This is a genomic window from Streptomyces sp. NPDC033270, from assembly GCF_055576575.1.
This window is the reverse complement of sequence record NZ_JBVIRA010000014.1, coordinates 25,784-81,720: the sequence shown is the minus strand read 5'-3', so window position 1 is coordinate 81,720 and position 55,937 is coordinate 25,784. Positions and strand designations below refer to the sequence as shown.

Here is a 55,937-nt window from a genome sequence, read left to right as displayed (position 1 = left end):
GAGCCAGGCGAAGCGCGTGCTGCCGCACACCGGGCAGTCCCGGCGCGGCCGCCCCGCCTCCATCGCCACGATCATGCGGCGCAGCACCTCCGCGAGCCGGGCCGCCGGGTGCCGTTGCGGTGACTCGCACGGCACGATGTCGCAGCCGCCCCAGGTCCGCCGGTGCCAGTCGTCGATCGCGCTGGGCTGACGGATGCCGTCGTGCTTCTCCTTGCGGCGCCGGGCGGCGAACTCCTCCTCGTACGCGAGCCAGAGGGTGCGGGCCTCTTCCAGCTCGGTCAGTGCGGCGACCAGCCGCTCCGGGTCCGGATCGCGGTCCTGGGTCGCGATGCCGGCCCGGGTGCACAGATGGTGCCAGGTCGCCCGGTGTCCGTAAGGGGCGAAGCGTTCAAGGCACTTGCGCAGGGCGGTGCGCCGCTGAGCTGCGACGAGTCGTGGATTGCGGACCTGTTCTGCGAGGGCTCTGAAACCGGCCATTTCATCCCACCTCCGGGGGGAGGACCCGACTTGACGGGGATGGGACGTAGCCGGCCGCCGCCTGGATCCCTCGAACTTTCGTGCGGTTCGCCGGTGTCGCGGTGAGATGTCACGACAGTGGCGGCCGTTGCGTCTGTGGGGAATTGGCAAAGGTGACTGTTGTTCACCTTCCGGCCGGGGATAACCGCCGGTAACGTCCCGCCCACCCTCCCCCGAGTTCGTGAGGAGCAGGGGGGACCCCCATCGAGGAGCAGGGATGCGACGACGTACCGGAAGGCTCAGGACCGCCGCGGCCGCGGCCCTGTTCGCCTTGGGCGCCACGGTCTTGGCGCCACCCCCCACCGCGGCCGCCGCGCCGAGCCCCGACCAGGCCGCCCACGACTACTGCGAAGGCCGGTGCGCCGACATCCTGCCGCCCGGCGCCACCGGCAACGCCACCCTGGTGGAGATCCTCGGCAACAAGCTGTTCGGCACCCACCCCGCGCACTCCACCGACCAACTCGCCCCGTACGGCGCGCTGGCCGGCGGCTACCAGTCGCTCACCGACGACACCCTCACCCAGTTCTTCAACGACGCCTCCTTCGGTGTCCCCGACGGCCAGGTCGGCAAGGTCACCGCGCCCCGCGACGACGTGACCATCACCCGCGACAAGAAGACCGGCGTCCCGCACATCAAGGGCACCACCCGCTACGGCACCGAATTCGGCGCCGGATACGCCGCGGGCCAGGACCGGCTCTGGCTGATGGACCTCTTCCGCCACATCGGCCGCGGCGAGCTGACCTCCTTCGCCGGCGGAGCGCTGGCCAACCAGGGCCTGGAGCAGCAGTTCTGGCCGCAGGCGCCGTACACCGAGGACGACCTCCAGCAGCAGGTCGACTACATCAGGGACCACAACGGCGAGCGCGGCAAGCAGGCCATGGCCGACGCGCAGGCCTACGTCGACGGCATCAACGCCTACCGCGAGCAGTCCAAGAACGGCCGCTACTTCCCCGGCGAGTACGTCCTCACCGGGCATATCGACGCGATCACCAACGCCGGTGAGATCGCGCCGTTCAAACTCACCGACCTGATAGCGCTGGCCTCCGTCGTCGGCGGCCTCTTCGGCAACGGTGGTGGCGGGGAGGTCACCAACGCCCTGTCCCTGCTCGCCGCCCAGCAGAAGTACGGCGTCGAGAAGGGCACCGAGGCCTGGGAGTCCTTCCGGGAGCGCAACGACCCCGAGGCCGCCAAGACCCTGCACGACGGCAGCAGCTTCCCCTACGCCGTCAAGCCGGCCAAGGCCAAGGGCACCGCGCTGCCGGACCGCGGCTCGGTCACCCCCGAGCCGCTGGTCTTCGACCGCACCGGCGCGGCGACCACCAAGAGCGGAACGCCGCCCCGGGACCCGGTCGCGGCCCCGAAGAAGTTCCGCAAGCTGGAGGGCCTGTTCAAGGACGGGGTGCTGCCCAAGGGCAGCTTCAACCCCCACCAGCGCCGCGGGATGTCCAACGCCCTGCTGGTCTCCGGCAAACACACCGCCAGCGGGCACCCCGTCGCCGTCTTCGGCCCGCAGACCGGCTACTTCGCGCCCCAGCTGCTGATGCTCCAGGAGATCCAGGGGCCCGGCATCAGCGCCCGCGGCGCCTCCTTCGCGGGCGTCGGGATGTACGTCCAGCTCGGCCGCGGCCAGGACTACGCCTGGAGCGCCACCTCCGCCGGCCAGGACATCACCGACACCTACGCGGTCGAACTGTGCAACGCCGACGGGTCGCCGGCCACCAAGGACTCCACCTCCTACCGCTACCACGGCGCCTGCGTCCCCATGGAGAAGCTGGAGCGCACCAACTCCTGGAAGCCCACCATCGCCGACCCGACGGCGGCCGGCTCGTACCGGATGCAGGTGTTCCGGACGAAGTACGGGACCGTCACCCACCGCGCCACCGTCCGCGGCAAGCCCGTCGCCTACACCGCCCAGCGCTCCACCTACCGCCACGAGGCCGACTCGATCATCGGCTTCCAGATGTTCAACGACCCCTCCGCCGTACGCGACGCCAGGTCCTTCCAGAAGGCGGCCCAGCACATCGGCTACGCCTTCAACTGGTTCTACGCCGACTCCCGCGACACCGCGTACTACAACAGCGGCCTCAACCCGGTCCGCAACCCCGCCGTCGACCCGTCGCTGCCCATCACGGCGGACGACGCCTACGAGTGGCAGGGCTACGACCCCGCCACCAACACCACCGACTACACCCCGCCCGCCCAGCACCCGCAGTCCGTCGACCAGGACTACTACATCTCCTGGAACAACAAGCAGGCCGAGGACTACGACTCGGCCGGCTTCGGCAACGGCTCGGTGCACCGCGGCAATCTGCTGGACGACCGGGTGCGCGCACTGACCGAGGAGGGCGGGGTGACCCGGGCCTCGCTGACCCGGGCGATGGCCGAGGCCGCCGTCACCGACCTGCGCGGCGAGGACGTGCTGCCCGAACTCCTGCGCGTAGTGGGCAGCAAGCCGGTCACCGACCCCCGGCTGAAGACCGCGGTCCAGCAGCTGCAGGCCTGGCACAAGGACGGCGCCCAGCGCCGCGAGACCGCCGCCGGCTCGCACACCTACACCCACCCCGACGCGGTCCGGCTGATGGACGCCTGGTGGCCGCTGATGATCGAGGCTGTCTTCAAGCCGGGCCTGGGCGGCGACCTGTACGACGCGCTGGGCGCCGACCTCGCCATCGACGAGTCGCCGTCGGCCGGCCACGGCCCGACCGGAGGGCACGCCGGATCGGCCTTCCAGTACGGCTGGTGGAGCTACGCGGACAAGGACCTGCGCTCGGTGCTCGGTGACAAGGTCCGGGGCCCGCTCGCCCGGCGCTACTGCGGCGGCGGCGACCTCTCCGCCTGCCGCGACACCCTCCTGGCCACGCTCGCGCAGGCGAGCGGCAAGACGGCCGAGCAGGTCTACCCGGGCGACGCGAGCTGCAAGGCCGGCGACCAGTGGTGCGCGGACGCCATCATCCACCGCGCGGTGGGCGGGCTGACCCACGACACCATCAGCTGGCAGAACCGGCCGACGTACCAGCAGGTCGTGGAGTTCCCGGCACACCGTTAGACGGGTACCGGACACCGGTAGGCGGATACCGGACACCGGTTGCCGGCAGGCGAAGGCCCCGGGGTGGGACCCCGGGGCCTTCGCACGGGTGCGCGGGCTATGCTGCACAGTCCTGATTTCCAGGGAGGGAAAGCGAGTTGGGCGCGCATGGCCTCGTCAGGTCCGCAGCAGTACCCGCCGGAGCTGCTGGACACCACCATGGACCAGCTGCGCACACTGATCGTCGTCCATGAGACGGGCACCGCGCTGGGTGCCGCGCGCCGGCTGGGCCGCGAACAGTCCAGCGTGCAAAAGCAGCTGGACAGGATGAACCGCACCTTCGCCGCACTGTGCGGCGAGGAGCTGGTACTCAAACAGGGTCGGGGCAGGGACGCCCTGTTCACCGCGACCGGCGAGGCGCTGGTCGACCTGGCGCGGCGCACCCTCGGCGCGTGGTCGGACGGTGTGCAGGGCGCCCGCCGCCGGCTCGGCAGGACGCTCTCCGTCGGTACCACCCGCTACACCCTCGGCTTCCTGCTGGACGCGGTGGAACGCGTCCGCGAGGACTACGAACGCGACGGTGTCGACCTCAAGGTCACCCACGTCCGCACCGGCGACCTCTTCACCAAACTGCGGTCCAAGGAACTCGACCTGGTCTGCGGCAGCGTCGTGGTCACGGAAGGCGCGGAGGCCGAACTGCTGGCTCCGTACGAGGTCATGGAGTGGCGCCGCAGCGGTCTGTCGCTGCTGACGAACCTGCCGCCGGAGCGGCTGCCCGGCACCTCCCTCGGCGCGTGCGAGCTGCCCCGGCTGCCCCTGGTGATCTCGGCGCGCGGCCTCATCGGCCGCTTCCTGACCGCGTGGTACGGACCCGACTACCGCCAGCGGCTGACCATAGCGGCCGAGATAGAGGCCGCGCACTACGGCTTCGAGCTGCTGCGCTCCGGGGTCGTCAGCGGGGCGATGCTGGTCACCCGGGGCATCGGGGAGGCGGCCGCGGACGGTCGCCTCCCGGAGGCCGGCGGGCTGCGCACCCTGGAGATCGTCGGGGAGTCGGAGCCCCGGACCGAGGTGCTGGTCGGCGTCTTCACCCGGCGCGGGGAGCGGGCGTCGTATCCGCCCGGCCACCCCCTCAACCTCCTGTGGGACGCGCTGTCGAGGGAGAGCGGCCGGTGGTGGCTCAACTCGTGAGGCCACCGGGGGCTTTGCGCCGGGCCCTCAGGACAGCTCCCGCTCCCGGGTCTCCGGCAGCGCCAGGACGCACACCAGCGAGACGACCGCCATGGCGCTCACGTACCAGCCCACCGACGCGGAGCCGAACTCCGACTGGAGCCGGGTGGCGACCAGAGGCGCCACCGCGCCGCCCAGCACCCCGCCCAGGTTGTAGGCCAGGGAGGCGCCCGAGTACCGCACCGCCGTAGCGAACAGCTCCGGCAGGTACGCGCCCATCGGGCCGTACACCACGCCCATGCAGAACAGCGCGCCGCCGAGGCCGAGCGCGATCAGCGCCGGCTGCCGGGTGTCCAGCAGCGGGAAGAGCACCGGCCCCCAGAGCACCGCCAGGCCGCTGCCCGCCAGGATCAGCCTGCGGCGGCCGGCGCTGTCGGAGCGGGTGGCGGCGAGCCAGGTGCCGGCGGCCAGGAAGAGGCAGGCGATCAGGGAGAGCCCCAGCATGGTGCTGCGGGAGACGCCCAGCTCGCCGGTCGCGTAGGACAGGCAGTAGGTCGTCGCGGTGTAGAAGAGCCCGTACGCCACGATCATGCCGCCCGCGCCCAGCAGCAGTTCGCGCGGATGCCGGCGCAGCACGTCGACCACGGGGACCCGGCTGGCCTCCTGAGCCTCCCTCACCTTCGCGAACACCGGTGTCTCGCTGATCTTCAGCCGTACGAACAGCCCGACGCCGACCAGCAGGAACGACAGCAGGAACGGCACCCGCCAGCCCCACGCGCGAAACGCCGCGTCGTCCAGCACGGACGACAGCAGCCAGAACACCCCGGTCGCCGCGAGGAATCCGACGGACGGGCCGAGCTGCGGGAAGGCGGCATACAGCCCACGGCGCCTGCGCGGCGCGTGCTCGACCGCGAGCAGCGCGGCCCCGCCCCACTCGCCGCCCAGGCCGATGCCCTGCAGGAAGCGCAGCGCGATCAGCAGCAGCGGCGCCCAGACGCCCCAGGTGCCGTAGCCCGGCAGCAGGCCGACCAGCGCCGTGGACAGCCCCATCAGCAGCAGCGAGGCGACCAGCACGGACTTGCGGCCCACCCGGTCACCGAAGTGGCCGAAGACCACCGACCCGAGCGGTCGCGCGGCGAACGCCACCGCGTAGGTGGAGAAGGCCGCCAGGGTGGCGTTGACCGGCGAGAGGGTCGGAAAGAACGCCTGGTTGAGGACGAGCGCGGCGGCCGTCCCGTAGATGTAGAAGTCGTAGAACTCGATGGCCGTCCCGATGAACGAGGCCACGGCCACCCGCCGCAGGCTCTCGCCCCCGGCGTCCGCACCCTCCGCCGACGGCGCACCGGCCGCCGTCTTCCGCACTGCTGTCGCGTCATTGTTCACCAGCGCACTTTCCTGGTCGGTGTACGGGACAGTCAATAGCCGAAACGCGCCGTCCCGGACCCTGAGACGGACCGCGCGCGGCGACGCTCGCCGCCGAGCGCGGTCCGTTGTCAGTGCCGTGTGGAACACTCGCCGGCGTGTTCGAGCAAAGGGTCGAACATGCCGTATACCAAGGGGGATTGGCTGCCATGGGCGTGACCATCGGGTTCATCAGCGCGACGACGGAGGAGCTGGACAGGGCGGAGAAGGAACCGGATTGGGCCGATGAGTACATCGCCGCGCTGTACGACGCCGACGACTTCCCCCATCGCCCCTGCGGCGACCCGGACAAGGCGTGGGGCGGCCTCCAGTTCCTGCTCGACGAGACGGAGGTGTACCTGGACTTCCTGATGGACGGCTCCCCGATCCTGGAGGACGGCACCCTGTTCGGGTGGTCCGCCGAGCAGATGGAGAGCGTGGCACGGCAGCTGCGGGCGACCCCGTGGGAGGAACTGGCCGCCCATTACGACCCGGATCGGATGACGAAGGAGGACGTGTATCCCAACGTGTGGAGGTTCGACCCCGAGGGCGAGCTGGAGTGGCTGAAGAGCGCCTACGAGGAACTCGTCGCCTTCTTCTCCGAGGCGGCCGAGGGCGGATACGGGGCGTTCATGACCTTCAGCTTCTAGGCGACGGATAGCGAAGATAACGGGCCCGTACGGCGCGGAACTCGGCGAGATCCTCCTGCCAGGCGGCGACGATCTCGTCCGGCTCCGCGCCCGCGTCGATCATCCTGCGCACGGTCGACGACCCGGTCAGCCGGTCGATGCCGTGGTCCGGGCGCCAGGCGAAGCCGTCCCAGACCCGCTGCGCGGTCACGAGCAGCGCGATGCCGGTGCGCACCGGGTCGAACGCCTCCCGGTCGTGCACATGGAGCTGGACTCCGCCGATCGTCCTGCCCTGGAACTTGGAGAAGGTGGGGGCGAAGTAGGCCTCCCTGAAGTGCACTCCGGGCAGGGCGAGCGCGTTCGCGGCCGCGGCCCAGCGGTGGTCGATGCCGTCGGCGCCCAGCAGCTCGAAGGGACGGGTGGTGCCGCGCCCCTCGGAGAGGTTGGTGCCCTCGAACAGGCAGGTGCCCGCGTAGACGAGGGCGGTGTCTGGGGTGGGCATGTTGGGGCTCGGGGGTACCCACGGCAGGCCCGTGGCGTCGTAGAAGTCGCCGCGCCGCCAGCCGGTCATCCGCACGGTCTCCAGCTCCACCGGCCGTCCGGCGACCGCGGGGACGAACTCGCCGTTGAACAGCAGCGCCAGTTCGACCACCGTCATGCCGTGCGCCTGGGAGATCGGCTCGCGGCCGATGAAGGAGGCGTAGGCCCTGTCCAGTACCGGGCCGGCGGCGAAGCGGCCGGTGACCGGGTTCGGGCGGTCGAGGACGACGAAGCGCTTGCCGGCGAGGACGGCCGCGACCATGCAGTCGTAGAGCGTCCAGATGTAGGTGTAGAAGCGCGCGCCGACGTCCTGGATGTCGAAGACGACGGTGTCCACGCCGGAGGCGGTGAAGACGGCGGCGAGCTCCTTGCCGCTCTTGTTGTAGGTGTCGTAGACCGGCAGCCCGGTGGCCGGGTCGTCGTAGCGGCCCTCGGAGCCGCCCGCCTGCGCGGTGCCGCGGAAGCCGTGCTCGGGGCCGAAGACGGCGGTCAGCCGCACCCGTTCGTCGGCGTGCAGGACGTCCACGATGTGCTCGGCCGTCCGGGTGATGCCGGTGGGGTTGGTGACGATGCCGACCCGTCGGCCCTCCAGGAGGCGGTAGCCGTCGGCGGCCAGGCGCTCGAAGCCGGTGTGCACCCGCCGCCCGCCGCCGGTCGCCGGCTCGGCGGCCCGTGCGGGAGGTGCGGCCGCGGCCAGGGCCGTGCCGGCCGCGCCGGTCGCCGCCAGATGCCCGAGCAGAACGCGTCTCGACAGAGCCATCCGCACACCTTCCGTGTCCAGCAGAGCAGGGGAGCAGGGAACCAACCGATGCGTGCCGTGTGCACGCTAGCCCGCCGGGCGCCGTTGGGGAACGGACCGGGCCGCGTCCAGGGGGCTTCCCGCTCATGGGGTCCCCCCGGTCGAGCGAAGTCGAGAGCGGGGGAGGAGTCGCGAGCCGGGGACGGCCTCTTCCGCCAGGACATACCGACTGGTTAGTCTGCCTGTCAGTCGAACCGATGCGACCGAGGGAGACCCAGCAGTGGAAGCCGTACGGGACAAGGCCGTCGTCGTGACCGGGGCGGGCGGGGGGATCGGCGCCGCCCTGGCCCGCCGGTTCGCCGCCGAGGGGGCCCGGGTCGCGGTCAACGACCTGGACGAGGCCAAGGCGAAGCGGACCGCCGAGGAGATCGGCGGCCTCGTGGTCCCCGGTGACGCCTCCACCGTCGTCCCGGCCGCCCGCGAGGCGCTCGGCGGCGCGATCGACGTCTTCTGCGCCAACGCCGGGGTCGGCACCGGCGGCGGGCCCGACGCGCCCGAGGAGGACTGGGCGCTGGCCTGGGACGTCAATGTCATGGCCCATGTACGGGCGGCGAAGGCGCTGCTGCCGGAGTGGCTGGAGCGCGGTCACGGGCGCTTCGTCTCCACCGTCTCCGCGGCCGGCCTGCTCACCATGGTCGACGCGGCCCCGTACAGCGTCACCAAGCACGGCGCGTACGCCTTCGCCGAGTGGCTCTCGCTGACCTACCGCCACCGCGGCGTCGACGTGCACGCCATCTGCCCCCAGGGCGTACGCACCGACATGCTCACCGCCACCGGAGCCGCCGGGGAGCTGGTGCTGACCCCCACCGCCGTCGAGCCCGCGGACGTCGCCGACGCGCTCTTCGCGGCGATGGAGCAGGGCCGCTTCCTGGTGCTGCCGCACCCGGAGGTCGCGGACTACTACGCCGCCCGGGCCACCGACCCCGACCGCTGGCTGGGCGGCATGAACCACCTCCAGCGGAAACTGGAACAGGCGGAGGGCCGCGCCTGAGCCGTTCTCCGGCAGGAACGGGTGGCGGGCCGGCCGGGCCCGGGCCGCCACCCCGCGTCACCCCAGGTGTTCCCCCGCAGGGATGATCAGGCGATCAGGAAGAAAGGGCCGCACCCGATGACCTCCTACCAGGACAAGCCGTGGCTGGCGCAGCTCACCGAAGCCCAGCGGGCCCCCGTCCGGCCGCACCCCTCGATGCTGCACGCCTTCCGGGCCGCGGTCGGCCGCGCCCCCGACCGCACCGCGCTCGCCTACTTCGACGGGCGGCTGTCCTACGCCGAGACCGACGCGCTCTCCGACGGCATCGCCGCCCACCTCGCCGGGCGCGGGTTCCGGCGCGGCGACCGGGCCGCGGTCATGCTCCAGAACACCCCGCACTTCGTGCTCGCGGCGCTCGGCGTGTGGAAGGCCGGCGGGGTGGTCGTGCCCCTCAACCCCATGTACAAGTCCGCCGAGGCGCGGCACATCCTCGACGACTCCGAGGCCACCGCCGTCATCTGCGCCGACCGCACCTGGGACGGCTATCTGCGCGCCACCGCCGCCGAGGCCCCGTCCGTACGGATCGCGCTGACCGCCTGCGAGCGGGAGCTGCAGACCCGCGACGACGCCCGGGTGCTGCGCGGCGAGCCGCTCGGGCCGCAGGAAGGGGCCGACGACCTGCTGGCCGTCGCCCGCACCGCCGGGAGACTGCGCGCGGCCCTGGCCGACCCGGAGCTCACCGCCGACGACCTCGCGCTGATCAGCTACACCTCCGGCACCAGCGGCACCCCCAAGGGTGCCACCAACACCCACGGCAACATCACCTACAACGCCGAGCGCCAGCGCACCGGCCTGAGCCTGCCCGAGGGCGCCACCTACTTCGCGCTCGCCCCGCTCTTCCACATCACCGGCATGGTCTGCGAACTGGCCGCCTGCATCGCCAATGTCGGCACCCTCGCGCTCGCCTACCGCTTCGAGGCGGGCGTCGTCCTGGACGCCTTCCTGGAGCACCGCCCCGCCTACACGGTCGGCCCCTCCACCGCCTACATGGCGCTGATGGCCCACCCCGGCGTCACCCGCGACCACTTCACGTCCTTCACGACGATGTCCTCCGGCGGCGCGCCGCTGCCGCCCGCCCTTGTCGAGAAGTTCCGGGCCGGCTTCGGCCCGTACCTCCACAACGGCTACGGCCTGACCGAGTGCACCGCGCCGTGCGCCAGCGTCCCGCCGGGCAGGCGGGCGCCGGTCGACGAGGTCTCCGGCACGCTCGCCGTCGGGGTGCCCGGCCCCGACACGGTCGTCCGGATCGTCGGTGAGGACGGCCGGGACCTGCCGTTCGGCGAACAGGGCGAGATCGCGGTGCGCGGCCCCCAGGTCGTCCCCGGCTACTGGCGCCGCCCCGACGCCACCGCCGAGGCCCTCCCGGACGGCGAACTGCGCACCGGCGACATCGGCTTCATGGACACCGACGGCTGGCTGTACGTCGTCGACCGCAAGAAGGACATGATCAACGCGGCGGGCTTCAAGGTGTGGCCGCGGGAGGTCGAGGACGTGCTCTACGGCCACCCCGCGGTGCGCGAGGCGGCGGTCGTCGGCGTGCCCGACCCCTACCGGGGCGAGACGGTCAAGGCGTATGTCAGCCTGCGTCCCGGGCAGGCTCTGGACCCCGCCGAGCTGTCCGCCTACTGCAAGGAGCGGCTCGCGGCGTACAAATATCCCCGTGAGGTGGAGATCCTGGCAGAGCTTCCCAAGACCACGAGTGGCAAGATCCTCCGACGGGAGCTGCGCCACCGCGCATGACGTACGCACGAAGGACAGGTGAGGGCGATGGCCGGCACGAAGGACGGCAACGGCAACGGCGGCGCGAAGCCGGTGGCCCAGAGGCTGCTGGCCACCGCCACCAAGCTCTTCGCGGAGCAGGGCTATGACCGCACCTCCGTCCAGGAGATCGTCGACGCGGCGGGTGTCACCAAGGGCGCCCTGTACCACTACTTCGGCTCCAAGGACGATCTGCTGCACGAGGTCTACGGCCGGGTCCTGCGGCTGCAGCAGGAGCGCCTGGACCACTTCGCGGACGCCGACGCGCCGGTCGAGCGGCGGCTGCGCGACGCCGCCGCCGACGTCGTGGTCACCACCATCGAGAACCTCGACGACACCAAGATCTTCTTCCGCTCGATGCACCACCTCGGCCCGGAGAAGGACAAGCAGGTACGCGCCGAGCGGCGGCGCTACCACGAGCGCTTCCGGGCCCTGATCGAGGAAGGCCAGCGCGCCGGCGTGTTCGCCGCCGACATCCCCGCCGACCTCGTCGTGGACTACCACTTCGGGTCCGTCCACCACCTCGGCACCTGGTACCGCGAGAACGGCCCGCTCACGCCGCAGCAGGTGGCCGACCACCTGGCCGACCTCCTGCTGCGGGCGCTGCGGCCGTAGGGCGCGGGAATCCCCACGCCCCCCACCGCGTTGTGGCCCCGTAGGGGGCGCATCCACCCCCTACGGGATCTGTTCGGCCACCCCTACGGATACCGCCTCGGCTCCCTCACCGGTACTGCTTCAGCTCCCGGCGCGCCAAAGACCGCTGGTGCACCTCGTCCGGGCCGTCCGCCAGCCGCAGCGTCCGCGCGCCCGCCCACAGCTCGGCCAGCGGGAAGTCCTGGCTGACGCCGCCCGCGCCGTGCAGCTGGACCGCCTTGTCGAGGATGTCCACGACCGTGCGCGGGGTGGCGATCTTGATGGACTGGATCTCGGTGTGCGCGCCCTTGTTGCCGACGGTGTCCATCAGCCAGGCGGTCTTCAGCACCAGCAGCCGCAGCTGCTCCACCGCCACCCGGGCGTCCGCGATCCACTCCTGGACCACGCCCTGCTGCGCCAGCGGCTTGCCGAACGCCGTACGGGCCACCGCGCGGCGGCACATCAGCTCGATGGCGCGCTCGGCCATGCCGATCAGCCGCATGCAGTGGTGGATCCGGCCGGGGCCGAGCCGGGCCTGGGCGATGCCGAAGCCGCCGCCCTCCTCGCCGATCAGATGGCCCGCCGGCACCCGTACGTCGTGGAAGAGCACCTCGGCGTGGCCGCCGTGCCAGTGGTCCTCGTAGCCGTAGACCTGCATGGCCCGCCTGACCTCGACGCCGGGGGTGTCGCGCGGCACCAGGATCATCGACTGCTGGCGGCGCGGGTCGGCGCCGTCCGGGTCGGTCTTGCCCATCACGATGAAGATCTGGCACAGCGGGTTCATCGCCCCGGAGATGTACCACTTGCGGCCGTTGATGACGTAACCGTCGCCCTCGCGGGCGATATGCGTCTCGATGTTGGTGGCGTCCGACGAGGCCACCTCCGGCTCGGTCATCGCGAACGCCGACCGGATCTCGCCCGCCAGCAGCGGCTCCAGCCACTGCTTTCGCTGCGCCTCGTTGCCGAACTGCGCCAGCACCTCCATGTTGCCGGTGTCCGGTGCCGCGCAGTTCAGCGCGGTGGGCGCCAACTGCGGGCTGCGGCCGGTGATCTCGGCCAGCGGCGCGTACTGGAGATTGGTCAGCCCGGCGCCGTGCTCGGCGTCCGGCAGGAAGAGGTTCCACAGCCCCTGCCGGCGGGCCTCGGCCTTGAGGCCCTCCACGACCGCGGGGGTGTCCCACGGCGAGGCGAGCGCGGCGCGCTGCTCACGGGCGGTCTCCTCCGCCGGATACACATGCTCGTCCATGAACGCCAGGAGCCGTGCGCGCAGCTCCTCGGTACGGGCGTCGAATGCGAAGTCCATGGGTGCCTCAGCCTTCCTTGAGGGTGGTCAGTCCGCGGTCGATGAAGACGGGGACGAGTTCGCCGATCCGGTCGAACCCGGCGCCGACGGTCTGGCCGAGCGTGAAGCGGTAGTGGATGCCCTCGAGGATCACGGCGAGCTTGAACCAGGCGAAGGCGGTGTACCAGGCGATCGAGGAGGTGTCCCGGCCCGAGCCCGCGGCATAGCGCGCGATCAGCTCCTCGGGGGCCGGGTGACCTGGCGCGCCGCTGGTGGTGCTCACCGGCGACTCGGGCAGGCCCAGGTCCGAGCTGTACATCACCAGCAGCCCGAGGTCGGTCAGCGGATCGCCGAGCGTGGACATCTCCCAGTCCAGTACGGCCTTGATGGTGTCATCGGTACCGACCAGGACGTTGTCGAGGCGGTAGTCGCCGTGCACGACGGCCGGCGCGGGGGAGGCGGGCAGTGCCCGGCCCAGCGCCTGGTGCAGCTCCTCGATGCCCGGCAGGTCGCGGTTCTTCGACGCGCTCAGCTGCTTGCCCCAGCGCCGCAGCTGACGCTCCAGGAAGCCCTCCGGACGGCCGAAGTCGCCGAGCCCGGCCGCCTCGGGGTCCACGGCGTGCAGCGCCACGAGCGTGTCGACCAGGGAGAGCACCACGGCCCGGGTGCGCTCGGGGCCGAGCGGGGCGAGCTGGCCGGCCGTGCGGTACGGGGTGCCCTCGACCAGCTCCATCACATAGAAGGGCGCGCCGATCACCGACTCGTCCTCGCACAGCAGCAGCGTCTCGGGCACCGGAACCGGAGTGCCGTGCAGCGCGCTGATCACCCGGTGCTCGCGTCGCATGTCGTGCGCGGTGGCCAGCACATGGCCGAGCGGCGGCCGGCGGACGACCCAGGAGGCCGCGCCGTCGGTGACGCGGTAGGTGAGATTGGACCGCCCGCCCTCGATCAGCTGCGCGCGCAGCGGGCCGCCGGCCAGCCCCGGCCGCTCCCGGTCCAGTTGTGCGCGCAATCGGGCGAGGTCGAGGCCGGGAGGGTCCTCCCGGCCCGGGGCCTGAGGGGGCGGGGTGCCCTTGCTCATCGTGCTCCTCCGTTACGCAGTGGGCGGTCCATCGGTCGATCGCTGCCCCGATCATGCCGACTAGTCGGTATGGCGTCCAGTGCCGGTGCGTGGGGCGTCGGTCACGCACCGCCCCGGAGGGGGGTTTTCCGCCACGCCGCCACCGCTCGGCCGCCGCCGCTCACGCGTGACAGGCCACCGGCACCCCGCCGTTCATCGCCGTCATGTCGCCGAATCCCACCAGTGGGTCCAGCGGTGCGCCCGGCTCCGCGCCCGCCAGCTCCGCGTACGCCCGATGCAGATTCGCCACCAGCCGCTCGCTCTCCGCCAGCTCCGCGAACGGCCCGAGATCCGCGGCCCGGGCCACCTCCAGCGGCGTCCGCCCCGCGGCCCGGCCCTCCTCCGCCAGCTGTCCGACGAACCGTAGATAGCGCTCGATGACGTCGAAGACCTCGGGGCCGGCCACGGGACCGTGCCCGGGGACCACGGTGTCGGCGTCCAGCGAACGCAGCAGTTCGATCGCGCGCAGCGAGCCGGTCAGCGACCCCATGAAGACGAACGGGGTGCCGCCGTGGAAGACCAGGTCCCCGGCGAAGACGACGCGCTGCCGGGGCAGCCACACGAGGGTGTCGCCGGGGGTGTGCGCCACGCCCGGGTGGATCAGCCGCGCCTCGATGCCGCCGACGTGCAGGGTCAGTTCGTCGGTGTACGTCACCTCGGGCGGGGTCAGGCGGATGTCGCCGTACTCCACCTGCGGCCACACCGCGTGCAGCTGGTGGCCGGCGGCCAGCAGCTCGCGGCGGCAGGCGGCGTGCCCGACGATCGTCGCCTCGGGTGCGAAGACGCCGTTGCCGTAGGTGTGGTCACCGTGGTGGTGGGTGTTGACCACGGTGCGCGGCGCCGGCGCGCCGCTCTCCGCGATCCGCCGGCGCAAGCGCCGGGCCCGGCGCTCGGTGGCGGCGGTGTCCACGACCAGGGTGGCGTCGCCGTCGGTGAGGAAGCCGGCGTTGTTCAGGCACCAGCCGCCGTCCGGCTGGATGTAGGCATGGACGCCGGCGGCCAGTTCGGTGAGGTACGGCTCGGCCGTGGTCGGTGCGCTCGCGTCACCCATGCGGGTTCTGCCCCCTTGCTCGATGGTCCGTCACGCCCCACCGGCCGGCCGCGAGTTGGTCCGCCCCGGCGCGGCGAGGGTCGCGTTACGGTACCTCCGCCGCCGGCCTCGGTGGGGGCCAGGCGGGACTTTGCGGATACCCCCCAGGGCGTCTCAGCGGCCCGGTCGCACCAGTATCGCCGCGCCGCACAGCGCCACCGCGAGCGTGCAGGCGACCAGCAGCAGGGCGGTCCGCGGCGGCAGCCCCGGCGGGCGGTCGGTGGCCATCGCCCGCATCCGGTGGTGCGCGAGTGCCACGAAGGCGAGCCACAGCAACCCCGTCAGTACCGCCAGCACCGCCTCCACCGGTCCGGGCGCCCGGCTCTGCAGCAGCTGCCGGCCGGCCAGCACCGCCATCGCCGTGGCGGACAGCGTCGTACGCCGCCAGGCCAGCCTGGTCCGCTCCGGCTGCAGTCCGGGATCCCGGTCGCTCGCCGCACCAGGTCCTGGCCCGCCCGGCCGCGCTCCGCCCGCCATCGGCTAGTCGGTCCAGCCCAGCAGGACCAGCACGGCCACCGCCACCCCGAGCACCCCGACGGCCAGCGCCAGCGCCGTGGGGAAGCGGGAGACCGGCAGGTCCTCGCCGCGCCGCATCGCCCGCTCGCAGCGCACCCAGTGGTTGACCGCCCGCAGTGCGCACAGTGCCCCGCCCGCGAGCAGGACGACGGTGAAGGTCAGCCGCACGCCCGGGTGCAGCCGGGGCAGGAACTGGTCCACCGCGAACCCGCCGCCGATCAACGCCAGGCCGGTGCGCAGCCAGGCGAGAAAGGTACGCTCATTGGCGAGCGAGAAGCGGTAGTCGGGGGTCGTGCCCTCCTCGCGGACCCGCGCGGGCGAGCACCACAGCCGCACGGCCGCGACGGCCGACCGCAGTCCGTCGGTGAGGATCATGGCCGAAACCCTAACGGCCGGCCGGCCGCACGGCCCGCCGCATCAGGCCGCTCCCGTCTCCCGCAGCTCCAGCAGCCGCCGGTACGCGGCCATGCCGTCCGGCGTCCAGGGCCACTGGTCGAGCCGCCCGATCAGCTCCTCCTCGGGCAGGAACGCATGCCAGTCGATCTCCGACTCCTGCGGGGCGACCGGCAGGGTGCAGCGCACCTGGTAGACCGCGGACCACCAGGTGTGCTCCGCGGTCTCGTAGAGGAACTTGAACAGCGGCTCGGGCTGCTGCAGACCCTGTACGCCCAGCTCCTCCTCCGCCTCGCGCAGCGCCGCCGCGTCGTAGCTCTCGCCGGCGCCGACCACCCCGCCCACGAACATGTCGTAGTGGGAGGGGAAGACGAGCTTGTGCGGGGTGCGGCGGTGTACGAAGATCCGGTCCTCGGCGTCCCGGACGAGGACGAAGGCGCAGCGGGTGCGCATCCGGCGGGCGTAGGTCTCGCCGCGCGGGGCCTGTCCCACGACCTGATCGTTCTCGTCGACGACGTCGAGGATCTCGTCCGCGTTGAGCGGTTGCTGATCGGTCATGGGGCCATGCAACCACCACCACACGGGGCGGGGCGCACCCGCCGGGGCACGCGCCCCGGGGGCTCACCGCCGGTGCCCGTCGGGCCGGTGGTCCGGCCGCCACCCTCCCCGCGCCCCACCCGCCGCGTCAGCGCGGCTGCATCTCCACCGTGTCCTCGGTCCGGCCCGTTCCCGGCGGCATCGCCGGATGGGTGCCGATCAGGACGATGCCCGCGACGACGGCCATGATCCCGGCCACCTCCCACGCCAGCGCCCCCGGCGTCACCTGCAGCCGGTCGCCGAGGAAGCCCACCCCGCAGGCGATCCCGGCCAGCGGCTGGGCGGCGGTCAGTGCCGGCAGCGACAGCCGCAGCGGCGCCGATTCGAAGGCGCTCTGCACCATGACCAGCGCCAGTACCCCGAGTCCGACGATGGCGTACGGCTGCCAACTGGTCACCAGCGCCGGCCAGCCGCCCCGTTCGAAGTGGTCACCGCTGATCCGGGTCAGCGCGTCCTGCAGGCCGTAGACCAGGCCCGCCGCGATGCCCAGCAGCGCGGCCTCCAGGCTCACATGGGTCCGCTCCCGTTTGGCGACGGCCGCCAGCAGCAGGGCGGTGCCCAGCACCATCCCCATGATCAGCCACTGCCACAGGTGATCGGGGCTCCTCCTGCCGCCCTGCGGCTGGCCGGCCACGATGAAGGCGGTGACCCCGCCCGCCAGCAGCCACAGCCCGGCCCACCCGGTGCGGCCGAGCCGCTGCCGGGTCAGCCGCCGGGACAGTGCCATCGCGAACAGCAGATTGGTCGCCAGCAGCGGCTCCACCAGAGTGATGTCGCCCATCCCCAGCGCCACCGCGCCGAGCGCCATCCCGACCACCATCAGCCCGATACCGGCCAGCCACACCGGCATCCGCACCAGGTCCAGCAGCAGACGCAGGGAGAGGAAGTCCTTCATCGGCGCGCGCTGCGCCGCGGCCTGCTGGAGCACGAAGCCCGACCCCAGAGCGCAGGCCGCTCCGAGGGCGAGCAGTATCACCGTCACGTCGCACACCTCGTATCACGCGGGGCGGGGGATGCGCCTGAGGAGGGCCGTCCGGCGGCGGGGGTGGTGGCCCTGATCACCCCCCATTCTCCCGCGCGCCCTTGCGTACTGCGCGGTAATCAAACGGTTGACGCGGCAGTCGGGCGCGCTGAGGATCGTTCCACCACGGCGGCCGGTGCGCGCCGGCGTGCCCCGGTGAGGAGATGGCTGAGATGGCGTACGACGCTGATGTGATCGTGATCGGAGCGGGGCTCGCGGGGCTGGCGGCCACCGCGGAACTGGTGGACGCCGGGCGCACGGTGATCCTGCTCGACCAGGAGCCCGAGCAGTCCCTCGGCGGGCAGGCGCACTGGTCCTTCGGCGGCCTCTTCCTGGTGGACTCGCCCGAGCAGCGCCGGCTGCGGATCCGCGACAGCCATGCCCTCGCCTGGCAGGACTGGCTGGGCGCGGCCGGCTTCGACCGCCCGGAGGACCACTGGCCGCGCAAGTGGGCCGAGGCGTACGTCGACTTCGCCGCCGGGGAGAAGCGCTCCTGGCTGCACCGGCAGGGCGTGCGGTTCTTCCCCGTCGTCGGCTGGGCCGAGCGCGGCGGCTACGACGCGACCGGGCACGGCAACTCCGTCCCCCGCTTCCACGTCACCTGGGGCACCGGGCCCGGTCTGGTCGCGCCGTTCGAGCGCCGGGTGCGGGCCGGGGCCGCCCGCGGTCTGGTCGACCTGCGCTTCCGGCACCGCGTCACCGGGCTCTCGCGCAGCGCCGGCAGCGTGGACACGGTCAGCGGCGAGATCCTCGAACCCTCGGACGTGGCCCGCGGCAGGCCCAGCAGCCGCGAGGTGGCCGGCGCCTTCGAACTCAGGGCGCAGGCCGTGATCGTCACCTCGGGCGGTATCGGCGGCAACCACGAGCTGGTGCGCGCCAACTGGCCCGAACGACTGGGCACACCCCCGCGGCGGATGCTGTCCGGGGTGCCCGCGCATGTGGACGGCGAGATGCTGGGCATCGCCGAGGGTGCCGGCGGCCGCCTGATCAACCGCGACCGGATGTGGCACTACACCGAGGGCATCGACAACTGGAACCCGATCTGGCCGATGCACGGTATCCGGATCCTGTCGGGCCCGTCCCCGCTGTGGCTGGACGCCCGCGGCAAGCGGCTGCCGGTGCCGCTGTTCCCCGGCTTCGACACCCTCGGCACGCTCGAACACATCATGCGCACGGGCCATGACCACACCTGGTTCGTGCTCACCCGGAAGATCATCGAGAAGGAGTTCACGCTCTCCGGCTCGGAGCAGAACCCGGACCTGACCGGAAAGAGCATCCGCGAGGTCCTGGGCCGGGCCCGGGCCGGTGCGCCGGGGCCGGTGCGCGCGTTCATGGACCACGGCGCGGACTTCGTCGTCGAGCGTTCGCTGACCGACCTCGTACGGCGGATGAACGCGCTGACCGAGAAGCCGCTGATCGACGAGGCCGCGCTGCGCGACGAGATCGTGGCCCGCGACCGCGAGATCACCAACTCCTTCACCAAGGACCTCCAGGTGACCGCCATGCGCGGGACCCGCAAGTACCTGGGCGACCGGCTGATCCGCACCGCGGCCCCGCACCGGCTGCTCGATCCCAAGGCCGGCCCGCTGATCGCCGTACGGCTGAACATCCTCACCCGCAAGACGCTCGGCGGCCTGGAGACCGACCTCTCCTCGCGGGTGCTGGCCGACGGCGGCGCCCCTCTTCCCGGCGTCTACGCGGCGGGCGAGGCGGCCGGGTTCGGCGGCGGTGGGCTGCACGGATACCGCTCGCTGGAGGGCACCTTCCTCGGTGGCTGCCTCTTCTCCGGGCGTACGGCGGGCCGGGCGGCGGCCCGGGCGGTGGCCTGAGGGGATGGAGAGCGGATTCCGGCAGGTGGCCGGTCAATCCCATGATGCGGAAGGGGAGTTGGCGGATCCGGCCATTCCCCTTCCCGCCTTGACGCGGAGCTCTGCGTAGCGCTTTGCTGTGGGTGATGACTGGTGCGGACCAGTCCGTCACCCTCTGCACAGGCGCGCGCAGATCGGGCGCCCCACCCACTGACGACGACGGTGCGGTGCCCGGCCGGCGAGGCGCGCCATGGAGCCCCCTGACCCGTGACTTCGACGTCCCCTTCCCCCCTGCCCTCGGCCACCCCGCCGGCCCTGCGCCGCGCCCGCTGCCCGGACGCACCGGTCCTCGCCCCGGCCCTGGACGACACCCAACTGGCCGTCGCCGCCGATGCGCTGGCGCTCGGCCAGTGGGCCCGGGTGCGTACCCTGCTGGCCGAGACCGGCGCGGACTGGGACCGGCGCGGACACCGATTAACGGTCCTGGCCGGCTGCCCCGGCAGCGCCGCCTGGGCCGGCGACTGGCAGCTCGCCGAGCCGGACAGCGGTGACGCCGCCACGCTCGTGGCGCTCGCCACCGTCCGGCTCGCCCTGTGCGGCGAGGCCGGTATCACCGCCGCCGCCGAGGCCTGCGCGGTCGCCGCCCGGATGCTGCCCGACGACCCCACCCCCTGGCTGGGCGCGCTGATCCTCGCCCGCCGCACCGGCACCCCACAGGCCCGCGCCCATGCCTTCCGGCAGATACGGGCCCGCCACCGCGACCACCACCACGCCCACCACCTGATGGCGGCCTGCCTGGCCGAGCAGCAGCCGGCCGGCGCCGACGACCCGGCGCACCCGGCCGACGCGTTCGCCGCCCGGGCCGCCTCCCGCGCCCCCGCCGACTCCCCACTGGCCCTGCTCCCCGTCGTCGCCCACGCCGAGCGCTACCGCGTACGGGCCGCCGCCGGCCTGGAGCCCCCCGACCCCGCGGACTCCGGCCACTGGTCCACCCGCCGTGCCCGCCGGCTCCTGCGGTCCGCCTTCGACTGGTGGCTGGAGTGGGAGGGCGAGGACCATCCGCGCGGCAAGGTCGACCTCAACTTCCTCGCGCACGCGACGTTCCACGAGGGGAGGATGGCCGAGGCCGCCGCCCTCTTCCAGCGCATCGGCCCGCACCTGACGCGTGCGCCGTGGTCGTACGCGGGCCGCGACGCCGAAGGCGCCTTCCAGGCCGCCCGCGACACCGCCCTGTGCCGGGCCCGCCGCGACGCGGACCGCTGACCCGCCCACCCCGCCGGGGCCGATGTCGATGACGACGACGATCACGATGACGATGACGATGACGATGACGATGACGATGACGAAAGTCTGACGCCGACGCCCGGACGCTGGCCCCGGGGCGCGCGCGGTGCTCGAATCGAGGGGTGACCCAGGACCCGAATCCGGCCCGCTCGGCGGACCACGACGACGAGGACGGGCGCGGCAGCCCCGTAGGGCGCCGCGTGGTGCTCGGCATGCTCGCGGCCGGCGCCGCCGGCGTCGCCGCCGCCCCCCTCCTGCAGCGCGCCTACGACAGCACCATCGGCGCCGTCGCCCAAAAGGACCCCACCGGCCTGTCCGGACTGCTCCCGGCCGGCGGCGGCTTCCGCTACTACTCGGTGACCGGCTCCGTACCGCACAAGGGCGAGCGCGGCTACCGCCTCACCCTCGACGGCCTGGTACGGCGCCCCACCGACTACCGCCTCGCCGACCTGCGCGCGCTGCCCCAGACCCGGCTCGTGCGCGACGTCCAGTGCGTCACCGGCTGGCGGGTGCCGCACACCGCCTTCGAGGGCGTACGGTTGGCCACCCTCCTCGACGCCGCCGGCGTCCGCCCCGAGGCCGAGGCCGTCCACTTCACCTGCTTCGACGGCGCCTACCGCGAGTCCCTCACCCTCGAACAGGCCCGCCGCGACGACGTCCTGGTCGCGCTGCGGATGCAGGACCGGCCGCTCGGCCACGACCACGGCGGACCGGTGCGCCTCTACGTCGCACCCATGTACTTCTACAAGTCGGCGAAGTGGCTCTCCCGCATCACCGTCACCGACCGGGTCCGGCCCGGCTACTGGGAGGAGCGCGGATATGACGTCGACGCCTGGGTCGGCCGGTCGAACGGACGCGACGATGCCCCGACCACCTGAGCGGACCGCGGCCCGCCCCCGGGTGCCGCGCTTCACCCGCGCCGAACACCGGGTGCACCGCGCCACCGCCACCCTCATGGCCGTCTGCGTCCTCACCGCGGGCTGCCTCTACCTCCCCTTCCTCGCCCAACTCGTCGGCCGCCGCGCCCTGATGGTGACCGTCCACGAGTGGTCCGGCCTCCTGCTGCCCGTCCCCCTGCTGCTGGGCCTGGCCTCCCGCGCCCTGCGCGCCGACCTCCGCCGCCTCAACCGCTTCGGCCCGCACGACCGCCGCTGGCTGCGTGCCGCGGTCCGCCGCCGAGGGGGACGCCCGGCCGGCAAGTTCAACGCCGGCCAGAAGCTGTACGCCGCATGGCTCGCCGGCGCGGTCCTGGTGATGCTGGGCACCGGCCTGACGATGTGGTTCCCCCACCTCGCCCCCCTGGTGTGGCGCACCGGCGCCACCTTCGTCCACGACTGGCTCGCCCTCGCCCTGGTCCTGGTGATCGCCGGTCACGTCGGGAAGGCCTACGGCGATCCCGAGTCCCGCCGTGGGATGCGCACCGGTTCGGTCGACGCCCGATGGGCCGCGCGCGAGCATCCGCTGTGGGAGCCGGAGGGCAAGTCCCAGTAGGGAAACCCGCGTTGCCGAGAGAGCACGGAGAAGTCTCCGCAAATCACAGAGACTTCTCTGCAGAGACCTCTATGCAGAGAAGCCTCTGCAGCTCTACGCTGGGCCCATGAGCGATGCCCCGCAGCAGCCCCCGACCCCCGATGCGCCACCCGCCGCCCGTCCCGTGCGCCGCATGGACGCCCGCAGCCTCCGCGGCCTGGCCCACCCCCTGCGGATGCGCATCCTGGACCTGTTGGCCCTCGACGGCCCGGACACCGCCACCGGGCTCGGCCGCCGCCTCGGCGAGAACACCGGCACGGTCAGCTGGCATCTGCGCCACCTCGCCGACCACGGCTTCATCGAGGAGGAGACCGGCCGCGGCACCAAACGGGAGCGCTGGTGGAAGGCGGTCCGGGCAGCCCGCCGCCTCGACACCAACGACTTCCGCGACGACCCCGACAGCCGCGGCCCCCTGTCGGTCTATCTGCACGAAACCGTCCAGCGGGACTTCGAGCAGGTCACCACCTACCTCGCCGAGGACTGGGGGCCGCACTGGCGCGACGCCGGCACCCTCCTCCGCCGCCAGGACCTCCGCCTGACCCCACAGCAACTCCAGGCTCTGAACACCGAGTTGGAGCAGGTCATAGACCGCTACCGGAACCCGGCCCCCGACCCGGCCGGCACGGCCGACGAGGACGCCCGCCCGGTCCTCGTCCAACTGCAGTCCTTCCCCCGCAGGGAACGGGACGGCGGATGAGCGGACTGCTGCGCCGGCACCGCGACTTCAGGCTGCTGTGGTGCGGGGAGACGGCGGGCAGGTTCGGAGCGGCGGTCACCGGCGTGGCGATGCCGCTGGTGGCGGTCTCCGTCCTGCACGCCTCCACCTTCGAGGTCGCACTGCTCGGCGCCTGCGGCTGGCTGCCCTGGCTGCTGATCGGCCTCCCGGTCGGGGCATGGGTGGACCGCCTGCGCCGCCGCCCCCTCATGCTGGCCTCCGCCGCGCTGTCGCTGGCGCTCCTGGCCGCCGTACCGCTGCTGGCCCGGTCCGGCCGGCTGGGCCTGGGGCCGCTGCTCGCCGTGGCCCTGCTGACCGGCGCCGCCGCGGTGGTCTTCCAGACCGCGTACAGCGCCTACCTGCCCACCCTGCTCGCGCCGGCCGACCTGCCCGAGGGCAACGCCAAGCTGCACGGCAGCGCCTCGGCGGCGCAGATCGCCGGCCAGGGGGCGGGCGGCCTCATCGCTCAACTCGCCGGCGCCGTCAACGGCCTGTTCGCACACGCCGCCACCTTCCTCGTCGCGCTGCTGTGCCTGCTCGGCATCCGGCACCGCGAACCGCCCCCCGAGGCCTCCGGCCGCCCGGCGCGGTCGCTGACCGGCGAGGTCGCCGAGGGGCTGCGGCTGGTCGCCGGGGACCGGTGGTTTCGCACTCTGACCCTCTTCGGCGCCACCTCCAATCTCGCGCTCATGGGCTACCAGTCCCTCCTGACGGTCTTCCTGGTCCGCGAGGTCGGCCTGGCACCCGGCGCGGTCGGCGGACTGCTGGCGCTGGCCGGCACGGGAGGTATCGCGGGTGCCTTCGTGGTACGCCGCACCGCCGGCCGGCTCGGTACCGCCCGCGCCATGCTGCTGTGCGAACTCGGCATTCCCTGCACGGCGTTGCTCATCCCGCTCGCCTCCCCGGGCGCCGGGGCGCTGCTGTGCGTCGCCGGCGGCTTCGGCGTCTCCGCCGGGGTGGTGGCCGGCAACATCCTCAAGGTGGGTTTCCAGCAGGGCTACTGCCCGCCGCCGCTGCTCGGCCGGCTGGTGGCCAGCAGCGCGTTCCTCAACTACGGCACCCTGCCGCTGGGGGCGCTGCTCGGCGGCGCCCTCGGCTCCGCCCTCGGTGTCCGCGCCGCCATGTGGATCACCACCGCCGGCGTTCCGCTGGCCGCCCTGATCCTGCTCTTCTCGCCGGTCCGGACCGTCCGCGACCTGCCCACCCGCCGCGCCGCCCCCGAAGCGGCGGCTCAGACCGTCGGCGGCTGAGGCCGAGGCTCCGCCGGCGCCCCGGCCGACGGCAGGGTGACCTCGAAACGGCAGCCCGCGCCGGAGTTGCGCACCGTCGCCCGGCCTTCGTGCGCCACCACGATGCCGCGCACGATCGCCAGCCCCAGCCCCGCGCCGCCCTCACCGTCCGCCCGCGGCGTACGCGCACTGCCGCCGCGCCAGCCGGTGTCGAAGACCCGGGCCAGATCCTCCGGCGGGATGCCGCCGCAGCCGTCCTCGACCGCGAGCACCACCCGGCCCTCCTCGTGCCGTGCGCTGACCGCCACCGTGCCGTCGGCCGGTGTCGCACGGATCGCGTTGACCAGCAGGTTGCCGAGCACCCGAGTGATCTGCTGGGCGTCCACCCGCACCGGCAGCGGCAGCACCCCGCCGTCCACCAGCCGCACCCCGCGCGCCCGGGCCAGCGGCCGGGCCCCCGCCAGCGCGTCGTCCACCAGGTCGTAGACCGACACCCGCGAGAACGTCAGGGCCAGCGCCCCGGCCTGGATACGGGACAGTTCGAAGAGGTCGTCGACCATCGCGGCCAGCCGCTCCACCTCGATCCGCATCCGGGAGTGGTAGCGGGCGGTGTCCTCGGCGACGCCGTCCTCCAGCGCCTCGGCCATCGCCCGCAGCCCCGCGAGCGGCGTCCGCAGATCGTGCGAGATCCCGGCGATCAGCTCGCGCCGGGAGGCGTCCAGCGCCCGCTCCCGCTCCCGCGCCTCGGCGAGCCGCCCGCTGGTCTCCTCCAACGCCCTGGACAGCGCCGCCAGTTCGGCCGTCGGCGGCTCGGCGGGCGCCACGAACCCGCCCGCACTGCCGACCGTGCGGGCCGATCGCGCCAGCTCCCTGCTGCCCGCCGCGATCCGCCGCCCGAAGAGCAGCGCGGCCGCCAGCGACACCACCCCGGAGACCGCGACCACGGCCATCACCACGCCCAGGTCGTGCCCGGACAGAAACATCGCCTGGGCGACCGCCACCGTCCCCGCCGCCATCGCGGCCACCGCCAGCGCCGCCACCGCGAACAGCGACAGCGCGACCGAGCGCCGTCGCAGCGCCCGTACCGCGGGCGCGGCCAGCAGCCCCGCCAGTGCCGCGCCGAGCGCCGCCAGCGCCACGATGACCAGGAAGTCCGTCATCACTCCGGCTCGCCCTCCGCCGGGTCGAAGCGGTAGCCGGCGCCCCAGACCGTCGTCACCAGCCGCGGTGCCGCAGGGTCCGCCTCGATCTTCTCGCGCAGCCGCCGCACATGTACGGTCACCGTCGACAGATCGCCGAACTCCCACCCCCAGACCCGGTGCAGCAGCTCCTCACGGGCGAAGACCCGCCCCGGGTTGCGCATCAGGAAGGCCAGCAGGTCGAACTCCCGGGCGGTGAGGGAGAGTTCACGTCCCGCTCGGTGGGCCCGCCGCCCGCCGGGGTCGGCGACGAGGTCACCGGCCCGCAGTACGGGGGCGGGCGCGGCGGCCGGCGGCGCGGACTCCGCGCGTCGCAGCACCGAACCGATCCGCAGCACCAGCTCCCGCGGGCTGAACGGCTTGGTCACATAGTCGTCCGCGCCCAGCTCCAGGCCGAGAATGCGGTCCGCCTCCTCGCCGCGCGCCGTCAGCATCACCACCGGCAGCGCCGGGCCGCCGTCGGCGCGGCGCAGCCGGCGGCACACCTCCAGGCCGTCGATGCCCGGCAGCATCAGGTCGAGGACGACCAGATGCGGCCGGAACTCCGCCGCCCGGTCGAGGGCGGCGAAGCCGTCGGCGGCGTGCGCGGTGGTGTAGCCGGCCCGGGAGAGGTAGCCGGTGACGACCTCGGCGACGGTCGGGTCGTCCTCGACGACCAGGACGCGGCGCGGCGGCCCGTTGGCGGGGACGGGCGGGGGAGCGGGGGGCGGAGTGGCGCGGTGCACGGCGTCAGCGTGCCCTTCTGGGCGGGTGCGTCATGGCTACAGCCAACACCAGCGCCCACCACCGTGCGAGGCCGGGCCCGCTTCCGTAAGACACCGGTAACCGGTTACCGGCAACGGGTACGGCGCGCACCGAGCCGACGCCACCAGGGCGCAAAGGGAGGGAGAGACGAGGAAGAAGAGGCGGCAAGGGGGAACACCCACTCCTTGCCACTCTCAACTTATAGCGCACAGGGGGCCTTGCGGCAAGGCCCCGGTCATGCCGCAAAATCGCAGGCCAACGCCAGAACCTGAGGAAGAGCTGACGCCATGAACCCCCTGACCACCAGCGCGTTCGACCTTCCCGACCACCTCCTGCCCAAGGCCGACCCGACGCTGATCGCCGCCGACGAGCAGCACTTCGCGGCCGTCGCGGAGAGCCTCGACCAGGCGATCGCCGAGGTGTCCGACCGCCTCGACGCCGAGCGCAGGGCACCCGGCGGCATCGGGCGGCAGGCGATGGAGCGGGACACCGAGATCCACCGGCTGACCGCCCGCCTGCGCGCACTGCGTCGCTTCGGGCTGGACCTGTGCCTGGGACACATGGTCGGCGCGGAGCACCCCGAGCCCGTGTACGTCGGACGACTCGGACTGACGGACAGCGAGGGGCGCCGGCTGCTGGTCGACTGGCGCTCCCCCGCGGCCGAGCCGTTCTTCGCGGCCACCCACGCCAACCCGATGGGCCTGGCGAGCCGCCGCAGGTACCGCTGGACCGGCGGCCGGATCAGCGACTACTGGGACGAGGTGTTCACCTCGGACGGGTTCGCCGGCCACGCCGCGCTCGACGACCAGTCCGCCTTCATCGCCAGTCTGGGCGCCAACCGCTCGCCCCGGATGCGCGATGTGCTCGGCACCATCCAGGCCGACCAGGACGCCGTCATCCGGGCGGGGTCCCGCGGCGCGCTGGTCGTCGACGGCGGTCCGGGCACCGGCAAGACCGTCGTCGCCCTGCACCGCTCCGCCTACCTCCTCTACTCCGACCCGCGCCTGGGCCGTCGTCGCGGCGGTGTGCTGTTCGTCGGTCCGCACCAGCCCTACCTGGCCTACGTCGCCGACGTCCTGCCCAGCCTCGGAGAGGAGGGCGTGCGGACCTGCACCCTGCGGGACCTCGTCGCCGAGGGGGCCGGGGCGGCGATCGAGGCCGACCCGGAGGTGGCCCGGCTGAAGTCGTCCGCGGACATGGTGAAGGCGATCGAGACGGCCGTCAGGTTCTACGAGGAGCCGCCCGCCGAGGGGATGACGGTCACGACCGACTGGGCCGACATCTGGCTGAGCGCCGAGGACTGGGCCGAGGCGTTTTGCGCACCGGAACCGGGTACGCCGCACAACGAGGCCCGCGAGCAGATATGGGCGGAGCTGGTCGCGATCCTGCTGGACAAGTACGACGGCGACGAGGTCTCGCCCGAGTCGTTCCAAAGGTCGCTGCGGCACGACGAAGAGCTGGTCACCACGCTCCACCGCGCCTGGCCGCTGCTCGAAGCGGCCGACCTCGTCGGGGACCTGTGGTCGGTACCCGCCTACCTGCGGATGTGCGCTCCCTGGCTCAGCCGCGACGAGGTGCGCAGGCTGCAGCGCAAGGAAGCCCCCCAGGCCTGGACGGTCTGCGACCTGCCGCTCCTGGACGCGGCACGGCAGCGGCTGGGCGACCCGGAGGCGGCCCGCCGCAAGCGCCGGCACGAGGCCGCCCTCGCCGCCCAGCGCGCGCACATGGATCAGGTCGTCGACAACCTGATCCAGGCCGCGGCCGACTCCGGCGCCGACGGCGACGACGGCGAGGGCCTGGTGACGATGCTGCGCGGCGAGGACGCCCGGGTCAGCCTGGTCAACGAGGCCGAACTGCCCACCGCCGAACCGGACATGCTGGCCGGCCCCTTCGCGCACATCGTCGTGGACGAGGCGCAGGAACTGACCGACGCGGAGTGGCAGATGCTGCTGCTGCGCTGCCCGTCTCGGAGCTTCACCATCGTCGGGGACCGCGCCCAGGCCCGGCACGGGTTCACCGAGTCGTGGCGGGAGCGGCTGGAGCGGATCGGGCTCGACCGGATCGACGTGGCGTCCCTGAGCATCAACTACCGGACGCCGGAAGAGGTCATGGCCGAAGCCGAGCCGGTCATCCGGGCGGTGCTCCCGGACGCCAATGTGCCGACCTCCATCCGCAGCGGCGGCGTCCCCGTCGTCCACGGATCCCTCGCGGATCTGGACTCGGTCCTCGACGCCTGGCTGACCGCGCAGGACGAAGGGACCGCCTGCGTCATCGGCGCCGCCGACCGGGACGAGGGCAGGTTCCGGGAGCATCCCCGCGTCCGGTCGCTGACCCCCGAGCTGTCGAAGGGGCTCGAGTTCGACCTGGTCGTCCTCATCGACCCGGAAGCGTTCGGCGAGGGCGTCGAAGGCGCGGTCGACCGCTATGTCGCGATGACCCGGGCGACCCGACAACTCGTCGTCCTGACCAGCCCATCGGCCAGACCCTAGCCCTCCAGCCCCTCCCGTACCCGCCGTGAGACCGTGATCGTGTACAGGTCGAGCACTCCCGGCGGCTCGGCGAGGCCCGGGCCGCCGGCGCGTATCCAGGCGGCGATGTCGGCCAGCGCGTCGTCGTCGTTGACCAGTCCCAGCCAGACCGGGCGACCGCCGGCTGCCCGGCCCGCGGCCGACGGCTGGACCACGACGACGTTCGCCTGGTCGCAGACGTCCAGGCACTCCGAGGCCCGCACCGGTGCCGCGCCGTCCAGCGCCGCCCGGAGCCGGGGGATCTGACCGGCGTGGTCGACGCCCGGAATCTTGGCCGCGTCGCCGCAGCAGCAGCCGCGGCAGACGGTGACCCGGCACGGGGCTGCGGTGGCCGCTCGGCCGGCACGCTTGTTGATCATCCGGCTCATGCTACGTGGCCCTTCGGGCCCTCCCGGCCCCTCCCCTCCGGAGGGGACCGGGGGCCCGCGACGCCGGGATCGGGAACTGGTGTACGCGGCGCCGGGATTAGGCAGACCCGCAACCGGGATAGAGATCCCAGCATGTCCCTCACCGATTCCCACCCCCAGCCCGGTTCGGCCCCGCGGACCGAGGTACCCGGACCGTCCGGGCTCCCCGTCCTCGGCTCGATGCTCGACCTGCGGCGCGACTCCCTGCGCACCTTCCTCGACGCCCGGCGCGCACACGGCGAGGTGGTGCGCCTGGAGGCCGGTCCGCCCGGTCTGCGCAGTGTGTTCCACGCCGTCTTCGCGCCCGAGGGCGTCCAGCAGATCCTGGGCTCCCAGGCCGCCAACTTCCGCAAGGACCACCCCCTGTACGAGGAGGTCCGGCAGTCCTTCGGCAACGGCCTGCTCACCAGCCAGGACGCCGACTACCTCCGTCAGCGGCGGCTGGTGCAGCCGCTGTTCACCAAGCGCAGGGTCGACGGCTACGCCTCGGCCGTGACGACCGAGGCCGATGCCGTCGTCGGCCGCTGGCGGACCGCGCCGAGCGGCACCGTCGACCTGGTCCCCGAGATGAACCGGCTCGCGCTGCGCACCGTCACCCGGATCCTCTTCGGCCTGGACATCGAGGAGGCCGTCGAGGCCATCCACCGGTGCTTCCCGGTCATCAACGCCTATGTCATACAGCGCACTTACGTACCGGTGAAGATCCCGCGCGGCTGGCCCACCCCCGGCAATCTGCGGGCGCGGGCCGCGATCGACGAGCTGAACGCCCTGTGCGACCGGATCGTCGCGGACCGCCGGGCGGCGTCCGGGACGGCGGACGGCGGGGACGACGAGGGCCAGGGCTCCGATCTGCTCTCGCTCCTGATGGCGGCCGGCAACGACGAGGACGGCTCCCTCGACGCCACCGAGGTCCGCGAGCAGGTCCTGATCTTCCTGCTGGCCGGGCACGAGACCACCGCGACCTCCCTGGCCTTCACCCTGTACCTGCTCGCCCGGCACCCCGAGGAGCAGACGAAGGTCCGCGAGGAGATCGACCGGGTCCTGGGAGACCGCGCCCCCACGGCCGCGGACCTGGACCGGCTGCCGTATCTGACGCAGGCGCTCAAGGAGTCCATGCGGCTGTATCCGGCGGCGCCGGTCGTCAGCCGCCGGGCCGTGGCCGCCACCGAGATCGGCGGATACCGCATTCCGGCCGGTGCCGATGTGATCGTCTCCCCCTGGGTCACCCACCGCGACCCGGCGCTGTGGGAGGACCCGGAGCGCTTCGACCCGCGCCGCTTCGCACCCGAGCGGGAGGCCGCACGCCACCGCTACGCGTGGTTCCCCTTCGGCGGCGGCCCGCGCGCCTGCATAGGGCAGCACTTCTCGATGCTGGAGTCGGTGTTGGCACTGGCGACGCTGCTGCGCGCGTACGAACTCGACGCGGTGGACCAGGAGGTGCCGGTGGCCGCCGGTATCACCCTCCAGGCCACCGGCCCGGCCCGGGTTCGGCTGCGCCCGCGCGACGAGGCGGGGGAGTAGCCCCCGGGGGCGCCACCTTCGGAGCGGAGGAGGTCGCCGGCCGCCTCCGTCGCCCGTGCGCCACCCCCTCCACCTAACGCAACGAAAATAGCGTTTGCTTTTTGGTGGCGCCCCCCGTACCGTCGTTGTCGGTCCCATTGCCGCCGATTGGAGAAGGCCGTTGCTCGTCTGAGGTCCTACAGACACCGCGCCCGCGTATGCCCTGCATCGCGCGGCCCTGTCCGTGACCTCGGAGTGCCCTACGGCGTACCCCGGCGCATCTCGGCGTTCCCGCGGTGTCTCCCCGCGCAGTCCCCCCGCTCACGCACCTCGCGCATCCGGAGACCTGTATGTCAAAGTCGCCCACTTCCGCGTCCTTCGCGGCCCCCAGCTCCATCGTCTGCACCGGCCTCGGCTTCGCCTGGCCCGACGGCAGCCCCGTCCTCGCGGACTTCCCGCTCGCCGTGGGGCCCGGCCGTACGGGCCTGATCGGCCTCAACGGGTCGGGAAAGTCCACCCTGTTGAAGCTGATCGCGGGCGAGCTGACCCCGACCGCGGGCAGCGTCAAGGTGGCCGGCGAGGTCGGCTACCTCCCCCAGAACGCCCCGCTCGACACCCACCTCCGCGTCGACCAGGCCCTCGGCATCGCCGCGGCCCGCGCCGCCCTGCACGCCATCGAGGACGGCGACGCGAGCGAGGAGCACTTCACCGCCGTCGGCGACGACTGGGACGTCGAGGAGCGGGCCCGGGCCACCCTCGACCAGCTCGGGCTGCCCGGCATCGACCTCGACCGCACCATCGGCGAGGTCTCCGGCGGCGAGTCCGTCCTGTTGCGGCTGGCCGCCCTGCTGCTGCGCCGCCCGGACGTCCTGCTGCTCGACGAGCCCACCAACAACCTCGACCGGGCGGCCCGGCAGCGGCTGTACGACGCGGTCGCCGGCTGGTCCGGGGTGCTGGTGGTGGTCAGCCACGACCGTGAACTCCTCCAGCTCGTCGACCGGATCGCCGACCTCCGCGGCGGCGAGATCCACTGGTACGGCGGCAACTTCGGCGCGTACGAGGACGCCCTGGCCGTCGAGCAGGAGGCGGCCGAGCGCATGGTGCGGGTCGCCGAGGCCGACGTGCAGCGCCAGAAGCGCGAACTGGCCGACGCCCACGTCAAGTTGGCCCGCCGGGTCCGCTACGGCAACAAGATGAACGCCAACAAGCGCGAACCGAAGATCGTCATGAACGAGCGCAAGAGAGAGGCCCAGGTCTCCGCCGGCAAGCACCGCATCATGCACACCGAACGCCTCAAGGAGGCCAGGGAGCGCCTCGACGAGGCCGCCGAAGCCGTCCGCGACGACGACGAGATCCGCATCGACCTGCCGCACACCGCCGTGCCGCCGGGCCGCACCGTCCTGACCCTGCAGGCCCTGCGGACCCGTTACGGAGCCCGCGCCGACGTGGAGGTGCGCGGCCCCGAGCGGATCGCGCTCACCGGTAGCAACGGCTCCGGCAAGACCACCCTGCTGCGCACCATCGCGGGCGAGATCCCGCCCAAGGAGGGAACGGCGCAGGTCCATGTCCCCTACCGCTTCCTCCCACAGCGCCTGGAGGTCCTGGACAACACCCTGACCGTCGCCGAGAACGTCGCCCGCTTCGCCCCGGACGCCACCAACAACCGCATCCGCGCCCGGCTCGCCCGCTTCCTGTTCAAGGGCGCCCGCGCCGACCAGACGGCCGGCACGCTCTCCGGCGGCGAACGCTTCCGCGCCTCGCTCGCCGCCCTGATGCTGGCCGAGCCGGCCCCGCAACTGCTGATGCTCGACGAGCCGACGAACAACCTCGACATGGCCTCGGTCCGCCGGCTCGTCACGGCACTGGAGTCCTACGAGGGCGCGCTCCTGGTCGTCAGTCACGACCTGCCGTTCCTGCGGGACATCGGCATCACCCGCTGGCTCGCCGTCGAAGGCGGCGAACTGGCCGACGGCGAACCGCTGTAGACGAGGCCCGTCAGAAGTGCTGCAGCAACTCGGCGAACGCCGAGAGCTGCAGCACCTTCTCGTCCTTGGGGTCGAGGGCGCTGTGCTCCAGAACCCAGGTGTGGTCGTTCGGGATGAACACCGCGTTGAGGCCGGCGGAACGGGCCGGCAGGATGTCCGACTTGGGGGAGTTGCCGACCATCCAGGTCGAGGCCGGGACCAGGCCGTAGGCGCGGGTCAGCTCCTCGTAGGTGGCGACGTTCTTCTCCGCCACGATGTGCACACCCCGGAAGTGCCCGGTCAGCCCGGACGCCGCCACCTTCCGCTCCTGCTCCTCGGTGTCGCCCTTGGTCAGCAGCAGCAACTCGTGCCGCCCGGACAGCTCGGCGAGCGTCTCGGCCACCCCGGGGATCAACTCCACCCGGTCGCCGACGAAGGCCGCCGCCCACCCGGAGATCCGGGCCGACTCCTCGGCGGTGGCGGCCCGGCCCCGCAACCGCTCCACACACTCCCCGAGGCTGTGCAGAAACACCTTGCTGCCGTATCCGAGGGTCGGCGCGTTCACCGCCTCGATCCCGTCGAGGAGGGTCCGCACGCCCGCGCGGTCGAGCTCGGGATGCACCATCCAGTCCAGGAACTCGTCGATGACCCGCTCGTAGATCACGTTGTTCTCCCACAGCGTGTCATCGGCATCGAAGATCAGCATCCGCCCGGCCCTTTCTCACACTTCAGCGACCCGCGCACCCTACGCACGCCCGGGTTCCGCCCGCATCGCAATTCCGGGCGCCTACCCCCTTCGACCAGCCGCCCGCCTCACCACCACCGCAGGTACGACAGCAGCCGCAGCAGCTCCAGATAGAGCCAGACCAGCGTCATCGCGAGGCCGAAGGCCACGTACCAGGCCCACCGGTGCGACGCGCCGGACTGCAGAAAGCGGTTGGCGGCCTCGAACTCCACCAGGAAGAAGAAGGACGCCGCGGCGATCGCCACCACACTGACCAGGACCGCCACCACTCCGCCGTCCCGCAGTCCGAGATCCGCGCCGAAGGCCTCCGACGCCACCAGGTCCGTCAGGAACAGCATCAGCAGCCCGATCGCCAGACCGACCGCCCAGCGCGTCACCTTCGCACTGACCCGCACCGCACGGGTGGCGTACGCCGCCAGCGTGCCGGCGAAGAGGCAGCCGGTGCCGAGGACGGCCTGCGTCCCCACGCCCGGGTGCAGGCCGTCGAAGAACCGGGTGGCCTCGCCGAGCACGATCCCCTGCACGGCCGCGAACAGCAGCGCCAGCCCGGCGCTGGGCCGGGGCCGGACGCCCAGATAGATGCCGATGCCCAGCCCCGCCAGCAGGGCCGGCAGGGCGAGGAAACCGAGTTCGAAGAGGACCGTGAGGACGGCGCTCACCGTCAGGACGGCCAGGACGGTCAGGGTCTTGACGACGATGTCGTCGAGCGTGATCGGACGGTCCGGGGCGGCCGGGGGCGCGCCGTCGCCGGAGCGGCCCGTGCCGGCCGGCGCGACCGCACCGTCCAGCGTCAGCAGGTTGCGGATCGCGGGGTTGCTCGTCGTGGGCACCGGCCCTCCCGGAGAGATCGGAACGTGCGCATCTGTGCTGCTCAACTCCTCAGGTACGAGGCGTGGTCGGCCGAAAACCGAGACCGGGGCCGCACCTCACTCCACCTCCACGACCGGCCGCGACGCGGGAACGCTCTCCCGCAGCGCGCGGGTCACCTCCGCCACCGCGGGGAACCCGCTGTCCCCACCTGGCGGCGACCCGTACGGCAGCGCCGTCCCCAGGTGATCGCGCCAGGGCGCCGGCACCGCGACCGGCTGGCGGATGCCGGTGAGGACCACGCACTGGACCGCCTCGGTGCTGTGGCGGTGCAGGGCCGAGCGCAGCCGGCCGGGCAGCCCCACCCGCTGCGGCACCGAGGTGTTCAGCAGCCGCTCGCCCAGGCTCTGGCCCTGCGGGGCGAGGTCGCTGCCGCGCAGCTGGTGGATGGTGTCGCGGATGGCGGGGTAGTGGTCGGGCAGCACGCCGCGGCAGCGCAGTACGAGCAGGGGGTGGGTCTGCCCTTCCACCTCGCAGGCGATGTCGAACGACATCCGCCGCTTCAGGAAGCCGTAGCGGACCTCGTTGATCACCTGCAGACTCGCCTCCGGCTTCGGCTTCCCGGTCTCCGAAGGCGGCTGGCTGTGCAGTCCCTTGAGCTGCTCGCTGACCGTCACCGAACCGGCGAACAGCCGCCGCATACCCACGGCCACCGCATGGTGCTCGTACAGCTCCAGCCACGCGGGCAGCCGGCGCACGCTGGTGAGGTCCGGCGCCAGCCGCGCGGCCTCCTCCGCGTGCTCCAGCGCGTCGCCGCGCAAGCGCTCGCCGAGCAGGCCGATCCGCCGACGCAGCTCGATCAGCGCCAGCGCGTCGAACCGCGCCGCCCGGTCCGCGTCCTGCCGCCCGCCGACGCCCTCCAGCACGCCGGCGAGGATCTGGGTGGGGCCGGCGTCGGCGGACCAGTCGCGCCGCCGGGCCAGTTCGGTGAGCCGGTCCAGCGCGTAGGGGGTCAGCCAGGCCCGGCTCTCGACGAAGCCGCCCCAGTCGCGCGACTCCAGCCCGTGCCGGGCGGCGAGCCGGGGCAGCCGGGCCAGCAGCGCCAGCAGCAGCAACTCGGCGTCGTCGATGCCGTCCTGCCGGTGCCCGGCCTCCCGCAGCGCCCCGGCCAGCTGGTGGGAGTCGAAGAGCGTCGCGAAGACATCGGGCTCGGGACACCGCAGGACCTCCGCGAGCAGCGGCTGGGCGGTCGGCCCGACCAGCAGATGCAGATGCCGCCCGGTGAACGTGGCCGGCAGCTCCGGCGGGGTGAACGTGGCGTGGATCCGCGCGGCCAGCTCCGCCAGCCGGCTCTCCGCCTCGCTGAACCGCCCGATCCGGTGCAGCAGATCATGCGCGGCGAAGTTGCCCAGCGCCTCTTCCACGGCCGCCCTCGCACGCTCCGACGTGCGCACCATCCATACGACGTACAGCTCGTTGTCCATCGCTCACCTCCCCGCGACCCGGCCGTAGCGCGGCGGTTCCTGCCCGGAGAGGACCTCGAACAGCTCCTCGGCCTCGCCCCGCGAACCCCCGACGTACGGCCCCACCAGAATCTCCTCCAGTGCCCGGCCCAGCTTGGCCAGCACCGCGTCCACCGCCTCCTGGTGCTCGGCGAGCTCCTCGCCGGCCTCGTCCAACTGCCGGGCCAGCCGGGCGTTCTCCACCGCCCGCCTGAAGAGCCACACCGCGTACTCCCGCTCGGCGCTCACCTTGTTCAGCGGGTCCCCCTTGCAGCTGGCCCGCGCCCGCGGCAGCCCCTGGAACAGCCGCCGGATGCCCTTGTCCAGACCGGCCTCCGGCAGCGCCTCCAGCCAGGCCAGGGTGAACTCCGCGTCGGCGGTGCCCGCTTCGTCCAGGGCCCGCAGCGCCGTGTCGGGCAGACCGGGCATCTGATGGCCCAGCAGCCCCGGGATCTCCCGGGCCTCCAGCCGGGCGGCGCGGCACTCCACGATCGCCCGCAGCAACCAGGCCCGCGCCTGCCAGCGCGGTTCGCCGCGGATGTCATCGAGGCACTCGCGGGCGGTGAGGAAGGCCTCGGTACGCATCGCCAGCAGCGCCCGCTCCATCCCCTCGCCGAGCGAGGTGTGCCGCTCCGCGGCCCGCAGCGCCGTCTCGATCTCGTCCGCCTCGGCCGGGCCCGGCCCGGCCGGCTGCAGCGCCTCGACCATCCGGCGGGCCACGCCGTACGGCTGCGCCCGCAGCGCTTCGAGGAAGCGGTGGCCGAACTCCTCCTCGGCGTGCGGCTTCTCGGCCAGTTGGGCCAGCTCGTCCCAGAGGGCCTGCGCGGTGGGGCCGGCGGCGTCGGACGGCGCGGGCTCTGCGTGGTCGGTGGCGTCGCGCACCACCGTCACGGCGCGCCCGGCGTCGGCGAGCACCGCGGAGCGGGCGGTGTCCACCAGCGTGTACGGATGGACGAACAGCAGCGCCGGGTCCTCGCCGGCCGGCGGCAGATAGCGGCTGATCAGCACCGTGTGCGGGGTGAACACGTCCGACGGCGCGATGCCCTGCCCCCGCAGCGCGCAGCGCCACTCGAACCACAGCATCGGCGCGACGTCCTTGCGCCAGGCGAGGAAGGCCCGTTCGGTGGCGGGACTCTCGTCGGGCGCCGTGTCCCGCAGGGCGGCGTCGAGGAACCGCCCGGCGGCCACCTGGCGCGCCGGCGCGTGAGGCCGGTGCACCGCCGTCTCCAGCTGCTCCACCAGCTCGCCCATCCGCCGGGCCCACTTCTCCCGCATCGTGATCAGCTGCGGCACATTGACCTGGTAGTACTGCTCGGTCTCCCGCTCCTCGGGCTCGGTGAGCCGGATCGTCCGGCCGGTCGGATCGTCCCACCGCTCCACCAGCAGCACCGTCGCCGGCCACAGCGCCCGCCGCTCCTCCTGGGTCGCCTCGTTGAACGCCTCCAGATCGGCCGTCAGCTGCTTGATCTCGGCCTCCAGCTGATCCAGGCGCAGCCGCGCGTCCATGGTCAGCCGCTGGGCCAGCACCCGCTGATGGGCCTGCTCGACGCCGAGGTAGGCGTCCGTGGTGAACAGGTCCGGGCTGAACTCCAGCCCCACGGTGGCGCCGTGCCCCCTCGTCGTCCGCAGATACGGCTGGAGGGACACCAGGTCCGTGGCGCCCGGACCGTCCGCCTCCCGGGGCGAGCGCAGCAGCGCCCGGTCGGTCTCGGCCGCTGCCCGGTCGGCGAGCGCCCGCATCCCCTGGGCGTACGCCACCAGCTCGCCGTAAGCGACGTCGGCGACCTCCACCAGGTTCGTCTCGTGCGCCAGCGACCGCAGCAGGCCGACGAAGTCGCGCAGCGCGCCGCGGGCCGTCGAGGACGAGCCCTCCGCCACCGTCACCGGCCGTGCGCGGAAGACCGACGGCAGGTCGAGCGAGGGTTGGGTGCCGGAGAGCCCGGCCGTCACCCGGATCAGCCCGACGCCGAGGTGGTCCCCGACGAAGTCCCCGCTCTCCGGGTCGCTCAGGCCGTTGACCCGCAGGCAGGTCGTCAGCGCCGCCTGCACCACCTGCTGCCGGATCTCCGGAATGCCCTCGCCGACCACCAGTACCTCGACGGGGCCCTGCTCGTCCCCCGCCACCCACGCCCGCAGCAGCGACGACGCGAGCGCCGCCCGCACCTGTGGCGCGAGCGCCGCCTTCGGTCCCCAGGGCGGTGGGGCGGAGAACAAGGGCCCGCAGTCGGCGGACTCCCGGGCCCGCCGCGCACAGCGCGCCACCGCGCCCTCGTCGGCGCCGATCTCCCCTGCCGGAACCCGCAGCCCCAACGCCCGCGCATGCAGCACCAGCGCCAGATCGTCCTCGGTGTCGCCGAACAGCGGCTCGTCCGGGCACTGCTGGAGCCAGTACTGCCACACCCTGCTCACCAGCTGCTTCGGCACGGCCGGCCGGCTGTCCTTGAACCGCTGCTTGACCTGCTCGGCCTCGTCGGCCGTCCAGGTGTGCGGCAGGCGCCTGAGCACCTCCTCGACGCCGTCCCCCCGCATCGGACCCCCTCCTCGTCACGCCTCGTCGTCACACCTCACCGGCGCACCGGAATCCCGCGTTCCGCCGGCATTCGGCCGGTGACCGTGGCGACAGCCGCTCCCGCAGACGCGTGACGGGAGTGTCATAGGCGCCGCCGAGCAATACCGGTGAGCCCGCGTCGTCCACGCAGATATCCCAGACGTTACCGAGCAGGTCGCCGATGGTGTACGGATTCGGCGGGAATTCTCCGACCGGCGCCAACTCCCCAAAGCTCCCACGGAAGTTGACCCGCCCCGCGGCGATCTCCGCCCGCCACCACTCGCCGTCCCGCCCGGCCCGCGCCGCCAGCTCCCACTCCTGTGCCGTCGGCAGCCGCAGCGCCGTCCCGAGCCGCCGCCCCGCCCACTCGGCATACGCGCGGGCGGCGTGGGCGCTCACCCCGACGACCGGATGCCCGCCGCACCCCTCCGGGAACTCCAGGCCGTGCCAGCCCCGCAGATAGCCGTCGTCGACGTCTCCCCCCGCCGCCCGCGCCTCCTTCGGACGCCAGCGCGCGTTCGCCGGGTCGCGCAGGAAGGCCCGGAACTGCGCATGGGTGACGGGGTACCGTCCCAGCCGCACCACGGGCGGCCCGTCCGGTGGCACGGGAACCAGCTCCGGCAACGACGGCCGCCGCTCGCCGGGCCGCCTCTCCGGTGCGGGCGGTGCGGGCGGTGCCGCAGCGGTGCGGACGGGCCGGTCCGCGACCGCGGTGCGCCCCGCCCCGCCCTGCGGTCCCGCGCGGCGTTCGCGCGCGGCGCGGTTGCGGAACAGGCAGATCCGCCCGGCGTGATCGCTGCTGGTCTGCCGGGGCAGCGGCCGCCCCTTCGCGAGGAGCGCCTGCGTCACCTCCTCGTAGAGCGCCGTCATGCTCAACAGCGCCGGTCCGTCCGCCACCCCGGAACGGATGACGTCGATCAGCTCACCGGTGAAGGCGGTATAGGTCTCGCCCGGTACCGCCAGCGCCTGGCGCGTCGCCGCGGTCGCGGTCAGCACGAAGGCGCCGTGCACCGCGGTCGCCGGCGCGAGGTCGCCGGAGCTCATCCCGCCCAGCGCCAGACCGCTCCAGCAGCAGTCCAGGACGACCACCTTGCGCCGGGCCGCGGGGCGCCCGCCTGCCGGGGAGAGCAGGATCGACCGCAGCTCCTCGTAGCGCACCGCCCTGTGCGGCCGGTCCGGATCCGACTCCGGCAGCGCCAGGTGTAGCTCCCCGGACTGCGGGTGCACCAGACCGTGGCCCGCGTAGTACAGCAGCACGGTGTCCGCGGCCTCGGCGGCCGCGTCGTACACCGTGTCCAGCATCGCCTTCTGGGACGGCTGCGGCAGCACGGCGCACCGCTCCGGCGTCAGCCCCCACGTTCCGGTGTCGCAGAGCAACTCGCGCAACCGCTCCAGGTTGTTGCGCACCGCGGGGAGGTCGCCCAGCTCCGGATGCTCATAGGTGTCCGTACCGATCAGCACGGCGCGCGAACGCGACGGATCCGACAGCTGCGGCTCCGGCACGTCAATCCCGCTGCCGGGGCGGGTCCACCGGGGCCCCGGGCCCCTCGTCGTCCCCGTCCCGGGGGTCCGCGTCCCCGCCGAGCGCCCGCAGGACCCGCGCGACGGCCTCGGGGTCCCCGCCGTCGACGGTCACCCTGACCCCCGCCCGCTCGATGTGCACCCGGTCGCCCCGCGGCCGCGTACTGCGCCAGCCGGCCACCGCCACCACCAGTGACGCCAGCTGCACCCCGCTGTCGATCACCGCCTGGACGGCCTCCAGCACCGGCCCCATGCGCCCCGGCTCCTCGGTGCGCCGCACCAGCGACAGACCGGCCCCGCCGGCCACCTCCGGATCACCGCTCAGCCAGGTGTACAGCGACCGCACCGCCTCACCGGCACCCTCGCCCCGCCCGTCCGCGACCCCGTCGCGGTCCACCTCGATCCGTACCCGCACCGCCGCCCCCGCCGCCGTCCCTCGCCCCTGAGCCCAGGCCTCAACGTCAGCATAAGTGGCGTGCGTCACCCCGGTCTCACGATCGGGCCAACGGCCCCGCGTCCCACGCCGCCAGCCGCAGCCGGCTTTCGAACCGCCGCTCCCGGCCGTCCACCGGATCCCTGAACTCCAGCACCCTCGCCAGCAGTTGCAGCGGCGCACCGAAGTCCTCCGGCTCCGCCTCCCCGCCCCCGGCGGGCCCGTCGGGGGAGCCCGGAAACAGCGGATCGTTGAGGATCGGCAGCCCGAGACGGTTCATGTGCACCCGCAGCTGATGGGTGCGCCCGGTCTCCGGCAACAGCCGGTAGCGCCCGAGCCCGCCCCGCCGCCCGACCAGCTCGACCCGGCTGACCGCGTTGGCCTCGCCGGCCACCTCCCGGGCGGCCAGCACCCCGCGCTCCTTGACGATCCGGCTGCGCACCGTCACCGGCAGGGCCACGCCCCCGTCGTACGGCGCCACCGCCTCGTACTCCTTGCGCACCCGCCGCGCGCTGAACAGTCCCTGGTACGCGCCCCGGTCCTCGGGCCGTACGACGAACAGCGCCAGGCCCGCCGTCAGCCGGTCGAGCCGGTGCGCGGGCTGCAGCGCGGGCAGCCGGAGCTCGCGCCGCAGCCGCGCCAGCGCGGTGTCGGTGACATGCCGCCCGCGCGGCGTCGTGGCCAGGAAGTGCGGCTTGTCGGCGATCACGATCCGCTCGTCCCGATGGACGATCCCCACCTCGAACGGCACCGGCACCTCCGGCGCGAAGTCCCGGTGGAACCACACATACCGCCCGGCCAGATAGGGCTCCGCCCCGCTCAGCACCCCGTCCACCCCGACGAACCGCCCCGCCCCCAGCATCTCCGAGACCCGGCCGGCCCCGATCGCCGCCTGGAAGCGGTCCACCAGGTGATCCCGCACGGTCTGCCACGTCCCGTCCGGATCGGCGGGCAGCCGCACCCGCACGGGATCGACACCGTCCCGCTGGGGGAGCGGCGCCGGGGGAAGGGGGGATCTGCGTCTCATGGCTGGGAGAACCTCGGCTCGGGCGGTGCCCTGTCACGGCGCACCGGAACGAAAACGACCAACGCCCGCCTGGCCGGAGCCAGGGCGGGCGCTGATCGTCATCAGTGTCCGAGGGGGGACTTGAACCCCCACGCCCGATAAAGGGCACTAGCACCTCAAGCTAGCGCGTCTGCCATTCCGCCACCCGGACAAGGTGTCTGCCGTTTCGGCCTGGGCCGTTCCGACGTGGAAAACAATAGCAAACCTTCGGGGGTGGTCGATCACCTGCGCAGTTGGCCGGGTCCGGGCCTGTGACCAGCGCATGTCGGGCGTATTACTGCCTTGGGTGAAGCGGGCGGCGGGTGGAGGATGGCCAAGACCCCCGCCGCCGGGGCCCTGCTCGGGGCGCGCGGCGGGGCCCTTACCAACAGGAGGCAGTGTGAGTGAGCTCTGCGAACGAATCATGGACAGGTGCACGCTCCGCGCAGGCGGGCCCGAGCGAAGCGAGGTTCAGGCATGAGCGAGGCGCAGCCGGCTCGTACGGTCACCGGCGAGGACGAGGTGGTCGACCTGTGCCGGGATCTGATCAGGATCGACACCAGCAATTACGGCGACCACTCGGGTCCCGGTGAGCGGGCCGCCGCCGAGTACGTCGCGGAGAAGCTCGCCGAGGTCGGCCTGGAACCGAAGATCTTCGAGTCCCACCAGGGCCGTGCCTCGACCGTCGCCCGGATCGAGGGCGAGGACCGCTCGCGGCCCGCGCTGATGATCCACGGGCACACGGACGTGGTGCCGGCCAACGCCGACGACTGGACCCACCACCCGTTCTCCGGGGAGATCGCGGACGGGTGCGTCTGGGGACGCGGCGCGGTTGACATGAAGGACATGGACGCCATGACGCTGGCCGTCGTCCGTGACCGGCTGCGCAGCGGACGCAAGCCGCCGCGGGACATCGTGCTGGCGTTCCTCGCCGACGAGGAGGCGGGCGGCACGTACGGCGCGCGCTACCTCGTCGACAACCACCCGGAGCTCTTCGAGGGCGTGACGGAGGCGATCAGCGAGGTCGGCGGCTTCTCCTTCAAGGTCAACGAGCAGCTGCGGCTGTACCTCATCGAGACGGCCCAGAAGGGCATGCACTGGATGAAGCTGACCGTGGACGGGTCGGCCGGGCACGGTTCGATGATCCACAGGGACAACGCGATCACCGAACTGTCCGAGGCCGTCGGGCGGTTGGGCCGCCACGAGTTCCCGGTCCGGGTGACCAAGACGCTGCGGGCCTTCCTCGACCAGCTCGGGGACGCGCTGGGCACCGAACTCGACCCGGAGAACATGGACGACACCCTGGCCAAGCTCGGCGGCATCGCCAAGCTGATCGGTGCGTCGCTCAGGAACACCGCGAACCCGACGCAGCTGGGCGCGGGGTACAAGGTCAATGTGATTCCGGGGCAGGCCACGGCGCATGTCGACGGGCGCTTCCTGCCCGGTTTCGAGGAGGAGTTCCTGGCCGACCTGGACCGGATCCTGGGGCCGCGGGTCAAGCGCGAGGACGTGCACGCGGACAAGGCGCTGGAGACCTCGTTCGACGGGGCGCTGGTGGACGCGATGCAGTCGGCGCTGCAGGCCGAGGACCCGATCGCACGGGCCGTGCCCTACATGCTCTCCGCCGGTACGGACGCCAAGTCGTTCGACCGGCTGGGGATTCGCGGATTCGGGTTCGCGCCGCTGAAGCTGCCGCCGGAGCTGGACTTCGCCGGAATGTTCCACGGGGTCGACGAGCGGGTCCCGGTGGACGGACTGAAGTTCGGAGTGCGGGTGCTGGATCGTTTCATCGACCAGAGTTGAGGCTGAACGCGGCGCGGATTATCTGTTGTTCGATGTTCGAGTCGACTTAGCTGAAAAGAGTGAATGACTAGATGTGTTCGTAGCTTCAACGGCCTTTTCCTCGTTGTGGTGGATGCGATCCGCGGCTGGGATCGCCTTGCCTACAAGGAGGAACAATGATCAAGAAGATCGTCGCTGCTGCGGCGGCCGCCGGCGGCCTGGTGCTCGCCGGTGCGGGCCTGGCCTCCGCTCACGCGGGTGCCCAGGGTGCCGCCGTGAACTCGCCCGGCATCGTTTCCGGGAACAACGTCCAGGTCCCGGTGCACGTTCCGGTGAACGCCTGCGGCAACACGATCTCCGTGGTCGGGCTGCTGAACCCCACCTTCGGCAACTACTGCGTCAACAAGTGACCGTCTGAGTCGCTTTGATGTCGCACCTGTACCCGAAGGCGCCCGATTCGGCTCGGCTCCGGAATGCGTGCCATGCGTTCCGGAGCCTCTGGGTATTTCGGAGTGCGGGTGGACCTTTCCTGGAACTCTCCATGGATATCGCTACTCGCATCCATTCCTGTAAGGCACAAGGCAGGGGAACGAACATATGAGACAGGTCGCACGAAAGGGCCTGATCACCATGGCCGCGGCCGGCGGCGTACTCGCCGCGGCCGCCGGCTATGCGCACGCGGACGCGGGTGCCGGCGGCAGCGCGGCCAACTCGCCCGGTATCGCCTCCGGCAACAACGTGCAGGCGCCGGTCGACGTACCGGTGAACGTCTGCGGCAACACCGTCAATGTCGTCGGGGTGCTCAACCCCACGTTCGGCAACGACTGCGCCAACGGTGGTGGTGGCGATCACGGTCACCATCAGGGTGGGAACCACGGTCACGGCGGGGCGAGTGCCCACGGCAAGGCGTCCGACTCGCCTGGTGTCGCGTCCGGCAACAACGTGCAGGCGCCGGTCGATGTGCCGGTGAACGTCTGCGGCAACTCCGTCGATGTCGTCGGGGTGCTCAACCCCACGTTCGGCAACGACTGCGCCAACGAGTCGCCCCAGGAGCCGCACCACCCGGGCAAGCCCCATCACCCGGGTAAGCCGCACCACCCCGGAAAGCCCCATCACCCGGGTAAGCCGCACCACCCCGGAAAGCCCCACCATCCGGGGAACCCGGGCCAGGAGAAGCCGGGCCACTCGCACCACCCGGACCACCCGGGCAAGCCCGAGCACCCGGGGAAGCCCGAGCACCCGGGGAACGGGCATCGCCCCGAGGCGCCGCAGCATGGCGGCCAGGAGACCCCTCAGGGGCCGGGCGCGCGGCCGGCATCGCACGGCCTGACCGTGACGCCTCCGCGGTCCACCGAGCAGCAGCTCGCGCACACCGGCGCCGGGTCGCTGGGCTACGCGGCGCCGGCCGCCGCGGGTCTGTTGCTGGGGGGCGCGGTGCTGTACCGCAGGGCACGGAAGAGCGCGCCTTGATGATCGTCCGCGGACGTCGCCGCGTGCGGGAGTGCGCGCTTCGGTGATCGTCCGCGGACGGTGCCAGGCATGTACCGTCCGCCGCTGACCGGCTGCGGACAGTGCCGAGGTGCACACGGAGCGGGGCCCGTCGGGACGGGGCCCGCTCTGCCGTCGTCACAGATCGGTGGAGATCACCACGTGGCGCGGAGCTGGCGGATGATCCGGCGGCGCAGCCGTACCTTGCGGCTGCCGTCCGGATTCAGGCGCAGTCGGTCCAACTCCCAGTGTCCGTACTCGGCATGGTCGGTCAGCAGGCGTGTGGTGGCCTTCCGGGAGACTCCCCGGGGCACATACACATCGCAGAATTCGTATTCCGGCATCGCATCTATTGTGCGGGACCGGCCCCGGTACGGATAGCGTCTGCACTATGTCTGATGCTGCGCAGCCTTCCGCTGCCGAGGTACGTGCCGCCGCCGAGGCGGTAAAAGCCGCGCTGGACCGTCACCTCGACGCGGTGGAACGCCGCTCGGGGCAGGACGATCCGGCTGTCTACGCCGCCTTCGACGAGCTCGCCGCGGCGGCTGAGGTCTATGACGAGCTGCTGTACGACACCTACGACGAGGTCACGCCCTTCGAGATCCCCGGGAACGACGCGCTGCCCGCCTACGCGGGCCCGGAGGAGCCGAGCGCGCTGAGCGTGCTGATCCGGCGCGACTACACGGTCGCCGCACCGCAGCGACTGCTGCACCAGGCACAGCGCGTCGCCGATCTCGATCCGGACGCCGCCGACGACGCCGGGGCCAAGGGCGCCGATGCCGCGGCGGTCGTCGGCAGCAGCGTGCACGCGGCGCTCGGCGTGCTGTTCGGGGAGTTCGAACCGGACGAGATCGCCTCCCGCCACAAGGAGTTCGGCCTGGAGGAGGGCGACTCCACACTGTGGGTGGCGGCCGCCGACGATCCGGCCGAGCCGGGGGAGTGGCTGTCCGCGCCGTTCGACCAGGCCGATCCCCAGCGGGTGGTGTGCCGCTTCGACGTCAGCGCCGTCTTCGACGAGGAACTGGGCGACGACGACCTGCTGGAGCCGCTGGACCACGAGCGGTGAGGGACGCCGGGGCCGCACCCGGCCCCGCCTGCGCGGCACCCTGATCCGTGTACGCCGCCGCCCCGGACCGTCGGTGAGGACTCCGAACGGTCCGGGGCGGCGGTGTGTGCGGGGGCGTGCTGCTGCCGGAGCTCAGCCGGCCGGCGGCGCGTCCTCGGCGGTCGGCACGCTCTGCAACTGGAGCAGCGCGCGCAGCCGGGTGGTGCGCTCCTTGACGGGGACCTCGGCGATCGCGCGCGGCAGGGCCTGGTCGGCGCCCTGCACGACCGACAGATGCCGCTCGCCGCGGCTGAAGGCGGTGTAGACCCAGGCCCGGGTCAGGCCGGCGGCCGCGTCACCGGGCAGCACGACCACCGCGGCCGGCCAGCGCGCCCCGGCCGCCTGATGGGCGGTGAGTGCCCAGCCGTGCCGTACGGCTCCGGCGCCGACCTGCTCGCGCGGTACGACGACCGCGTGGCCCGCGCAGTCCAGATGCAGGCCGGCGGCGTCCGCGCCGGTGACCGTGCCGGGAACCGTACGGCCGGGTGCCGGGGCGTAGGCCACGCGGTCGCCGGGGTCGAAGCCGCCGAACCGGCCGGGGCCCGGATTGAGCCGTTCCTTCAGGGCGGTGTTCAGCGCGCGGGTGCCGGCCGCCCCGCCGTGGCCGACCGTGATGACCTGGGTCTGCTCCGTGGGGACACCGAGCGCTCTGGGGACGGAGTCGGCGACCAGCTGGACGGTGCGGTGCACCGCCTCGCCGGCGTCCCGCACCGGGACGATCACCACCTCCTTGCCGGGCGCCTCGACCTGGCTCAGCTCGCCGATGCCGATGCCCGAGACCAGCTCGCCGATCGGGCCGAAGTCCGGTGTACGGGAGGCGACCTGGGGGCAGAAGCGGGCCGCGAGGAGGTCGGCGAAGAGACGTCCGGGGCCGGCGGACCACAGGACGCCGGGGTCGCCGCTGAGGACCAGCCGGGTGCCGTCGGCCAGCGACTCGACCAGCAGTGCCGCGGTCTCCAGATCCAGCTGCGGGGCGTCCAGCACGACCAGCAGGTCGAGCGCGAGGGCGCCGTCCGCGTCCCGGCCCGGGCCCTGCTGTCCGGACAGCAGGCCGGATACGGTCACCGCCGCGGTGTCCGGGTCCGCGGCGCCGGTGGCGCCGGCTTCGGGCGCGCTCTCGGCGAGGTGGGCGGACAGCCGCCGGCGGCCGTCCTCGGTGTGGGCGGCGCCGAAGGCCCGCAGGCCCAGCGAGCGGGCCGCGGCGATCAGCGCGGCGGGCTCGGCGCGGGCGGCCTCCGCGCCGGTGTGTGCCACCAGGCCGCTGTGCGCGGCGGCGCGGATCAGCTCCGCGGCCGACGGCGAGGGGGCGGCGGCCGCCGCGGCCTCCCAGGCCGCGGGGGAGGGGCGGACCGGCGCCGGCTCCGCGTCGTCGGCCACCGGCTCCTCGGCGCCGCCCGCCGGCTCGTCCGTGCCCACGTCGCCGTCCTCGGCGTCCGCCTCGCCGTCGGCGGGCCCGTCGCCGTCCTCGTCCGGCCCGGCCGCCGGACCCTGCCGCGGGTCGGGGGCCGGTTCGAAGGTGTTGAGCAGCCGCGCCAGGCCGTCGGCGACGCTCTCCTCGGCCATGGCGAAGCGGTCCAGGCCCAGCAGGATCCGGACCGGCTGCTCCGCCTCCTCGTCGTCGTCGGTCGCGGGCCGCGCCCGGCCCGGCTCCTCGACGGCGTCCTGGAAGACCAGCACCGCGCCCTCCGCGATGGCGGTCTGCAGGGCGTCATCGGGGTCGGGCACCGAGCGCTGGGCGAGCGCCGCCCGCAGTGCGGAGGCCTCCAGGGCGGAGTGCCCCGCGAGGGCGGCCTGCTCCAGCAGCCAGCCGACCAGCGCCTGTGCGCGCCGCTCGTCGCCGGGCCCGGCGGCGGCGCCGAGCAGCGCCCGCGCGAAGCCGTCGGCCTGCTCGGGGCGCACCCCGGGCACGCCGAGCAGCTGCCAGGGATCCTCGCTCAGCGCCTCGGCGGCCCGCTCGCCGAGCACTTCGGTGGCCTTCTCCGCCAGCGTCTCCGGGGCGCCGCCCGCCGCGAGGACCTGCCGTACGCCGTCCAGGCCGGGGGCGGCGGGAGCGGCGGGGCGGGGCGCGGACACGGGAGCGGCGGGCGTCGTCGCCGGGCCGCCGGGGCCGGGCGCGCCGGCGTCCCCGAGGGGAGGACGGGCCGGGGCCGCGCTGTCCTGTGCGCTGCGCGGGCGCGCCACCTCCGGGGCCGGGCCCGCCGAACCGGTCTGCGGGGCCGGGCCGCCGCCGGCCGGAGTGCTCGGGGCGGGAGCTGCGGGGGGCGCGGTGGGCGTGGGGCGCGGGGAGTTGAAGAACGAGGCGGCCGAGCGCTCGCCGCTCTCCACGGCCCGTACCGCCGCCGCCAGTGCCGCCGCGGTCGCCTTGTCCGACCCGGATGCCGGGGCCTGCCGCGCCGCTTCGCCCGGCGCCGCCGCGTCATCGGCCTTGCGGGCGTCCGCGGTCCCGGCCGCGCCCTCCTGCTCGGGCGGGGTTTCGCCGGCGAGGCGGTCGGTACTCACAGCGTGCTCCAGTCGTGGTCGGGGTAGTGGTGCACCGGAGCCGACACATCGTCCAGCGCCCGGCGGATCTCGTCAGGAAGACTAAGGGTCTCCACTGACAATGCCGCTCTGAGCTGCTGCGCTGTGCGGGCGCCCAGGATCGGCGCGGTCACTCCGGGGCGGTCGCGGACCCAGGAGAGCGCGACCTGGAGGGGGGTGACGGCCAGTCCGTCGGCGGCGGTCGTCACCGCGTCGACGACCCGGCCGGCCGCCTCGTCCAGATAGGGCGCGACGAACGCCGCCAGATGCTCCGAGGCGCCGCGCGAGTCGGCAGGGGTGGCATGGCGGTACTTGGCGGTCAGCACGCCCCTGCCGAGTGGCGAGGACGGCAGTACGCCGATGCCCAGGTCCAGCGCCGCCGGCAGCACCTCGCGCTCGATGCCGCGCTGCAGGAGGGAGTACTCCATCTGTGTGCTCGCCAGGCGGTTGCGTATGCCGGGCGCCGCGAGCTGCCAGGTGGCGGCCTTGGCCAGCTGCCAGCCGGAGAAGTTCGACAGCCCCACATAGCGCGCCCGGCCGCTGGAGACGGCGAGGTCGAGGGCCTGGAGGGTCTCCTCCAACGGCGTGTGCGGGTCGAACGCGTGCAGCTGCCACAGGTCGACGTAGTCGGTGCCCAGCCGCTCCAGAGAGGCGTCGAGGGCGGCGAGCAGGTGGCGCCGGGAGCCGTCGACCCGGCGGTGGGCCTCAAGGACGCTGCCCGCCTTCGTGGCGATCACCAGGTCCGCACGCGGAACGAGCCCCTCCGTCAGCCGGCCCAGGAGGTGTTCGGCGCCTCCGTCGGCGTAGATGTCGGCGGTGTCCACGAGGGTGCCGCCGGCCTCCCAGAACGCCTTGAGCTGCTCGGCGGCTTCCTGCTCGTCCGTGTCGCGGGCCCAGTTCAGGGTGCCGAGCCCGAGTCGCGACACGCGAAGGCCCGTTCGGCCGAGGTGCCTTTGCTCCATGGGCCTGAGATTACTGGCCATGGCTCAGGATCAGGGGACCTGTGGACAACCCGCCGATGACGCCCGGCGGCGGTGCGCGCTACAGTCCCCGCAACAGCGACGTTACTGATCGGTAAGGGGAGCGGCATGAGGCTTGGCATCAACCTCGGCTACTGGGGCGCCGGGATGGACTCCGACAATCTCGCGGTGGCGCAGGAGGCCGACCGCCTCGGCTACTCCGTCTGCTGGGCCGCCGAGGCCTACGGCTCCGACGCCCCCACCGTGCTCTCCTGGGTCGCCGCCCAGACCGAGCGGATCGACATCGGCTCGGCGATCTTCCAGATCCCGGCGCGCACGCCCGCGATGACCGCCATGACGGCCGCCACCCTGGACTCGCTCTCCGGCGGCCGGTTCCGGCTCGGCCTCGGTGTCTCGGGCCCGCAGGTCTCCGAGGGCTGGTACGGCGTGAAGTTCGACAAGCCGCTGGCGCGCACCCGCGAGTACGTCGACATCGTCCGCAAGGCCATGTCGCGCGAGCGGCTCTCCTACGAGGGCGAGCACTGGACGCTGCCGCTGCCCGGCGGCCCCGGCAAGCCGCTCAAGCTCACGGTGCACCCGCAGCGCGAGCACATCCCGCTCTACATCGCCGCGATCGGCCCGAAGAACCTGGCACAGACCGGTGAGATCGCCGACGGCGCGCTGCTGATCTTCCCGTCCGCCGAGCACCTGGAGGAGACCGCGATCGCCCCCCTCCGGGCCGGCCGCGAGAAGGCGGGCAGGACGCTGGAGGGCTTCGACGTCTGCCCGACGCTCCCCCTGGCCGTGGGCGCGGACGGCGACGTCGGCGCGCTGGCCGACATGTTCCGCCCGTACACCGCCCTGTACGTCGGCGGCATGGGCAGCCGCCGGCAGAACTTCTACAACAAGCTCGCCCAGCGCATGGGCTACGAGAAGGAAGCCGCCGAGATCCAGGACAAGTACCTGTCCGGCGACAAGGAGGGCGCCGCCGCCGCGATCCCGGAGCGGCTGATCGACCAGACCACGCTGCTCGGCTCCGTCGAGCGGATCGCCGACCGCATGCAGGCCTACGCGGCGGCCGGCGTGACCACCCTGACGCTGGCCCCGGCCGGCTTCAGCCTGGAGGACCGGCTGGCCTCGCTGCGGGCCGGGACCGAGGCCCTGGAGCGCGCCGGCCTCGCGTAAGGCGCCCGGCACGCGGCGGGCCCGGCGCCAGGAGCGCCGGGCCCGCGAACCCCGCGGCCGTGGTGGGGGCTCGGGGGATCTTCCCCGCCACGGCCGTCGTGCTGCACAACGCGGCGACCGGCACGCTGGTTACGCCCCCGCCGCCGGGCGGGCGTCATCCGAACGGGTCAACGGGCGACCGTTCGGGTTGCCGCGCCCGGAACACCCGACTTGACTGTTTCTTTATGGGTGTGTCCATGCGGAGGTGGCGCTGATGTTCTCGGCCCGAAGCCTGTTCCAGGAGATCGTCGACAACGACGACACCTACCGGCTCTTCTGTTCCATAGCGGCGAGCGGTGAGGCCCAGGGAGGCTGGGAGAACGGCCGGATCGCCGCACTGCTGCCCGCGTCGATGCGCGAGCTGGCACCCAAGGTCACCCGGCACGGCGCCGACGAGGACAAGCACGGCCGGATCTTCCTGGCCCTGCTGCACAAGCGCGGCCTGACCCCCACCGAGGTCCCCGAGGAGACCGACTACACGATGCTGCTGGAGCGGCGGGGCATCGGCCTGGCGCACGACAAGCTGCGCCGCGACGAGCCGCTCGGCGACTTCGACGTCATCACCTACCTCTCGCACAGCCGGGTCACCGAGCAGCGCGCCGCCGACCAGATGGAGATGCTCACCCGGTACTTCGGCGACCACCCCGAGGTGGGCAAGGCGATCCGGATGATCTCCCACGACGAGGACAACCACCTCGCCTACTGCCACGAGGAGCTGCTCCGGCTGGCGCGCGCCGGGCACGGCCGGACCATCCAGCGGACCCTGCACGAATGCGCCCGTGCCGAGATCCTGGTCTACCGGGACGTCAGCCTGGCCGTGATGGAGCACATGGGCCGCCTCCTGGGCTGGCCGAAGACGAAGTCCACCGCGCTCGCGGCCGGCATCCAGGCGCTGTACGGCTATGAGCGGCTGGGCGGCTGGCGGCGGATGGTCACCCTGCAGATGCCCGAGCGGCGCGACGCGCTGGGCGGACCGGCCGGCTCCGCACCCGAGTTCGCCTAGCCCGGCGCGGCCGCCGCGACGGCGGGCCTCACAGCCAGCCGCGGCGCTTGAACAGCCGGTAGAGCGACACCTCGATGAGGGCCATCAGCGTGAGGACCGCCGGATAGCCCAGATGCCAGCGCAGCTCCGGCATGTCCTCGAAGTTCATGCCGTAGATCCCGGCGATCAGAGTGGGCACGGCCGCCAGCGCCGCCCAGGCCGAGATCTTGCGCATGTCGTCGTTCTGCCGTACGCCCATCTGCGCCAGATGGGCGGCGAGGATGTCCGAGAGCAGCCGGTCCAGGGCCTCCACCGACTCGTTGGCGCGGGTGAGGTGGTCGTCGACGTCGCGGAAGAACGGCCGGGCGTGGTCGTGCACGAACGGCACCCCGGGGCTCTGCAGGCGGGCCATCGGTTCCGCCAACGGGCCGGTCGCCCGCCGGAATTCGAGGACCTCGCGCTTGAAGGCGTAGATCTGGGCGGCGGTGTTGCGGGTGTCCCGGCCGCGCACCGGAGCGAACACCTCCGCCTCCAACTCCTCCATGTCCAGCTGCAGTTCGGCGGCGACCTCGATGTAGTGGTCGACCACCGCGTCGCTGACCGCGTACAGCACCGCCCCGGGGCCGTGCCGCAGGATCTCCGGGTGGTCCTCCAGCCTGCGCCGCACCGCCGTCAGGGGGCTGGCCCGGCCGTGCCGGACGGTGACGACGAACGAGTCGCCCACGAAGACCATCAGCTCCGAAGAGGTCACCGTGTCGGCCTCGACGTCGTAGGTGATGGGCTTGAGCACCACGAACAGCGAGTCGTCGTAGACCTCCAGCTTCGGCCGCTGATGCGCGTGCAGCGCGTCCTCGACCGCCAGCGGGTGCAGCGCGAACTCGGAGCTGACGAGGGCGAACTCCTCCTCGGTGGGCTCGTACATCCCCAGCCACAGGAAGGAGCGGCCCTCGGCCCGCGCCGACGCCAGGGCACCGGAGAAGTCGGCCGCGCAGTCGGTGCGGCGGCCCTCCCGGTAGATGGCGCAGTCCACGATCACACCTGGCATTCTCGCGTGTACCGCGGCTGCCTGCCAGAAAGGCGCTGCCGGAACGTAGGCTGGCGGTCATGCCCACGCTGATCCTGGTCCGGCACGGCCGCTCCACCGCCAACACCGCCGGAGTGCTCGCCGGACGCTCGCCCGGTGTCGCCCTCGACGAGCACGGCGCCGCCCAGTCCGCCGCGCTGCCCGCCCGCCTGGCGCAGGTGCCGCTGACCGCCGTCGTCTCCAGCCCGCTGCAGCGCTGCCGGGAGACCGTGGCGCCGCTGCTGGACGCCCGGCCCTGGCTCACGCTGCACATCGAGGACCGGATCAGCGAATGCGACTACGGCGACTGGTCGGGTCGCAAACTCGCCGAGCTCGGTGACGAGCCGCTGATGGAGGTCGTCCAGCAGCACCCCTCCGCGGCCGCCTTCCCCGGCGGCGAGTCGATGCGGGCCATGCAGGCCCGCGCCGTGGACGCGGTGCGCGACTGGAACGCCCGCATCGAGGAGGCCCACGGCCCCGAGGCGACCTATGCCATGTGCTCGCACGGCGACATCATCAAGGCCCTGGTCGCCGACGCGCTGGGCCTGCACCTCGACCTCTTCCAGCGGGTCTCGGTCGAGCCCAGCTCGGTCACCGTGATCCGCTACACCCGGCTGCGCCCCTACCTGGTGCGCCTCGGCGACACCGGCGACTTCGGATCGCTCGCCCCTCGGGAGGACGGCGCCACCGCGGCCGACCGGGACGGGGCCGTCGGCGGTGGCGCGGGCGCAGCGTGATCAGTCGGCGCAGTAGGGTGGTGCGACGGCGCTGCCCGCCACGCCCCTGCGGTCCGCAGGACGTGCAGCGACCGCAGTGACCCCGCAGTCGAGCAATCGGAGCAGGACGTTGTCCCGTCAGGTGTTCTTCTACGACTCGCCGGACCGCTTCGTGGCCGGCACGGTCGGGCTGCCTGGCCGCCGTAGCTTCTACCTCCAGGCCACCGCGGCCGGCCGCACCACCAGCGTCGCCCTGGAGAAGACACAGGTCGCAGCGCTCGCCGAGCGGATCGACGAGCTGCTGGACGAGGTCGTGCGGCGCAGCGGCGGCAACGCCCCGGTTCCCGCCGTCTCGCCCACCGAGCTGACCGACACCGCCCCGCTGGAGTCGCCCGTCGAGGAGGAGTTCCGGGTCGGGACGATGGCGCTGGCCTGGGACGGCGAGGACGAGCGGATGATCGTCGAGGCGCAGGCCCTGGTCGAGCTGGACGCCGACAGCGAGGAGGACCTCGCCGACGCCGAGGAGCGACTGCTCCAGGACGACGAGAACGGCCCGCCGATGTTGCGGGTGCGCCTCACCGGAACCATGGCCAGGGCGTTCGCCAAGCGGGCGCTGGAAGTCGTCAACGCCGGCCGCCCGCCGTGCCCGCTGTGCAGCCTGCCGCTCGACCCGGAGGGACACGTATGTCCGCGCCAGAACGGATACCGACGGGACGCCTGAGCGGCGTGGCGCCCACCGTGGAGGGGGCCGGGCCGCCGCAGGGCCCCGCGGGTCCGACGGACGCGGCGACGGCGGCGCGGGCGCTGCTCCTCGAAGGGGAGCTGACCGTGCGCGGCCGTATCCAGGAGGCGTCCAACGCCGTGCTCTACTGCACGGTCGCGCACGACAGCCGCAGCGCCGCCTGCGTCTACAAGCCGGTCGCCGGCGAGCGGCCGCTGTGGGACTTCCCCGACGGCACCCTCGCCCAGCGCGAGGTCGCGGCCTATGAGGTCTCCCGTGCCTGCGGCTGGGACCTGATCCCGCCGACCGTGCTGCGCGACGGCCCGTACGGCACGGGCATGGTCCAGGAGTGGATCGATCCGCCGGAGAGCAGTGACGAGGTGCCCGAGCTGCTGGCGCTGGTGGAGGGCGAGGAGCCGGGCCCCGGCTGGAAGGCCGTCGGCTTCGCCCAGCTCGGTGAGGGCCGCACCGCGCTGCTGGTGCACGCCGACCATCCGCGGCTGCGGCGGCTCGCGGTGCTCGACGCGGTGATCAACAACGGCGACCGCAAGGGCGGCCATCTGCTGCCCGGCGCCGACGGACGGTTCTTCGCCATCGACCACGGTGTGACGTTCAACGCCGAGGACAAGCTGCGCACGCTGCTGTGGGGCTGGGCGGGGGAGCCGCTGACCGACGAGGCCCTGGAGGTCCTCCGCGGGCTTCACACGGCCCTGGAGGAGGCGGCGCCGCTCGCCGCCCGACTGGCCGAACTGATCACGGATGCCGAGATCGAGGCGCTGCGGGCGCGGGTGGCCGGGCTGCTGAGCAGCGGCCGGCACCCCGAACCGAGCGGCGAGTGGCCCGCCATCCCCTGGCCGCCGGTCTGATCGGCCGCGGCGCGCGCCTTGCATGCCGCGCCGTCAAAAGCAAGAGGGCCTTTCCGGCCAAGACCCCGGTCCGGTTCGTATGCGGAACATCCGTCCGGTTACGCTCAAGGCATGCATGCATGGCCCGCTTCTGAGGTCCCCGCCCTGCCTGGTCAGGGCCGCGACCTGAGGATCCACGACTCCGCGACCGGCGGCCGGGTGACCCTCGACCCCGGTCCCGTCGCCCGTATCTATGTCTGCGGCATCACGCCGTACGACGCCACCCACATGGGGCACGCGGCGACCTACAACGCGTTCGACCTGGTTCAGCGCGTGTGGCTCGACACGAAGCGCCAAGTGCACTACGTGCAGAACGTCACCGACGTCGACGACCCGCTGCTGGAGCGGGCCGAGAAGACCGGCGACGACTGGACCGCGCTCGCCGAGCGCGAGACCGCCCTGTTCCGCGAGGACATGACGGCCCTGCGGATGCTGCCGCCGCGCCACTACATAGGGGCCGTCGAGGCGATACCCGGCATCGTCCCGCTGGTGGAGCGGCTGCGCGACGCCGGCGCCGCCTACGAGCTGGACGGCGACATCTACTTCTCCGTCGCCTCCGACCCGCACTTCGGCGAGGTCTCCGGACTGGACGCCGAGGCGATGCGGCTGCTGTCCGCCGAGCGCGGTGGCGACCCGGAGCGGGAGGGCAAGAAGAACCCGCTCGACCCGATGCTGTGGATGGCCGCCCGCGACGGCGAGCCGAGCTGGGACGGCGGCTCGCTGGGCCGCGGCCGGCCCGGCTGGCACATCGAGTGCGTCGCCATCGCCCTGGACCACCTCGGCATGGGCTTCGACGTGCAGGGCGGCGGGTCCGACCTCGCCTTCCCGCACCACGAGATGGGCGCCTCGCACGCCCAGGCGCTCACCGGCGAGCACCCGTTCGCCAAGGCGTATGTGCACGCCGGGATGGTGGCCCTGAACGGCGAGAAGATGTCCAAGTCCAAGGGCAATCTGGTCTTCGTCTCCAAGGTGCGCCGCGACGGCACCGACCCGGCCGCGATCCGCCTGGCGCTGCTCGCCCACCACTACCGCGCCGACTGGGAGTGGACCGACGCCGTGCTGGAGGAGGCGGCGGACCGGCTGGCGCGCTGGCGCGCCGCGGTCTCCCGCCCTGACGGACCGTCCGCCGACGCCCTCCTGGAGGAGATCCGCACGGCGCTCGCCGACGACCTGGACTCCCCGGCCGCCCTCGCCGCCGTGGACCGCTGGGCCGCCGCCCAGCAGGCCGACGGCGGCACCGACGAGGGCGCACCCGGCCTCGTCTCGCGTGCGGTCGACGCGCTCCTCGGCGTGGCACTGTGACGGCCACTCGCTGACTTCCGTCCTCAGGGGCGCTTTTGCCGGCCGGCGAAAACGCACCCTTCCCCGTGGCGCACGGCGTGGGACGACAGAGGCAGGGACGAGGGGTTAGCAGCCACCCTTCCCCGACCCATCCCCCCGTTTTCC

The 55,937-nt window shown here is 73.1% G+C and carries 49 protein-coding genes and 1 tRNA gene (1 of these 50 cut by a window edge); 25 read left to right on the top strand and 25 right to left on the bottom strand.

Annotated elements, in window-relative coordinates; translation table 11 throughout:
- A protein-coding gene (locus ACZ5XZ_RS20590; protein ID WP_468979976.1) for a hypothetical protein crosses the window boundary here: on the bottom strand, nt 1–477 show its 5' portion. 138 nt of this gene lie to the left of the window's left edge; the window shows 477 of its 615 coding nt (coding positions 1–477); the start codon lies at nt 475–477; its stop codon lies beyond the left edge, outside the window.
- 256 nt (nt 478–733) lie between these two features.
- Here ACZ5XZ_RS20590 and ACZ5XZ_RS20585 point away from each other — a divergent pair, with 256 nt between their 5' ends.
- Complete coding sequence (locus tag ACZ5XZ_RS20585; protein WP_468979974.1) at nt 734–3,562, top strand: penicillin acylase family protein; 2,829 nt, start codon at nt 734–736, stop codon at nt 3,560–3,562.
- A 147-nt stretch (nt 3,563–3,709) separates the two neighbouring features.
- Complete coding sequence (locus ACZ5XZ_RS20580) at nt 3,710–4,732, top strand: LysR family transcriptional regulator (protein WP_468979973.1); 1,023 nt, start codon at nt 3,710–3,712, stop codon at nt 4,730–4,732.
- Between the two features lie 27 nt (nt 4,733–4,759).
- Here the strand turns inward: ACZ5XZ_RS20580 and ACZ5XZ_RS20575 are convergent, their stop codons facing one another.
- Nucleotides 4,760–6,094, bottom strand: a complete 1,335-nt coding sequence (locus ACZ5XZ_RS20575; protein ID WP_468979971.1) for an MFS transporter — start codon at nt 6,092–6,094, stop codon at nt 4,760–4,762.
- A 188-nt stretch (nt 6,095–6,282) separates the two neighbouring features.
- Here ACZ5XZ_RS20575 and ACZ5XZ_RS20570 point away from each other — a divergent pair, with 188 nt between their 5' ends.
- Complete coding sequence (locus tag ACZ5XZ_RS20570) at nt 6,283–6,762, top strand: YfbM family protein (protein WP_468979969.1); 480 nt, start codon at nt 6,283–6,285, stop codon at nt 6,760–6,762.
- Here the strand turns inward: ACZ5XZ_RS20570 and ACZ5XZ_RS20565 are convergent.
- Nucleotides 6,752–8,041 carry an exo-beta-N-acetylmuramidase NamZ family protein gene (locus ACZ5XZ_RS20565; RefSeq protein ID WP_468979967.1) on the bottom strand — a complete coding sequence of 430 codons (1,290 nt, stop codon included), beginning with the start codon at nt 8,039–8,041 and terminating at the stop codon, nt 6,752–6,754. The genes ACZ5XZ_RS20570 and ACZ5XZ_RS20565 overlap by 11 nt on opposite strands.
- A gap of 259 nt (nt 8,042–8,300) precedes the next feature.
- Here ACZ5XZ_RS20565 and ACZ5XZ_RS20560 point away from each other — a divergent pair, with 259 nt between their 5' ends.
- The 3 genes from ACZ5XZ_RS20560 (at nt 8,301) to ACZ5XZ_RS20550 (ending at nt 11,483) form a co-directional block, all read left to right on the top strand.
- Nucleotides 8,301–9,071 (top strand): SDR family oxidoreductase, encoded by a 771-nt coding sequence (locus ACZ5XZ_RS20560; RefSeq protein WP_468979966.1) that lies wholly within the window; start codon nt 8,301–8,303, stop codon nt 9,069–9,071.
- Between the two features lie 117 nt (nt 9,072–9,188).
- Entirely contained in the window at nt 9,189–10,850 is a 1,662-nt protein-coding gene (locus ACZ5XZ_RS20555) for an AMP-binding protein (protein WP_468979963.1), read from the top strand.
- Between the two features lie 27 nt (nt 10,851–10,877).
- Entirely contained in the window at nt 10,878–11,483 is a 606-nt protein-coding gene (locus ACZ5XZ_RS20550; RefSeq protein ID WP_468979962.1) for a TetR/AcrR family transcriptional regulator, read from the top strand.
- A 106-nt stretch (nt 11,484–11,589) separates the two neighbouring features.
- Here the strand turns inward: ACZ5XZ_RS20550 and ACZ5XZ_RS20545 are convergent, their stop codons facing one another.
- The 7 genes from ACZ5XZ_RS20545 to ACZ5XZ_RS20515 form a co-directional block, all read right to left on the bottom strand.
- Nucleotides 11,590–12,804: an acyl-CoA dehydrogenase family protein gene (locus ACZ5XZ_RS20545; RefSeq protein WP_468979959.1), complete on the bottom strand. Its 1,215-nt coding sequence runs from the start codon at nt 12,802–12,804 to the stop codon at nt 11,590–11,592.
- A gap of 7 nt (nt 12,805–12,811) precedes the next feature.
- Complete coding sequence (locus ACZ5XZ_RS20540) at nt 12,812–13,864, bottom strand: phosphotransferase family protein (RefSeq protein ID WP_468979957.1); 1,053 nt, start codon at nt 13,862–13,864, stop codon at nt 12,812–12,814.
- A gap of 160 nt (nt 13,865–14,024) precedes the next feature.
- Nucleotides 14,025–14,954 carry an MBL fold metallo-hydrolase gene (locus ACZ5XZ_RS20535; protein WP_468979954.1) on the bottom strand — a complete coding sequence of 310 codons (930 nt, stop codon included), beginning with the start codon at nt 14,952–14,954 and terminating at the stop codon, nt 14,025–14,027.
- A 153-nt stretch (nt 14,955–15,107) separates the two neighbouring features.
- The gene (locus ACZ5XZ_RS20530; protein ID WP_468979952.1) at nt 15,108–15,470 is read right to left on the bottom strand and encodes a DUF202 domain-containing protein; all 363 of its coding nucleotides are present in this window, start codon (nt 15,468–15,470) and stop codon (nt 15,108–15,110) included.
- Nucleotides 15,471–15,473: 3 nt separating this feature from the next.
- On the bottom strand, nt 15,474–15,884 hold the full coding sequence (locus ACZ5XZ_RS20525; protein ID WP_468979949.1) for a YidH family protein: 411 nt from the start codon (nt 15,882–15,884) through the stop codon (nt 15,474–15,476).
- Between the two features lie 42 nt (nt 15,885–15,926).
- Nucleotides 15,927–16,460 (bottom strand): NUDIX hydrolase, encoded by a 534-nt coding sequence (locus ACZ5XZ_RS20520; RefSeq protein ID WP_468979948.1) that lies wholly within the window; start codon nt 16,458–16,460, stop codon nt 15,927–15,929.
- A 127-nt stretch (nt 16,461–16,587) separates the two neighbouring features.
- Nucleotides 16,588–17,481, bottom strand: coding sequence for a DMT family transporter (locus ACZ5XZ_RS20515; protein WP_468979947.1), 894 nt, complete (start codon nt 17,479–17,481; stop codon nt 16,588–16,590).
- A 212-nt stretch (nt 17,482–17,693) separates the two neighbouring features.
- On the opposite strand from ACZ5XZ_RS20515, the gene ACZ5XZ_RS20510 reads away from it, so the two are divergent.
- The 6 genes from ACZ5XZ_RS20510 (at nt 17,694) to ACZ5XZ_RS20485 (ending at nt 24,107) form a co-directional block, all read left to right on the top strand.
- Entirely contained in the window at nt 17,694–19,349 is a 1,656-nt protein-coding gene (locus ACZ5XZ_RS20510) for an FAD-binding dehydrogenase (RefSeq protein ID WP_468979944.1), read from the top strand.
- Between the two features lie 246 nt (nt 19,350–19,595).
- Nucleotides 19,596–20,591 carry a hypothetical protein gene (locus ACZ5XZ_RS20505; RefSeq protein ID WP_468979942.1) on the top strand — a complete coding sequence of 332 codons (996 nt, stop codon included), beginning with the start codon at nt 19,596–19,598 and terminating at the stop codon, nt 20,589–20,591.
- 143 nt (nt 20,592–20,734) lie between these two features.
- Entirely contained in the window at nt 20,735–21,490 is a 756-nt protein-coding gene (locus ACZ5XZ_RS20500) for a molybdopterin-dependent oxidoreductase (RefSeq protein WP_468979941.1), read from the top strand.
- Nucleotides 21,474–22,103: a cytochrome b/b6 domain-containing protein gene (locus tag ACZ5XZ_RS20495; protein ID WP_468979939.1), complete on the top strand. Its 630-nt coding sequence runs from the start codon at nt 21,474–21,476 to the stop codon at nt 22,101–22,103. Before ACZ5XZ_RS20500 ends, ACZ5XZ_RS20495 begins: the two co-directional genes overlap by 17 nt.
- A 106-nt stretch (nt 22,104–22,209) precedes the next feature.
- Nucleotides 22,210–22,839 carry a helix-turn-helix domain-containing protein gene (locus tag ACZ5XZ_RS20490; RefSeq protein WP_468979937.1) on the top strand — a complete coding sequence of 210 codons (630 nt, stop codon included), beginning with the start codon at nt 22,210–22,212 and terminating at the stop codon, nt 22,837–22,839.
- Nucleotides 22,836–24,107: an MFS transporter gene (locus tag ACZ5XZ_RS20485; RefSeq protein ID WP_468979936.1), complete on the top strand. Its 1,272-nt coding sequence runs from the start codon at nt 22,836–22,838 to the stop codon at nt 24,105–24,107. Before ACZ5XZ_RS20490 ends, ACZ5XZ_RS20485 begins: the two co-directional genes overlap by 4 nt.
- Here ACZ5XZ_RS20485 and ACZ5XZ_RS20480 read toward each other — a convergent pair.
- Together ACZ5XZ_RS20480 and ACZ5XZ_RS20475 are read right to left on the bottom strand one after the other, a co-directional pair.
- Nucleotides 24,089–25,246, bottom strand: coding sequence for a sensor histidine kinase (locus tag ACZ5XZ_RS20480; RefSeq protein ID WP_468979935.1), 1,158 nt, complete (start codon nt 25,244–25,246; stop codon nt 24,089–24,091). The two genes, ACZ5XZ_RS20485 and ACZ5XZ_RS20480, sit on opposite strands and share 19 nt — an antisense overlap.
- The gene (locus ACZ5XZ_RS20475) at nt 25,246–26,010 is read right to left on the bottom strand and encodes a response regulator transcription factor (protein ID WP_468979932.1); all 765 of its coding nucleotides are present in this window, start codon (nt 26,008–26,010) and stop codon (nt 25,246–25,248) included. The genes ACZ5XZ_RS20480 and ACZ5XZ_RS20475 overlap by 1 nt, the downstream gene beginning before the upstream one ends.
- Nucleotides 26,011–26,316: 306 nt before the next feature.
- Between ACZ5XZ_RS20475 and helR the strand changes: the two genes are divergently transcribed.
- Complete coding sequence (gene helR, locus ACZ5XZ_RS20470; protein ID WP_468979931.1) at nt 26,317–28,518, top strand: RNA polymerase recycling motor ATPase HelR; 2,202 nt, start codon at nt 26,317–26,319, stop codon at nt 28,516–28,518.
- Here the strand turns inward: helR and ACZ5XZ_RS20465 are convergent.
- On the bottom strand, nt 28,515–28,916 hold the full coding sequence (locus ACZ5XZ_RS20465) for a (2Fe-2S) ferredoxin domain-containing protein (RefSeq protein WP_384438879.1): 402 nt from the start codon (nt 28,914–28,916) through the stop codon (nt 28,515–28,517). The genes helR and ACZ5XZ_RS20465 overlap by 4 nt on opposite strands.
- A gap of 141 nt (nt 28,917–29,057) precedes the next feature.
- Between ACZ5XZ_RS20465 and ACZ5XZ_RS20460 the strand changes: the two genes are divergently transcribed.
- Both ACZ5XZ_RS20460 and ACZ5XZ_RS20455 read left to right on the top strand, forming a co-directional pair.
- Entirely contained in the window at nt 29,058–30,485 is a 1,428-nt protein-coding gene (locus ACZ5XZ_RS20460) for a cytochrome P450 (RefSeq protein ID WP_468979930.1), read from the top strand.
- Between the two features lie 329 nt (nt 30,486–30,814).
- Nucleotides 30,815–32,449, top strand: a complete 1,635-nt coding sequence (locus ACZ5XZ_RS20455) for an ABC-F family ATP-binding cassette domain-containing protein (protein WP_468979928.1) — start codon at nt 30,815–30,817, stop codon at nt 32,447–32,449.
- A 10-nt stretch (nt 32,450–32,459) separates the two neighbouring features.
- On the opposite strand, the gene ACZ5XZ_RS20450 is transcribed toward ACZ5XZ_RS20455, so the two are convergent.
- From ACZ5XZ_RS20450 to ACZ5XZ_RS20415, 8 genes are all read right to left on the bottom strand, one after another.
- Nucleotides 32,460–33,134, bottom strand: a complete 675-nt coding sequence (locus tag ACZ5XZ_RS20450; protein ID WP_468979926.1) for an HAD family hydrolase — start codon at nt 33,132–33,134, stop codon at nt 32,460–32,462.
- 107 nt (nt 33,135–33,241) lie between these two features.
- Nucleotides 33,242–34,003, bottom strand: coding sequence for a Bax inhibitor-1/YccA family membrane protein (locus tag ACZ5XZ_RS20445; protein ID WP_468979924.1), 762 nt, complete (start codon nt 34,001–34,003; stop codon nt 33,242–33,244).
- 96 nt (nt 34,004–34,099) lie between these two features.
- Nucleotides 34,100–35,464, bottom strand: a complete 1,365-nt coding sequence (locus tag ACZ5XZ_RS20440) for a hypothetical protein (RefSeq protein WP_468979923.1) — start codon at nt 35,462–35,464, stop codon at nt 34,100–34,102.
- A 3-nt stretch (nt 35,465–35,467) separates the two neighbouring features.
- A complete protein-coding gene (locus ACZ5XZ_RS20435; protein WP_468979920.1) occupies nt 35,468–38,011 on the bottom strand; it encodes a hypothetical protein in 2,544 nt (847 codons plus the stop codon).
- 28 nt (nt 38,012–38,039) lie between these two features.
- Nucleotides 38,040–39,533 carry a caspase, EACC1-associated type gene (locus ACZ5XZ_RS20430; RefSeq protein WP_468979919.1) on the bottom strand — a complete coding sequence of 498 codons (1,494 nt, stop codon included), beginning with the start codon at nt 39,531–39,533 and terminating at the stop codon, nt 38,040–38,042.
- A gap of 1 nt (nt 39,534) precedes the next feature.
- Entirely contained in the window at nt 39,535–39,966 is a 432-nt protein-coding gene (locus ACZ5XZ_RS20425; RefSeq protein WP_468979917.1) for an effector-associated constant component EACC1, read from the bottom strand.
- A 76-nt stretch (nt 39,967–40,042) separates the two neighbouring features.
- Nucleotides 40,043–41,011 carry a pseudouridine synthase gene (locus tag ACZ5XZ_RS20420; protein ID WP_468979916.1) on the bottom strand — a complete coding sequence of 323 codons (969 nt, stop codon included), beginning with the start codon at nt 41,009–41,011 and terminating at the stop codon, nt 40,043–40,045.
- Between the two features lie 105 nt (nt 41,012–41,116).
- Nucleotides 41,117–41,201, bottom strand: a tRNA-Leu gene (locus ACZ5XZ_RS20415).
- A gap of 305 nt (nt 41,202–41,506) precedes the next feature.
- Here ACZ5XZ_RS20415 and ACZ5XZ_RS20410 point away from each other — a divergent pair.
- From ACZ5XZ_RS20410 to ACZ5XZ_RS20400, 3 genes are all read left to right on the top strand, one after another.
- Nucleotides 41,507–42,832, top strand: a complete 1,326-nt coding sequence (locus ACZ5XZ_RS20410; protein WP_468979913.1) for a M20/M25/M40 family metallo-hydrolase — start codon at nt 41,507–41,509, stop codon at nt 42,830–42,832.
- Nucleotides 42,833–42,987: 155 nt separating this feature from the next.
- The gene (locus ACZ5XZ_RS20405; RefSeq protein ID WP_384438909.1) at nt 42,988–43,221 is read left to right on the top strand and encodes a chaplin; all 234 of its coding nucleotides are present in this window, start codon (nt 42,988–42,990) and stop codon (nt 43,219–43,221) included.
- 187 nt (nt 43,222–43,408) lie between these two features.
- Nucleotides 43,409–44,281 carry a chaplin gene (locus ACZ5XZ_RS20400; protein ID WP_468979911.1) on the top strand — a complete coding sequence of 291 codons (873 nt, stop codon included), beginning with the start codon at nt 43,409–43,411 and terminating at the stop codon, nt 44,279–44,281.
- Nucleotides 44,282–44,454: 173 nt separating this feature from the next.
- Here ACZ5XZ_RS20400 and ACZ5XZ_RS20395 read toward each other — a convergent pair whose 3' ends face one another.
- Nucleotides 44,455–44,643 (bottom strand): DUF5703 family protein, encoded by a 189-nt coding sequence (locus tag ACZ5XZ_RS20395; RefSeq protein WP_030416245.1) that lies wholly within the window; start codon nt 44,641–44,643, stop codon nt 44,455–44,457.
- 47 nt (nt 44,644–44,690) lie between these two features.
- On the opposite strand from ACZ5XZ_RS20395, the gene ACZ5XZ_RS20390 reads away from it, so the two are divergent.
- Nucleotides 44,691–45,365, top strand: coding sequence for a hypothetical protein (locus tag ACZ5XZ_RS20390; protein WP_468979908.1), 675 nt, complete (start codon nt 44,691–44,693; stop codon nt 45,363–45,365).
- A gap of 132 nt (nt 45,366–45,497) precedes the next feature.
- Here the strand turns inward: ACZ5XZ_RS20390 and ACZ5XZ_RS20385 are convergent, their stop codons facing one another.
- Nucleotides 45,498–47,903 carry a helix-hairpin-helix domain-containing protein gene (locus ACZ5XZ_RS20385; RefSeq protein WP_468979906.1) on the bottom strand — a complete coding sequence of 802 codons (2,406 nt, stop codon included), beginning with the start codon at nt 47,901–47,903 and terminating at the stop codon, nt 45,498–45,500.
- Nucleotides 47,900–48,883, bottom strand: coding sequence for an aldo/keto reductase (locus ACZ5XZ_RS20380; RefSeq protein ID WP_468979905.1), 984 nt, complete (start codon nt 48,881–48,883; stop codon nt 47,900–47,902). The genes ACZ5XZ_RS20385 and ACZ5XZ_RS20380 overlap by 4 nt, the downstream gene beginning before the upstream one ends.
- 126 nt (nt 48,884–49,009) lie before the next feature.
- Here ACZ5XZ_RS20380 and ACZ5XZ_RS20375 point away from each other — a divergent pair, with 126 nt between their 5' ends.
- Together ACZ5XZ_RS20375 and ACZ5XZ_RS20370 are read left to right on the top strand one after the other, a co-directional pair.
- Complete coding sequence (locus tag ACZ5XZ_RS20375) at nt 49,010–50,065, top strand: LLM class F420-dependent oxidoreductase (RefSeq protein WP_468979903.1); 1,056 nt, start codon at nt 49,010–49,012, stop codon at nt 50,063–50,065.
- A 253-nt stretch (nt 50,066–50,318) separates the two neighbouring features.
- A complete protein-coding gene (locus ACZ5XZ_RS20370; RefSeq protein ID WP_468979901.1) occupies nt 50,319–51,107 on the top strand; it encodes a ferritin-like domain-containing protein in 789 nt (262 codons plus the stop codon).
- Nucleotides 51,108–51,135: 28 nt separating this feature from the next.
- Here ACZ5XZ_RS20370 and corA read toward each other — a convergent pair whose 3' ends face one another.
- On the bottom strand, nt 51,136–52,131 hold the full coding sequence (gene corA / locus ACZ5XZ_RS20365; protein ID WP_468979899.1) for a magnesium/cobalt transporter CorA: 996 nt from the start codon (nt 52,129–52,131) through the stop codon (nt 51,136–51,138).
- A gap of 59 nt (nt 52,132–52,190) precedes the next feature.
- Here corA and ACZ5XZ_RS20360 point away from each other — a divergent pair, with 59 nt between their 5' ends.
- The 4 genes from ACZ5XZ_RS20360 (at nt 52,191) to mshC (ending at nt 55,793) form a co-directional block, all read left to right on the top strand.
- Complete coding sequence (locus tag ACZ5XZ_RS20360; RefSeq protein ID WP_468979896.1) at nt 52,191–52,886, top strand: histidine phosphatase family protein; 696 nt, start codon at nt 52,191–52,193, stop codon at nt 52,884–52,886.
- Nucleotides 52,887–52,995: 109 nt separating this feature from the next.
- The gene (locus ACZ5XZ_RS20355; protein ID WP_468979893.1) at nt 52,996–53,586 is read left to right on the top strand and encodes a DUF3090 domain-containing protein; all 591 of its coding nucleotides are present in this window, start codon (nt 52,996–52,998) and stop codon (nt 53,584–53,586) included.
- A complete protein-coding gene (locus ACZ5XZ_RS20350) occupies nt 53,550–54,452 on the top strand; it encodes an SCO1664 family protein (RefSeq protein WP_468979891.1) in 903 nt (300 codons plus the stop codon). The genes ACZ5XZ_RS20355 and ACZ5XZ_RS20350 overlap by 37 nt, the downstream gene beginning before the upstream one ends.
- A 111-nt stretch (nt 54,453–54,563) precedes the next feature.
- Nucleotides 54,564–55,793: a cysteine--1-D-myo-inosityl 2-amino-2-deoxy-alpha-D-glucopyranoside ligase gene (gene mshC, locus ACZ5XZ_RS20345; RefSeq protein ID WP_468979889.1), complete on the top strand. Its 1,230-nt coding sequence runs from the start codon at nt 54,564–54,566 to the stop codon at nt 55,791–55,793.
- The last annotated feature ends 144 nt before the right edge of the window (nt 55,794–55,937 follow it).

What these genes read in the sequence shown, in the direction of transcription:
- ACZ5XZ_RS20375 (WP_468979903.1), top strand. Translation starts at nt 49,010, where the DNA reads ATGAGGCTTGGCATCAACCTCGGCTACTGGGGCGCCGGGATGGACTCC.
- ACZ5XZ_RS20450 (WP_468979926.1), bottom strand. Translation starts at nt 33,134, where the DNA reads ATGCTGATCTTCGATGCCGATGACACGCTGTGGGAGAACAACGTGATC.
- ACZ5XZ_RS20420 (WP_468979916.1), bottom strand. Translation starts at nt 41,011, where the DNA reads ATGAGACGCAGATCCCCCCTTCCCCCGGCGCCGCTCCCCCAGCGGGAC.
- ACZ5XZ_RS20545 (WP_468979959.1), bottom strand. Translation starts at nt 12,804, where the DNA reads ATGGACTTCGCATTCGACGCCCGTACCGAGGAGCTGCGCGCACGGCTC.
- ACZ5XZ_RS20570 (WP_468979969.1), top strand. Translation starts at nt 6,283, where the DNA reads ATGGGCGTGACCATCGGGTTCATCAGCGCGACGACGGAGGAGCTGGAC.
- corA (WP_468979899.1), bottom strand. Translation starts at nt 52,131, where the DNA reads ATGCCAGGTGTGATCGTGGACTGCGCCATCTACCGGGAGGGCCGCCGC.
- ACZ5XZ_RS20540 (WP_468979957.1), bottom strand. Translation starts at nt 13,864, where the DNA reads ATGAGCAAGGGCACCCCGCCCCCTCAGGCCCCGGGCCGGGAGGACCCT.
- ACZ5XZ_RS20360 (WP_468979896.1), top strand. Translation starts at nt 52,191, where the DNA reads ATGCCCACGCTGATCCTGGTCCGGCACGGCCGCTCCACCGCCAACACC.
- ACZ5XZ_RS20410 (WP_468979913.1), top strand. Translation starts at nt 41,507, where the DNA reads ATGAGCGAGGCGCAGCCGGCTCGTACGGTCACCGGCGAGGACGAGGTG.
- ACZ5XZ_RS20585 (WP_468979974.1), top strand. Translation starts at nt 734, where the DNA reads ATGCGACGACGTACCGGAAGGCTCAGGACCGCCGCGGCCGCGGCCCTG.
- ACZ5XZ_RS20395 (WP_030416245.1), bottom strand. Translation starts at nt 44,643, where the DNA reads ATGCCGGAATACGAATTCTGCGATGTGTATGTGCCCCGGGGAGTCTCC.
- ACZ5XZ_RS20465 (WP_384438879.1), bottom strand. Translation starts at nt 28,916, where the DNA reads ATGATCAACAAGCGTGCCGGCCGAGCGGCCACCGCAGCCCCGTGCCGG.
- ACZ5XZ_RS20490 (WP_468979937.1), top strand. Translation starts at nt 22,210, where the DNA reads ATGAGCGATGCCCCGCAGCAGCCCCCGACCCCCGATGCGCCACCCGCC.
- ACZ5XZ_RS20460 (WP_468979930.1), top strand. Translation starts at nt 29,058, where the DNA reads ATGTCCCTCACCGATTCCCACCCCCAGCCCGGTTCGGCCCCGCGGACC.
- mshC (WP_468979889.1), top strand. Translation starts at nt 54,564, where the DNA reads ATGCATGCATGGCCCGCTTCTGAGGTCCCCGCCCTGCCTGGTCAGGGC.
- ACZ5XZ_RS20530 (WP_468979952.1), bottom strand. Translation starts at nt 15,470, where the DNA reads ATGGCGGGCGGAGCGCGGCCGGGCGGGCCAGGACCTGGTGCGGCGAGC.
- ACZ5XZ_RS20435 (WP_468979920.1), bottom strand. Translation starts at nt 38,011, where the DNA reads ATGCGGGGGGACGGCGTCGAGGAGGTGCTCAGGCGCCTGCCGCACACC.
- ACZ5XZ_RS20380 (WP_468979905.1), bottom strand. Translation starts at nt 48,883, where the DNA reads ATGGAGCAAAGGCACCTCGGCCGAACGGGCCTTCGCGTGTCGCGACTC.
- ACZ5XZ_RS20565 (WP_468979967.1), bottom strand. Translation starts at nt 8,041, where the DNA reads ATGGCTCTGTCGAGACGCGTTCTGCTCGGGCATCTGGCGGCGACCGGC.
- ACZ5XZ_RS20405 (WP_384438909.1), top strand. Translation starts at nt 42,988, where the DNA reads ATGATCAAGAAGATCGTCGCTGCTGCGGCGGCCGCCGGCGGCCTGGTG.
- ACZ5XZ_RS20390 (WP_468979908.1), top strand. Translation starts at nt 44,691, where the DNA reads ATGTCTGATGCTGCGCAGCCTTCCGCTGCCGAGGTACGTGCCGCCGCC.
- ACZ5XZ_RS20370 (WP_468979901.1), top strand. Translation starts at nt 50,319, where the DNA reads ATGTTCTCGGCCCGAAGCCTGTTCCAGGAGATCGTCGACAACGACGAC.
- helR (WP_468979931.1), top strand. Translation starts at nt 26,317, where the DNA reads ATGAACCCCCTGACCACCAGCGCGTTCGACCTTCCCGACCACCTCCTG.
- ACZ5XZ_RS20440 (WP_468979923.1), bottom strand. Translation starts at nt 35,464, where the DNA reads ATGGACAACGAGCTGTACGTCGTATGGATGGTGCGCACGTCGGAGCGT.
- ACZ5XZ_RS20480 (WP_468979935.1), bottom strand. Translation starts at nt 25,246, where the DNA reads ATGACGGACTTCCTGGTCATCGTGGCGCTGGCGGCGCTCGGCGCGGCA.
- ACZ5XZ_RS20555 (WP_468979963.1), top strand. Translation starts at nt 9,189, where the DNA reads ATGACCTCCTACCAGGACAAGCCGTGGCTGGCGCAGCTCACCGAAGCC.
- ACZ5XZ_RS20525 (WP_468979949.1), bottom strand. Translation starts at nt 15,884, where the DNA reads ATGATCCTCACCGACGGACTGCGGTCGGCCGTCGCGGCCGTGCGGCTG.
- ACZ5XZ_RS20580 (WP_468979973.1), top strand. Translation starts at nt 3,710, where the DNA reads ATGGCCTCGTCAGGTCCGCAGCAGTACCCGCCGGAGCTGCTGGACACC.
- ACZ5XZ_RS20400 (WP_468979911.1), top strand. Translation starts at nt 43,409, where the DNA reads ATGAGACAGGTCGCACGAAAGGGCCTGATCACCATGGCCGCGGCCGGC.
- ACZ5XZ_RS20520 (WP_468979948.1), bottom strand. Translation starts at nt 16,460, where the DNA reads ATGACCGATCAGCAACCGCTCAACGCGGACGAGATCCTCGACGTCGTC.
- ACZ5XZ_RS20455 (WP_468979928.1), top strand. Translation starts at nt 30,815, where the DNA reads ATGTCAAAGTCGCCCACTTCCGCGTCCTTCGCGGCCCCCAGCTCCATC.
- ACZ5XZ_RS20550 (WP_468979962.1), top strand. Translation starts at nt 10,878, where the DNA reads ATGGCCGGCACGAAGGACGGCAACGGCAACGGCGGCGCGAAGCCGGTG.
- ACZ5XZ_RS20535 (WP_468979954.1), bottom strand. Translation starts at nt 14,954, where the DNA reads ATGGGTGACGCGAGCGCACCGACCACGGCCGAGCCGTACCTCACCGAA.
- ACZ5XZ_RS20510 (WP_468979944.1), top strand. Translation starts at nt 17,694, where the DNA reads ATGGCGTACGACGCTGATGTGATCGTGATCGGAGCGGGGCTCGCGGGG.
- ACZ5XZ_RS20350 (WP_468979891.1), top strand. Translation starts at nt 53,550, where the DNA reads ATGTCCGCGCCAGAACGGATACCGACGGGACGCCTGAGCGGCGTGGCG.
- ACZ5XZ_RS20495 (WP_468979939.1), top strand. Translation starts at nt 21,474, where the DNA reads ATGCCCCGACCACCTGAGCGGACCGCGGCCCGCCCCCGGGTGCCGCGC.
- ACZ5XZ_RS20485 (WP_468979936.1), top strand. Translation starts at nt 22,836, where the DNA reads ATGAGCGGACTGCTGCGCCGGCACCGCGACTTCAGGCTGCTGTGGTGC.